This is a genomic window from Pantoea sp. BAV 3049 (assembly GCF_009765445.1).
In the GTDB taxonomy this organism is placed as follows: Bacteria; Pseudomonadota; Gammaproteobacteria; order Enterobacterales; family Enterobacteriaceae; genus Erwinia.
In genome coordinates this window covers 63,620-120,738 of the sequence record NZ_WHOY01000031.1, presented here as the reverse complement: position 1 = coordinate 120,738, position 57,119 = coordinate 63,620, and the positions used below count along the sequence as shown (strand labels likewise).

The window sequence follows — 57,119 nt, the reverse complement described above, 5'->3', positions numbered from 1 at the left end:
GATGGCTTCTATGTTGGGCCAGTTTGTTAACAAAGCCGGGTTGGATGCTCTGGACGATGGAAACATGAACGCTTTGTTAACTAATTTCCAGATTGCTTTGGGTACGAACCTGAGCCTGGGAACAGCCGCACAAAAAAATATAGGTACTTCAACCGGTCAGATTCCGGATATGTCGGCATTTGCTTTTTTACAATCCGCAAATGGATATCAAAAATTTCCCGGAGGGACAATTATCCAGTGGGGAACACAAACAACAGCTGGTATAAGCACGACATATTCGTTACCCATATCTTTTCCAAATAATTTTTTCGCTATTGTGGCCTTGCCGCAGACGGCAACGAGCACATGTAACGGAAACCCCATATCGAATTCGCAATACAACATTGCTTCATATGTAAATCAGAGTGCATATGGTACAATAATTAAATTTATAGCCATAGGTAATTAACATGAGATATTCACCGAGTGAAAAGGGCTTTTTTGCAGAAGAAATAGAATATAATAATCTGCCTGATGATTTAGTAACTATAAGTGAAGATGTTTATAGTCAGTTAATTTCCGGTCAGGCTGACGGGAAAATAATTAGTGCTGGGGATGATGGGAAACCTTTCCTGTCGGATCCTGACTATGTATCAGAAGCTGAACAGAAAAAATCGTCTCTGACGCGAGGTGCAATGCAGTCAGTAGACGTCATTCAACTCAAATTACAGGCGGGAAGGACTTTAACAGACACAGAAAAGGCTACGCTTAATGCGGTGTTGGACTACATTGATTCACTGGAGGCAGTTGATACTTCAAATGCACCAAATATCGTCTGGCCTGACTCACCTTTGAAGAGCTAAGTACTGTAAATCATGTTAAAAAGCGGGTAGTATACAGGATCACTAACACATGGTGACCTACGATGCAACATAAGAAATATTATTACCCGCTTGATGCATTGCGATTCATAGCCGCCTTACTAGTGGCTATGTTTCATTATACATTCTGGAGTTCTGTACCCGAAACAACTACAGGTAAAATATTTGGTCAGATTGAAGTATTTAATGCTTTTGCTTCATTTAGCTATATGGGTTGGGTTGGGGTGCAAATATTTTTTGTGATTTCTGGTTTTGTAATCTCAAACTCCGCTATGCAAGGTGACTCTATGAAATTCCTTGGAGGGAGAATATTACGCCTTTACCCCGCAGTCTGGATTTGTGCCACTATAACTTTAATGTTTGTTATTCTTAATGGAGTGCATGATTTTGGTGATGTTTTTCCGTCGTATGTGCATACACTTCTTCTCATGCCCAACAATACTTACTTTTATCAATGGATTGATGGGGTTTACTGGACGCTAGCCATAGAAATTTCATTTTATATAATGGTGTTTCTGACTCTGTTATTTAAAAATTATTTTTCTGTTCTGAAGCTCGGAGCGGTGTTGACACTTTTTAGTGTTTTCTATCTTTCAGTGTCAATAGCAAGTCATTACTTCCCTGAAGCTGTATTAGTAAAAAACGTGGCCGGGTTTATAAACGACAATAACTACGTATTTAATGGGTTGTTTATCTCTCGTTATGGATGTTTGTTTTCTGTTGGGATATATCTATTTAAATTGTCCGATTCTGGGTTAGATGCAAAACAAAAGATAATACTATCAGTGTCAATATTGTGCGGTGCGTCTGAGATATTTTTGAGGAACATAAACTTCATATATGCTACAAATATAAATCTTTCGCCAATTCTTCCAATAGTCATATGGCTTTTCTCTGTTTTATTTATCTTCCTGTTTTCGCGCGCGTCTTTTTCAAATTATACACCACACAAGCCAGTTCTGGTTGCTTTACGAACAATGGGCCTGATGACATATCCATTCTACTTGCTGCATGATGTTGTCGGAACCACAATATTGAACGAGCTTATTATTTACGGTATTAATAAATACTTATCCTTGCTATGCGTTTTTGTAATAATTGGCTTGTTTTCTTATGTCATAAGCATAAAAGCAGAGCCAGTAATACGGAATGCATTAATGGTGGCACTTTCAACTTTTCCAAGAGCTTTATGGTTTAGCAGAACAAAGTAAATGCGCTAACCTACCACCCAGCCCGGTCGCCGGGCTCCAATCTAAATTCCCTCTCATTTCAATACACTTTCCGAAACTATACAAAAATCCAGTTGATCACTAATCACCCACAAACTACTGTGTATGCATACAGTAATTTGGGGTGAGTTATGGCAAGACGATACGAAATTTACTCAGCGTTCAGCAGCGCCATATGTTACGAAACGCCGCGCGGCCAGACCGTGCGTGCCTCTGACTTCGTGCGTGAGCTGGCATCGTTCAACCATCATTGGACGCTTGAAGAGGCATCAGAGTGGATAGGGCGCTACCAGCTTAGTTTCCGGCTCTATGCAGAGCACCCGGGCGGTGACAAAGAGTTTTTCCTGATGAACATGGGCAGAGTACAAAGGGGAGGTTGATATGGGGTTTCCGAGTCCGGCAACAGACTACACTGAAGAACGTCCGAACCTGAACGCGATATGCCGCATCAGTCCAACTTCTCAGTTGTATGAGCACAATGGCGACATCTACGTTATTGACCGCGCTGTACCTCCAGGGCGGGGCGATGAGTTTATTTATGAGCTTTATGGGGAGGTAGGACTGGGTAAGATGATGGGTAAATCGCTGATAACGAGTGACGGCGATTATCTGGAGGGGAGCGTGCTGGAAGAGGTGATCACCCTGGGCGCGGTGATGTTCAAGATACGGCCGCTGCATGAAGACAGCAGGCCGGTGATCTGATGGAAATTTTCGTTCGAAATGAACAGATAAATCATTGATATTATATAGCGGTTTATAGCGAAATGTCGTGATTTGTTGTGCAATTAATAACCGCTGTTTAACGTAATCACTTGATATTAAAGGGGATGTGTATTTTAAAATACCTTTACCTTGCAAAAGGTTCCCCCTTGGGTTTAAGTCGGATGGATTATCGTCATCCGAGGCGGACGATAACCGAAAATACGGTTTCTCCGGGGAGGCCCGGAAAATTTAGCGGCGCAGTATACCACGTGGATCGGCGTTTCGATATAAACCCTGATCATCGATATAGGCCAGAACGGCAGCAGGCAGGAGGTCTTCGCAGGCGTCACCGCGATGGCGACGTTCACGAATTTCGGTGGCGGAGATGGAAACCAGCGGGGTGTCGGCCATAAAGATCCGGCCAGCTGTTTGTCGGTGCAGGATTTCCGCAGTGTCAGCCTGATGCTCCTCCAGCCAGCGCTGCAGCTCCGGGGTTTCCAGTTTGCTGTCATAACCCGGGCGTTTGCACACCAGCAGATGACACAGCGTCAGCAGTTCCTGCCAGCGGTGCCATTTATGTAAGGTTAGCAAGGAATCCTGCCCGATGATAAACGCCAGCGGCTGTTGTTTACCGCGTTCCGCACGCAGTGCTTCCAGCGTCTCAAAAGTGTACGAAGGCGTGTCGCGCTGCATTTCCCGCAGGTCGATATTGAACAACGGGTTACCCGCTATTGCCAGCTCAACCATCTTTATCCGCTGAGCCGCTGAGGCTTCAGGCTGTGGTCGGTGTGGGGGCACATTATTGGGCATCAGGGTGATTTTCTGCAGCCCGGCCAGCTTCGCCAGCGCTTCGGCAGGTTGCAGATGACCATAATGGATGGGATCAAAAGTGCCGCCAAACAGCGCCTGGAGACTTTTGTGCTCAGACATCGCAGAAGTGCTCAGGAAATGATTTGCTGCACAGCAGCAGCGACAGCGTTTCAAGTTCTGACCAGACACTCTGGCCATAATCCTGTTTCAGCGTCAGTTCGATGCGCATCAGCAGGTGGATCGCCTGGGCCAGCTGCCTGGCAGACAAACGCTGCAGGGCTTCACTGAACAATGGCCGGCGGTTCTGCCATACGCGATGCTGGTCGAATAAAGTCCGCAGCGGCGTGTTGCTCATCTGGCGCTGCAAAGTTAACAGCATCATCAGCTCACGCTGCACCGTGCGCAGCAGGATCACCGGCTCGCTGTCTTCGGCCTGCATCTGGCGCAGAATATGTTGCGCCCGCTTACTTTTCCCGGCCAGCAATGCATCCACCCAGTGGAAAGGTGTGAAGTGCGCGGCATCGTTCACTGCCTGTTCAACCCTCGGCAGCGTCAGTTTGCCGTCCGGCCAGAGGAGCGACAGGCGCTCCAGAGCCTGGGACAGCGCCAGCAGATTTCCTTCATAGCAGTAGCAGAGCAGCTGGATCGCCGCATCGTCCAGTGACAGCTTCATGTTTTTCGCACGGGCGGCAACCCAGCGCGGTAGCTGGGCCTGTTCCGGCGTCTGGCAGGGAACCACCACGGCATGGGCGCTCAGCGCTTTAAACCAGGCGCTGTTTTCCTGCGCTTTGGTCAGCTTGCTTGCCCGAAGCAGCAGCAGGATATCGGCATGCAGCAGGGTGGAAAGCATCACCAATTTTTCAGCCATCGCGGCATTGGGGCCGTTTTCCGGCAGCGTCAGCATCAGCGTCTGGCGGCTGGCAAACAGGCTGAGTGCCTGACAGGTAGAAAAGATGGCGTCCCAGTCGGTATGCGTGTCGAGCACGATGCTGAAATGTTCAGTAAACCCCTGCTGGTGGGCTACAGCGCGCACGGCATCCTGCGACTCCTGCAGCAGCAAAGGTTCGTTTCCCGTAAGGATATAACAAGTGCGCAGCCCCTCATGGAGCTGCGCGCTGAGTTGCTCAGGATAGATCCTGATCATCTGGCGTAGGAGTTATCAGGCAGGGCGGAACGCGGTGTGGTCTGGTCAACAGCCGAAGGTGTGGACCCCAGCGTATTCACTGATGCATCGTTCTCCGCAATATGTACTGTCAGCAGCTTACGCACCAGCTGCTGGGCAGCCTGGGTACGCATTTCACTGACGATAATGCTCTGCTCGGAGTCTTTTGCCAGCGCGGCCAGCGGGTTATCGAAGAATGAACGATAAACGGTGGCGCTGATCGGGTAGATGCCTTTATTAGGTACCAGTATCTGTGCGCTGACGGTCATCATCAGCGAGTACTCCGCCGTTTTACCGTCCTGGAAAATCGTCGCCGTATCCTGGCTATGAGTTTCCGCACCCAGACGCAGAGAAGGCACATCTTTACGCAGGCCCGGTTTATCCAGCACCGTCACGTTGTTCAGACGCAGCTCTTCACGCACCGCACGAGCCATTGGTCCATACGGATCCCCTGTATCAACAATCAGGGTTTTCATTTCCGGCGGGACCGAAGTGGTCCCGCGCAGGTGAAAGCCGCAGCCCGCGGTGATCAACACCGCCAGGCCCAGCAACACTGACATTATCGGATGTCGCACAATTCCTCCTGACATCAACCCACGACCAGGTTAAGCAGCTTGCCTGGTACGTAAATCACTTTACGAATGGTGACGCCAGCAAGATATTTGGCGACCAGATGCTCCTGCGCGGCACGAGCCTGAACCTGTTCCTGCGTGCTGTCTGCCGGAACGGTAATTTTGCCACGTACTTTACCATTAACCTGCACGACGACCAGCACAGAATCTTCCACCATCGCGTCTTCGTCAGCCACTGGCCACGGCGCGTTATCCGCGTCGCCAATGCCGCCCAGCGCCTGCCACAGTGTGAAGCTGGCGTGCGGGGTGAACGGGTATAGCATGCGAACCACGGCCAGCAGCGCTTCCTGCATCAGCGCACGATCCTGCTCACTTTCCTGTGGCGCACGGGCCAGCTTGTTCATCAGCTCCATGATTGCCGCAATGGCGGTGTTGAAAGTCTGTCGGCGGCCAATGTCATCGGCCACTTTGGCGATGGTTTTGTGCAGGTCGCGACGCAGTGCTTTCTGGTCTTCGTTCAGTGAAGCGACATCCAGGGGCGCGGTGGCGCCTTTTTCAGTGTGCTCGTAAACCAGTTTCCAGACGCGCTTCAGGAAGCGGTTTGCGCCTTCCACACCGGATTCCTGCCACTCCAGCGTCATTTCAGCCGGGGAAGCGAACATCATAAACAGACGGACGGTATCCGCGCCGTAACGCTCAACCATGACCTGCGGGTCAATGCCGTTGTTTTTCGATTTCGACATTTTGCTCATGCCCGCGTAGACCAGCTCGTGGCCCGCTTCGTCGGTGGCTTTGGTGATGCGGCCTTTCTCGTCGCGCTCAACGGTTACATCAACCGGAGAAACCCAGTTACGTTCACCGCTGGTGCCCAGATAGTAGAACGCATCAGCAAGGACCATACCCTGGCACAGCAGCCGTTTGGCTGGCTCGTCAGAGTTCACCAGGCCAGCATCACGCAGCAGTTTGTGGTAGAAGCGGAAGTACAGCAGGTGCATGATGGCGTGTTCGATACCGCCAACATACTGATCGACAGGCAGCCAGTAGTTGGCCGCAGCCGGGTCCAGCATGCCTTTGTCGTAGTCCGGGCAGGTGTAGCGTGCGTAGTACCAGGAGGACTCCATAAAGGTGTCAAAGGTATCGGTTTCGCGCAGCGCAGGCTGGCCGTTAACGGTGGTTTTTGCCCACTCAGGATCGGCTTTGATCGGGCTGGTAATACCGTCCATCACCACATCTTCCGGCAGGATCACCGGTAGTTGGTCTTCTGGTGTTGGCATTACGGTGCCATCGAGCAGGGTCACCATTGGGATTGGTGCGCCCCAGTAGCGTTGGCGGGAGACACCCCAGTCGCGCAGGCGGTAGTTAACCTTACGCTCACCGACACCTTTCGCGGCCAGTTGATCGGCGATGGCGTTAAAGCCTTCTTCATATGACAGGCCGTTATACTCGCCAGAGTTGAACAGCGTGCCTTTTTCGGTCATCGCTGCAGCGCTCAGGTCCGGCTCGCTGCCATCGGCATTGAGGATCACTGGTTTCACCAGCAGATCGTATTTGGTGGCAAATTCCCAGTCACGCTGGTCATGGCCAGGTACAGCCATCACGGCACCGGTGCCGTATTCCATCAGCACAAAGTTAGCGACCCACACCGGCAGTTTTTCACCGCTCAGTGGGTGGATGGCGAACAGGCCGGTTGCCATGCCTTTTTTCTCCATCGTCGCCATTTCAGCTTCGGCAACTTTGGTGTTACGGCATTCGGCGATAAAATCGGCCAGTGCCGGATTGCTCGCAGCAGCCTGTGCTGCCAGAGGATGACCGGCAGCGACGCCCAGGTAGGTCACACCCATAAAGGTGTCCGGGCGGGTGGTGTAAACGCTGAGTTTTTCACTGCTATCGGCAACGTCAAAGGTAATTTCCACACCTTCAGAGCGGCCGATCCAGTTGCGCTGCATGGTTTTCACCTGCTCCGGCCAGCTTTCCAGCTTGTCCAGGTCGTTTAGCAGCTCATCCGCATAATCGGTGATTTTCACGAACCACTGCGGGATCTCTTTGCGCTCAACTTTGGTATCGCAGCGCCAGCAGCAGCCGTCGATCACCTGCTCATTTGCCAGAACGGTCAGGTCGTGTGGGCACCAGTTAACAGCAGAAGTCTTTTTATAGACCAGACCTTTTTCATACAGTTTGGTGAAGAACCACTGTTCCCAGCGATAGTATTCCGGCTGGCAGGTCGCCAGTTCACGGCTCCAGTCATAGCCAAAGCCCAGCAATTTGAGCTGGTTCTTCATGTAGTCGATGTTGTCGTAGGTCCACGGTGCGGGAGCCGTGTTGTTTTTCACCGCAGCGCCTTCTGCTGGCAGGCCAAACGCATCCCAGCCAATGGGCTGCAGCACGTTTTTGCCCAGCATACGCTGGTAGCGGGAGATGACATCACCGATGGTGTAGTTACGAACGTGGCCCATATGTAGGCGGCCAGAAGGATAGGGCAGCATGGAGAGGCAGTAATACTTCTCTTTACCTTCCTCTTCGGTCACTTTGAACGTTTGCTTCTCATCCCAGTGTTTTTGTACATGGGATTCTATCTCTTCCGGGCGGTATTGCTCTTGCATGGCAGCCAGTGGTCCTTTGTAAACTTTATGAGTTCGTTCAGATCCGCATAGCATAGCTGATTCGGCCCCGGCGCAACAACAGTATCCGGCCAGACAAGGGGCATTTCTCTGCATGCTGGAAGACGGCGGGCAAATTTCGCAGTCATCTCCGCGTAATATTGGTAATGCCGCTAGAATTAATAGCGTATACGGCAGGTATGATGAAGGAGAAAAAATGAACAAGGTTGCTCAGTATTATCGCGAACTGCTTTCCTCCCTGACCGAGAGGATTAACAAGGGCGATCATGATATTGATGCTCTGGTGGAGAGTGCCCGGCAGCGAATGAATAATCGGGGCGAGCTGACCCGCAGTCAGATTGATGATGTGACCAGGGCGGTCCGGCGGGATCTGGAGGAGTTTGCTCGCAGCTATACGGAAACGCAGGATGAGAAGAGTGACAGCGTGTTTATGCGTATTATCCGCGAAAGCGTCTGGAAGGAACTGGCGGATATTACCGATAAGAGCCAGCTGGAGTGGCGCGAAGTGTTTCAGGATCTGAACCATCACGGGGTTTATCAGAGTGGAGAAGTGGTGGGGCTGGGTAATCTGGTGTGTGAAAAATGCCAGTTTACCCGGGCAATCTACACGCCTGAGACGCTGACGCGCTGCCCGGAATGCGGTAACGATCAGTTTCAGCGACAGCCGTTTGAACCCTAGGTTGAGGGTAAATCTGGGTAAATCAGCGCAGGCGCGGGGAACACTGGCTGCTCATAAAGACGCAAAAAGCACCGTCCCTGTTAGCTCGACTCGTGCCGTCCATGGCGCGAGACGCTTTATTCCCAGCCTGCGTTCTTGTTGCTTCAGGTTTTTAAGTCGATTGCCCGAATGGCCATGTAAGGCTTAATTCGGGCTGACAGAAAAATTAATGCAGGATTTTGGCGAGGAAGTCTTTCGCGCGGTCTGACTGAGGATTATTGAAGAAGTCATCTTTCGGTGAATCTTCCACAATCTTGCCTTCATCCATAAAGATCACCCGGTTCGCCACCTTGCGGGCGAAGCCCATTTCGTGGGTCACCACCATCATGGTCATGCCTTCATTTGCCAGTTCGACCATGACATCCAGCACTTCGTTGATCATTTCCGGATCCAGTGCCGAAGTGGGTTCATCAAACAGCATGGCGATAGGGTCCATGCACAGCGCACGGGCGATGGCCACGCGCTGCTGCTGGCCGCCGGAAAGCTGGCCAGGATGCTTGTTGGCGTGGGCAGAGAGGCCGACACGCTCCAGCAGCTTCAGCCCTTTCTGCCGCGCTTCTTCTTTGTTGCGTTTGAGCACTTTTACCTGAGCAATTGTCAGGTTCTCGGCGATGGTCAGATGAGGGAACAGTTCAAAATGCTGGAACACCATGCCGACTTTGGAGCGCAACTGGGCGAGGTTGGTACGTTTGTCATTTACGCCTGTGCCGTTGACCTCAATGATGCCCTGCTGGATCGGCTCCAGACCGTTCACCGTTTTAATCAGGGTCGATTTGCCGGAGCCTGACGGGCCGCAAACTACCACCACTTCGCCTTTTTTAACTTCAGTAGAGCAGTCGGTCAGTACCTGAAAGTGACCATACCACTTCGAAACGTTTTTCAGGGTAATCATTTAAACTGTCCTTTTTTTCTTTAAATAGCTGACCAACAGTGAAGCGCTAAGGCTGATAACGAAATAGACGGCACCGGCGAACAGCACCATTTCAATCTCGGTTCCGTTGTTAATGCCGATGGTGTCGGCGGTACGGAAGAAGTCGGCAAGACTGAGTACGTAAACCAGTGAGGTATCCTGAAACAGAACGATGCCCTGGGTGAGCAGCAGTGGCACCATGGCGCGGAACGCCTGCGGCAGGATAATCAGCTGCATGGATTGCCAGTGTGTCATTCCCAGCGCCAGCGCGGCATTCCCCTGACCACGCGCAATACTCAGGATCCCGGCGCGAATAATTTCCGAATAGTAGGCGGCTTCAAACAGCGAGAACGCCACCATCGCGGAGATCAGACGGATATCGGTTTTAGGCGACAGGCCAAGCACCTGCTGCAGGAAGCTCGGCACCACCAGATAGAACCACAAAAGCACCATCACCAGCGGCACGGAGCGGAACAGGTTGACGTACAGCTTAGCGAACCAACTGATCGGCTTGAAGCTGGACAGGCGCATCACCGCCAGCAGCGTGCCCCAGATAATCCCGAAGACCACCGCCGTAATGGTGATTTTCAGCGTGATCACCATACCGTTCAGCAGGTAAGGCATGTTTGGAACAATAGTGCTCCAGTCAAAATCGTACATTATTTGCCTCCCATGCCGCCGGGCAGGCGAACTTTACGTTCCACCAGGCTCATCAGCAGCATCACCACCACGTTGATGCCAATATAGGCAACGGTAATAGCGGTAAATGATTCATAGGCGTGTGCGGAGTAGTCCAGCAGCTTACCCGCCTGCGCCGCCATATCGACCAGCCCGATAGTAGAGGCGATAGCGGAGTTTTTCACCAGGTTAAGCATTTCCGAGGTCATCGGCGGCACAATCACCCGGTAGGCATTGGGCAGCAAAACGTAACGGTAAGTCTGCGGCAGCGTCAGGCCCATCGCCAGCCCGGCGTTTTTCTGCCCGCGTGGCAGCGACTGGATCGCTGCCCGCACCTGCTCACAGACGCGGGCAGCGGTAAACAGCCCCAGACAGATCACCGAGCAGGTAAAGAACTGAATATTCGGATCCAGCTCGGATTTAAACCAGGTGCCGATGGATTCCGGCAGCAGCTCCGGCACCACCAGGTACCAGATAAAGAACTGCACGATCAGCGGTACGTTACGGAACAGTTCGACGTAACAGGTGCCGATGGCAGAGAGCAGGCGGTTGGGCACGGTGCGCAAGATACCAAACAGCGAACCGACAAAGAAAGCGATAATCCAGGCGCAGATCGACACGGCAATGGTGACTTTAAAGCCGGCCCACAGCCATCCCAGATAGGTGGTATTACCGAAAGGGGCCTGTTGCAGGAATATTCCCCAGTTCCAATCGATTGACATAAATAACTCCGGTAGAAAAAAAGGGTAGCGAAGCTACCCTGAAGATTGATGAGAGGCTTCTTGCTGTGCGTCATGGGGAACGACCACTTCGCACCTTTGCCTGAATGCCTGCCACTTTGCGGCGGCAGTTTCAGGCTGTTGTCTGTCCGAGCCTGTTTTCAACAATCATAGGGCAGCGGCTTGCCGCCCTTATTTTCGTTATTAGTTCAGTGCCTTGTCGTTTGGCGTTTTGAAAGTGGCTTTCATATCGTCAGACAGGGCGAAATTCATGTTGAGGTTTTTTGGTGGAATAGGCTGGCTGAACCACTTTTCAAACCATTTGCCTGCTTCACCCGAGGTCTGCTCTTTGGCGATGGTGTCATCCATCAGCTGTTTAAAGGTGGTGTCACCTTTGCGTAGCATACAGCCATAGGCTTCTTTCGACTGTGGCGTACCGACGATGACCCAGTTATCCGGTTTTTTGGCTTTCGCACGTTCACCAGCCAGCAAGGCATCATCCATCATAAAGGCCACGGCACGGCCGCTTTCCAGCGTGCGGAAAGAGTCCCCGTGATCTTTGGCGCTGATAATGCGCATGCCCATTTTCTTCTCGTCATTCAGCTTGTTAAGCAGAATTTCAGAAGTGGTACCGGAGGTGACCACCACGGTTTTCCCTTTCAAGTCCGGGAAGTCTTTAATCGGGCTGCCTTTTTTAACCAGTAAACGGGTGCCGATCACAAAGATAGTATCGGAGAACGCAGCCTGCTGCTGGCGCTCGGCGTTATTGGTGGTGGAGCCACACTCAAAATCGTAGGTGCCGTTTTGCAGCAGCGGAATACGGTTCTGCGAGGTGATCGGCAGCATTTTTACCTGCAGATCCGGCTTATTCAGCTTGGCTTTAATTGCCGCCACAATGGCGTTGGAATAATCCTGAGAATAGCCAACAACTTTTTGCTGATTATCGTAGTAAGAGAAAGGAACAGAAGATTCGCGGTGACCAACGACGATGACGCCGTTTTTAGCAATTTTGTCCAGCGTGGACGTTTGCGGTGCATCTTCTGCATGGGCGAGTCCGGATGCAAGGCCAGCCAGTGCCAGGCACAGCCCCAGTTTCCGTAATTTCATCTCCAACTCCTTCAAAGTGTGACGCCTTAAAAGTGCGCCGATTGTGATGTTATGTTTATTTCCTGCTGCTTTTCTTTTTAATCCCAGGGCGTAACCGCACCTGAACAGCCCTAACATAGCTGAATGTTAACGCAATGAAACAAAAAAGTTTCTTTTTTGCGAAGTGTGCCGCACCAAATCGAGGCAATGTTTCGAGCAATGCTCCGCCCTGGGGCATTTCATGAGCCCTGATGGTGCGTACGCCGGTTCTGTATGGCTAAGTGCAGACTGTTCAGCGGTTCTCGCCGTAATATTTTGCAATCATCGTGCCAAAATGTTTTTGTTAAAACATTTCTCAGCAGGATGTGCTTAGTGGTGCGGGGAGGTGGGAGGTTCCAAAAAAACGCCGAACAGAGTTCAGCGCTTTCAGGAAAGGGTTAGCGGCGATTACGCCAGCCGGTAATGACCGCTGCCAGACCAAACAGCAGCGTGATTATCCATACCGTCCAGTTGCCAAAACGGGCATACGGCGTCAGTCCCTGAGTCGGGGTGATTTTGGTTGCCAGTACGTCGGCTTTGAACTGCGGGATCATCTCTTCTGCATTGCCATCAGCGTTCACCACGGCAGTCACACCGTTATTGGTATCGCGCAGCAGCGGACGGCCCAGTTCAAGAGCACGCATTCGCGCCATCTGGAAGTGCTGCCACGGGCCGATAGAGTGACCGAACCAGGCGTCATTAGATAGGGTCAGCAGGAAGTCGGTATCTGGGCGGAAATTATCCCTGACCTGCTGCCCCAGCACGATCTCATAGCAGATCGCGGCGGTCAGATTGTATCCGGCCACTTTCAGCTGTGGCTGGATGTAGGCACCGCGGCTGAACGAGGACATTGGCAAATCGAAGAACGGCGCTAACGGACGAAGCAGGGTTTCCAGCGGCACAAACTCGCCGAACGGCACCAGATGGTTTTTCTGGTAGCGGTTGGTGCTGTCGTAATCGTATGGCCTGTCGCCGCCCAGCACGATGATCGAGTTGTAATCGTGATAGCGGTTATTCTCCAGCCGGGAGTCGACAATCCCGGTGATCAGGCTGCTGCCATTGGCGCGCAGTTCTTCATCCATCGACTTAAGGAACGGCTGCTGATTGCTTTCGAGGTCCGGGATTGCGGACTCCGGCCAGATAATCAGCGGGGCTTTGCCAACGTAGGGGCGGCTGAGTGAGGTATAAGTCCGCAGCGTGCTAATCAGCTGGTTGGGGTCCCACTTCAGCGACTGTGGAATGTTGCCCTGCACCAGCGCAACGTCCACTTCACGTTCCGGCATCGCCTGATACCAGCTGATCTGACGCAGCGGCCATGGCAGCAGCAGCAGAGCCAGCGCGGCAATAGCAGCCATCCAGTTGCGATGCACCGCCGCAAAGACTGCCAGCCCGGCGACAATCATTAGCACAAAGGTTATCCCTTCCACACCGGTCAGCGGTCCCAGCCCTTTCAGCGGACCATCAATCTGGCTGTAGCCAAACTGTAGCCACGGGAAGCCGGTCAGGATCCAGCCGCGCAGAAACTCGGTTATTTGCCACAGTACCGGCGCGGCTACCGTCAGGCGCACCAGGGATGTTTTCGGGAACAACCGGTTGAGCAGGGCAGCAAACAGCATGGTGAACAGCGACAGATATGCCGCCAGCAGCACCACCAGGAAGACGTTAACCGGGCCGGGCATGCCGCCAAAGGTGGCGATGCTGACATAGACCCAGTTTATCCCGCTGCCGAACAGGCCAAAGCCCCAGACAAAGCCGATGGCCGTTGCCTGACGGGTGGAGCGGTCGAGGGTTAAAGCCAGCAGACCGGCCAGCGAAATCAGCGCGGCCGGCCAGAAGTCATACGGAGAGAACGCAAGGGTGCCAGAGGCACCCGTCAGCAGCGCTAAAAGCAGGCGAACCCGCTGACGCTGGTACACTGAGGCAATAGCCATTGAGAATTATTCTTCCAAAATCGGTTGCGGCGAGTTTTCCGGGATCCTGACATGAACCTGAATGATACGACGGCTGTCGGCCATTGCGACCTTAAACTGGTAACCGTCGATTTCAATGCTTTCGCCGCGTGCTGGCAGATGACCAAATGCCTGCATCACCAGACCGCCAATGGTGTCCACCTCTTCATCGCTGAAGCTGGTTTCAAACACTTCATTAAAGTCTTCAATCGGAGTCAGCGCGCGGATGGTATAGGTGTGACGGCTCAACTGACGGACATCGCGATCTTCTTCGTCATCGTACTCGTCTTCGATTTCACCGACGATCAGTTCAAGAATATCTTCAATGGTCACCAGGCCGGAGACGCCGCCGAATTCATCGATCACAATCGCCATATGATAGCGCTGCGAGCGGAACTCTTTCAGCATCCGGTCGACGCGCTTGCTTTCCGGCACCACCACGGCAGGACGCAGCACTTTTTCAATACTGAACGGAGTGGACTGGCTGCTCATAAACGGCAGCAGGTCTTTCGCCATCAGAATGCCTTCAACATGGTCCTTATCTTCGCTGATTACCGGGAAGCGGGAGTGAGCGGATTCAATGATGGTCTCCAGGCACTCTTCCAGCGTCTGGTTCCGCTTCAGGGTAATCATCTGCGAGCGGGGGATCATGATGTCACGCACGCGCTGTTCGGCAATATCCATCACGCCTTCGAGCATGTCGCGGGTATCCGGATCGATCAGGTCTTTCTGCTCGGAATCGCGGATTAGCTCCAGCAGGTCGTCGCGGTTTTTAGGCTCACCGTGAAACAGCTGGTTGAGGATAAGGGTGAAAAATCCCTTTTTACTACTGGGACTGTCATTGTTCTGTGAATGGTCATCGCTCATGGCGTTTTGGTTTTGTCACTCATGTTGTGTGAGGGGGTGTCGCCTTCTGCCCGCAGGCAGAAGGGGACGATATTGACTACGGTAATTCTTTCTCCGAAATGTACGGATCGTCATAACCAAGAGCAAGCATTATCTCGGTCTCAATTGACTCCATCTCTTCGGCTTCGTCATCTTCAATGTGGTCATAACCCAGCAAATGCAGGCTGCCATGTACCACCATATGGGCCCAGTGAGCCAGCAGCGGTTTCTCCTGTTCCCCGGCTTCCTGCTCCACCACCTGGCGGCAGATGATCAGGTCGCCAAGCAGCGGCAGCTCAATGCCCGGCGGGGCTTCGAACGGGAAAGAGAGCACGTTGGTGGGTTTATCTTTATCGCGATAAGTGTGGTTCAGCTCGCGGCTTTCCGCCTCATCCACCACGCGAATTGTCACTTCACTCTCTTCCTGAAACTGCGGCAGCACCGCTTCCAGCCAGCGACGAAAATCAGATTCTGTCGGCAGCCCTTCCGGCTGTTCGCACGCCAGCTGTAAATCTAAAATCACGGTGCTCATTTAGGCTCCTGTGAGGCCGCCAGCTGTATCGCCAGTGCTTCACGTTTACGTTCTTCTGCCTGAGCATCGCGACGTTTTTGGTCGGCGGCTTCCCAGGCTTCATAGGCGATAACGACGCGGGCCACCACCGGGTGACGCACCACGTCTTCACTGTGGAAGAAGTTAAAGCTGATCTCTTCCACTTCAGACAGCACTTCGATCGCATGGCGCAGCCCCGATTTCAGGTTGCGCGGCAGGTCAATCTGCGTGACGTCCCCGGTGATCACCGCTTTGGAGTTAAAGCCAATACGGGTCAGGAACATCTTCATCTGTTCAATGGTGGTGTTCTGGCTTTCATCCAGAATAATAAACGCATCGTTCAAAGTACGGCCGCGCATATAGGCGAGCGGGGCCACTTCGATCACGTTACGTTCAATCAGTTTTTCAACCCGCTCAAAGCCCAGCATTTCAAACAGGGCATCGTAGAGCGGACGCAGATACGGGTCCACTTTCTGACTGAGATCGCCCGGCAGGAAGCCCAGCTTTTCACCGGCCTCCACTGCAGGCCGGGTCAGCAGAATACGCCGGACTTCCTGACGCTCCAGGGCATCCACCGCCGCTGCTACGGCGAGGTAGGTTTTACCTGTCCCCGCAGGCCCGACACCGAAAGTGATGTCGTGGTCGAGGATGTTAGCGACATACTGCGCCTGATTGGGCGTGCGTGGTTTGATCACGCCGCGCTTGGTTTTGATGTTCACGGCTTTGCCATATTCCGGCACGCTGTCCGCTGATTGCTCCAGCACGCGGCTCTCTTTGATTGCCAGATGAATCTGCTCCGGATCGATATCCGGAATATGACCACGCACTGGCGCGGTATCCACATACAGGTCGCGCAGGATGCGGGCTGCGGCATCCACCACCAGTGCTTTGCCCACCAGTTTGAAGGCGTTATCGCGGCGGTTGATTTCAATGCCTAACCGGCGTTCCAGCTGCTTGATGTTGTCGTCAAACGGGCCGCAAAGGCTCAGCAGACGGTGGTTGTCAGCAGGGTCTAACGTGATTTCGCGTGTTTCAATATTCAAACTAATCCTTTGGGTCGCTCAGGGCCAGGTTGAGGATGGCTTATCATCGGCTTACGTCGCCAGTAACGCGCGGAGCCATAAAGGAATTATTTATGTCAGTGCGCCAATCCGCAAGCGCTGAAACGGATATTTGGGCGCGGTACGGACAAAGCAAGGGTAAGCGGATGATTTGCAGCGGCGAACCTGCGAGGCCCGCCGCAAAAGGTCGGGGTTCAGGGTTGGAAAGTGCCCACGCCCAGCTCGTTTTCTTTGCGTGTGCGCGCAATAACCGAGGCAGGGGTTTCCTGACTGCGCAGGCCCATCTGATCTTCAGTACGAACGAGGATACCGCGCAGGGAATTGGTGTAGACGTCAACGATTTCCACATCGACAAATTTTCCAATCATCTCCGGCGTGCCTTCGAAGTTAACCACACGGTTATTTTCGGTACGGCCAGACAGCTCCATCACATTTTTCCTTGAAGTGCCCTCCACCAGAATACGCTGTACGGTACCCAGCATACGGCGGCTCCATGCCATCGCCTGCTGGTTAATGCGGTCCTGCAGGATATACAGGCGCTGTTTCTTCTCATCGTCCGTCACGTCATCCGGCAGGTCGGCCGCTGGCGTTCCCGGACGGGGGGAGTAGATAAAGCTGAAGCTGGTATCGAAATTCACTTCGCCAATCAGCTTCATCGTCTGCTCAAAGTCCTGCTGTGTTTCGCCAGGGAAGCCAACAATAAAGTCTGAGCTGATCTGGATGTCCGGACGGGCAGCAATCAGCTTACGGATGATCGCTTTGTATTCCAGCGCGGTGTGGGTACGCTTCATCAGCGTCAGAATCCGGTCGGCACCGCTCTGTATCGGCAGATGCAGGAAGCTGACCAGCTCCGGCGTGTCGCGATAGACATCAATAATGTCGTCGGTGAACTCAATCGGATGGCTGGTGGTGAAGCGGATACGGTCAATGCCGTCAATGGCTGCCACCAGGCGCAGCAGGTCGGCAAATGAGCAGATTTCACCTTCAAAGTCTTCGCCGCGGTAAGCATTGACGTTCTGCCCCAGCAGATTCACTTCACGCACGCCCTGCGCTGCCAGCTGGGCAATTTCAAACAGAATATCGTCGCACGGACGGCTCACTTCCTCGCCACGGGTGTAAGGCACCACGCAGAAGGTACAGTATTTGTTACAGCCTTCCATGATCGAAACGAAAGCCGACGGGCCGTCTGCTTTCGGCTCTGGCAGACGATCAAATTTCTCAATTTCCGGGAAGCTGACGTCCACCACCGGGCTTTTCGAGCCGCGCACGGTGTTTATCATCTCTGGCAGACGATGCAGCGTCTGAGGACCAAAGACGATATCGACGCACTGAGCGCGCTGGCGGATAAGCTCGCCTTCCTGCGAGGCCACACAGCCGCCCACACCGATAATCACATCTGGTCTGGCGCGTTTAATCAGCTTCCAGCGGCCGAGCTGATGGAAAACCTTTTCCTGCGCTTTCTCGCGGATCGAGCAGGTATTGAGCAGCAGAACGTCAGCTTCTTCCGCCACATCAGTAAGGGTATAGCCATGGGTGCTGTTTAACAGGTCGGCCATTTTGGATGAATCGTACTCGTTCATCTGACAGCCCCAGGTTTTAATATGCAGTTTTTTAGTCATCTGGTTGCCATTAATCATGCTCGCGAAAATCCGGTACACTAGAGTAACAGAATAAGCCCTTGCAGGTGTAGGCGTATGGGGCATGGATGTCTATGGGATTGAAAATGATGACAGAGACAACGCAGATTTGGGATGTTGCCGTGGTAGGCGGCGGAATGGTGGGCGCAACGCTGGCCAGCGGTCTGGCCGGTCAGGGGTTTAGCGTGGTGGTGCTTGAACAGCAGGAGCCGGCAAATTTTGATGCAGAAAGCGCGCCCGACGTGAGGATTTCAGCCATTGGTGCCGCCTCGGTGGCGTTGCTGAAGCAGCTGGAAGTCTGGCCGCGGGTGCAGGCGATGCGCTGCACGCCTTACCGCAAACTGGTGACCTGGGAGTGGCAGACCGCGCAGGTGGGATTCGATGCGCAGTCGCTGGGGCTACCCGAGCTGGGCTATATGGTGGAAAACAGTGTGCTGCAGCTGGCTCTGTGGCAGCGCTTGCAGCAGCAGGAAGTGAAGCTGATTTCCCCCGTACGACTGAAAGATCTGCAGCAATGCAACTGTGGCTGGCAGCTGACGCTGGAAAACGGCGAGACGATCGGGACGCGGTTAGTTGTCGGAGCCGATGGTGCTAACTCTCAGGTACGCCAGCTGTCAGGCATTGGCATCCACGGCTGGAATTATGCCCAGTCCTGTATGTTGATCAGCGTTTGTTGCGAACAGGATGCTGGGGATTGTACCTGGCAGCAGTTTACGCCAGAAGGCCCCCGCGCTTTCCTGCCACTGTTTGATCGCTGGGCTTCGCTGGTGTGGTACGACAGCCCGGCCCGCATTCGCCAACTGCAGGCGATGTCGATGACCCAGCTGGAACAGGAGATTAAAACGCACTTCCCGGCGCGATTAGGAAAAGTAGCGCCGGTTGCGGCTGGCTCTTTCCCGCTGGTTCGTCGCCATGCTACCCGCTATGTGCTTCCGGGGCTGGCTTTGATCGGGGATGCCGCGCACACCATCAATCCGCTGGCGGGGCAGGGGGTTAATTTGGGATACCGTGACGTGGATGCGTTAATTGATACGCTAACCGCTTCCCGCAATCGCGCTGAGGACTGGGCCTCAGAAAGCGTGCTACTGCGCTACCAGCGTAAACGCCGGAAGGACAATTTACTGATGCAGAGCGGAATGGATCTGTTCTACTTCGCATTCAGTACGCCAGCAGCCCCATTACGCATTGTGCGCAATCTTGGGCTGATGGTTGCAGAGCGATCGGGTGTATTGAAACGGCAGGCTCTGCGCTACGCGCTGGGACTTTAAAAGGCTTTTGTATGGCCGGAGGGAGTAACTTCCACCCGGCACTGTGAAGACGAATTTGTCCGGGTTGTATCATTGATGTGGTACGCGGGATATTGCCAGAATTGAGACGTAAAAAAGCCCGCGTTAGCGGGCTTCGTTACTTATTGGCTGGGGTGCAGGGATTCGAACCCCGGAATGCTGGTATCAGAAACCAGTGCCTTACCGCTTGGCGACACCCCAATAAAATTGGTGGCTACTACGGGAATCGAACCTGTGACCCCAGCATTATGAGTGCTGTGCTCTAACCAGCTGAGCTAAGTAGCCTAATTTTACTGCGTCTTACTGTACTACATTTCTTCCGGAGAAGAAAAATTGGCTGGGGTACCTGGATTCGAACCAGGGAATGCCGGTATCAAAAACCGGTGCCTTACCGCTTGGCGATACCCCATCCGTGCAAAACCGTTTATGGAAATGGTGCGGGAGGCGAGACTTGAACTCGCACACCTTGCGGCGCCAGAACCTAAATCTGGTGCGTCTACCAATTTCGCCACTCCCGCAAAAAAGATGGTGGCTACGACGGGAATCGAACCTGTGACCCCAGCATTATGAGTGCTGTGCTCTAACCAGCTGAGCTACGTAGCCATCTTTTTTCGCGTTACCTTCATCGGCGTTGCGGGGCGCATTATGCGGAGTTGACCTAAAAGCGTCAACAAGTTTTTTCCCGTTTTTTGGCTGAACTGTTTCGTTTGACTGGCTTGTAACCAGCCTGGCGATTAAATCAACAAATATTGAACGTAAACCGCATATTACTTTAAAAAAAACGGGCCGCTGAAGGCCCGTTTGTCTCAGATTAGCCTCAGGTTATTTATAGGCTGACTGATGGACACCCACGGCGCGTCCTGATGGATCGTCCATGGTTTTGAACGCTTCGTCCCATTCAATCGCCTTGGCAGAGGAACAGGCAACGGAAGGGCCGCCAGGTACGCATTCTGCCGCGCTGGCCAGCGGGAACAGCTCTTCAAAGATCTCGCGGTACAGATAGCCCTCTTTGGAGGATGGGGTGTTGTACGGGAAGCGGAAATGCGCGGTCTGCAACTGCTGGTCACTGATCTGCTTCGCTGCGGTTTCTTTCAGCGTATCGATCCAGCTGTAGCCCACGCCGTCAGAGAACTGCTCTTTCTGACGCCATGCGACACTTTCCGGAAGGTAAGAGGAGAAGCACTCACGCAGGATGTGTTTTTCCATTTTGCCGTTCGCTCCACACATCTTGTCTTCCGGGTTGATGCGCATCGCCACGTCGAGGAACTTTTTGTCCAGGAACGGGACGCGAGCTTCCACACCCCAGGCAGACATCGCTTTGTTGGCACGCGCACAGTCGAACATGTGCAGGGCCAGCAGCTTACGAACGTTCTCCTCGTGGAACTCTTTGGCGTTGGGTGCCTTATGGAAGTACAGGTAGCCACCGAACACTTCATCAGCACCTTCGCCAGACAGCACCATTTTGATGCCCATCGCTTTGATCTTACGTGACATCAGATACATCGGCGTGGAAGCGCGAATGGTTGTCACGTCATAAGTTTCAATGTGATAGATCACATCGCGGATCGCATCCAGGCCTTCCTGCACGGTGAAGTGGATCTCGTGATGCACTGTTCCCAGATGGTCAGCAACGGATTTTGCTGCTTTCAAATCCGGCGAGCCTTCCAGCCCGACGGCGAAGGAGTGCAGCTGAGGCCACCAGGCTTCGCTCTTATCCTGATCTTCCACCCGTTTGGCGGCAAACTTCTTGGTCACTGCCGAAATAATAGAGGAGTCCAGACCGCCGGAGAGCAGTACGCCGTAAGGTACGTCTGACATCAGATGGCTTTTCACGGACTCTTCCAGCGCGTCTTTTAATGCCACAGCGTCGGTTTTGTTGTGCTCAACCGCTTCATAGCTGAACCAGTCGCGCTGCCAGTAACGGCGGATCTCACCGTCGGTGCTGGACATGTAGCTTCCCGGCGGGAACTCTTTCAGGGTTTTACACACCGGCACCAGCGCCTTCATTTCTGAAGCCACAAACAGGTTGCCGTGCTCATCGTTGCCCATGTACAGCGGGATGATGCCGATATGGTCACGGCCGATCAGGTAAGTGTTTTTCACTGAGTCATACAGGATAAAGGCAAACATACCCTGCAGATCATCGAGGAAGTCGACGCCTTTTTCCTGATACAGCGCCAGAATCACTTCACAGTCGGATTCGGTCTGGAATTCGTAGCGGTCACCCAGCTCGGCACGAAGTGCCTGATGATTGTAGATTTCACCGTTCACTGCCAGAACATGCGTATGGGCGGCGTTATACAGCGGCTGTGCGCCGTTATTGACGTCGACAATTGACAGACGTTCGTGAGCCAGAATCGCGTGGTCATCGGCATAGACGCCGGACCAGTCCGGGCCACGGTGACGCATAAGTCGGGAAAGCTCCAGGGCTTTCTTACGCAGTTCAACTGGATCGCTTTTGAGATCCAACACGCCAAAAATAGAACACATAGCTAACTCCCTAACGACATCCCAGACGGTGATGATGGTAATTACGTGAAAGTGAATGGCGAACGTTTCGCCCGATGCATAAGAAAATGCAATATCTCGCTATGGTGATGCAAGCGATTTAGCTTTTCTCTGAAAAATAGTCTGTTGACCAGGCTGAAATATTAACGGATATGCAATTAATAGCGGCTTAAATTGCATAAACCTTAATTATTTCGGTAAAGTGGATAAAAAAGCGTCAGGCGGGTAAGCAGCCAAGCCCGGCGCGCGGGCCGGGCTGATTGTCAGAAAATATCGATGTCGGCAACCGAGGGGAAAACCCAGCTTGGGCGGAAAGGCATCGCATCGACATCGCTCAGCGTTGAGACGCCGGACAGCACCAGAATCGTCTCCAGACCGGCCTGGAAGCCTGCCAGGATATCAGTACGCAGGTTATCGCCCACGATCACTGTCTCCTCTGAGTGCGCCTGCATTTTATTCAGGGCCGCACGGATAATCCACGGGCTGGGTTTCCCCACGTAGAAAGGCTGACGGCCGGAGATTTTCTCAATCCCGGCGCAAAGCGCGCCACAGGCCGGCACAAAGCCGCGGGCATGGGTATCCGGATTGGTGGCAATAAAGCGTGCGCCGTTGGCAACAAAGTAGGCGGCCTTATGCATCATGTCCCAGTTAAAGGAGCGGGTTTCACCGACAATAACGAAATCCGGATTGATATCTGTGATGGTGAATCCGGCTTTATACAGCTCGTGGATCAGCGCACCTTCGCCTATCACATAGGCCTTTTTACCTTCCTGACGGCGCAGGAAATCAGCCGTTGCCATGGCTGAGGTATAAAAGACGCTGTCCGGCAGGTCGATACCCGCAGAGGCAAAACGGTTGGAGAGATCGAGTGCGGTCTGCGAAGGGTAGTTGGTCAGCACGACCAGCGGCATCCTTTTTTCAAGGATACGCTGCAGAAATTCATTAGCCCCTGGTACGGCGGTGTTGTCATGCATCAGCACACCGTCAATGTCGCAAATGACGTTTTTCAGGGTGACTTTTTCACTGTCTTTCAGGGTCAGGGCGCTCATTAACCTTCCAGTAAATGTTGTAACAGAATGCCGTTAAGCATGGCCCGTTTCGCCAGCGCGAAAGCGCCAATGGCGGAACGATGATCGATTTCTGAACGCACCACCGGCAGATTTTTGCGGAAGGCCTTCAGGACCTGGGTGTTGATACAGCCTTCTATCGCTGGCAGCAGGACTTTATCCGCTTCAATAATCTCTCCGGCGATCACCACTTTCTGAGGATTAAACAGGTTGATGGCAATGGCGATAGCTTTACCCAGATGGCGGCCAACATGTTCAATCACTTCTGCCGCCAGCGCATCACCACGGTTCGCGGCTTTGCAAATCTGCGGCATCTGGCAATCATCCATGGTCAGCGAGCTGGGGTAGCCCTGCGTCAGCAAATGGCGCACGCGGTTTTCAATCGCCGTATTTGCCGCAATGGTCTCCAGGCAACCGAAATTACCACAGTGGCAGCGCTCACCCAACGGGTCAACCTGGATATGGCCGATCTCGCCCACGTTGCCATTGCTACCGAGGAAGATATGGCCATTGGCAATAATTCCGGCCCCGGTGCCACGGTGCACACGCACCAGAATAGAGTCTGCACAGTCGCGGGATGCACCAAAGTAGTGCTCTGCCAGCGCCAGACTGCGGATATCATGACCCACAAAACTGGTGACATTAAAACGTTGCTGAAGATTGGCGACCAGCGGCCAGTGATGCACATGGATGTGAGGCATATAGCGGATCACCCCATTATTCGGATCCACCAGACCTGGCAGGATCACAGAAATAGCAATCAACTCACGCAGTTTACGCTGATGTTGTTCACAAAATTTTTCAATGGCACTAAAGAGGGCGTTTTCCAGCGTTTCCTGCGTCCGCTCCGGCAGCGAATAATCTTCCTGCGCCAGGGACTTGCCGCTGAGATCGAACAGGGTGAGGGTGGCATCACTGCGACCGAGGCGGACACCGATAGTATTGAAACCGCGAGTTTCGGTGACGATTGAGATAGCGCGGCGGCCACCGGTGGAGGCCTGCTGATCCACTTCTTTGATTAAGCCCCGTTCAATCAGCTGGCGGGTAATCTTGGTGACGCTGGCGGGTGCAAGCTGGCTGTGTTCGGCAATCTGAATACGCGAAATCGGACCCTGCTGGTCGATCAGCCGGTAAACGGCTGCGCTGTTAAGTTGCTTAACTAAATCAACATTTCCAATTTGTGCCTGGCCGCCAGTGGTCATTCAGTCTCTACTCGCTTTAGACCTCGTTACCATTAACGATGGTCTTGATTATTTTATAGTCACGGGTGAAAACGGTCAGGTTTGCAACTTTTCCAGCTTCAACCGAACCTAATTTGTCCTCAATACCCATCGCGCGGGCTGGGTACAGCGTTGCCATGCGCAGCGTCTCATCCAGTGCGATGCCTGCATGTTCGACGCTGTTCGCCACAGCTTCGATCATAGTCAGGGCCGAACCGCTGAGCGTGCCGTTCTCGTCAACGCAGAGTCCATCACGATAGTATATTGTTTTTCCTGCGAAAATGAACCGATCAATGGTCGCACCCGCTGGCGCGGTGGCATCGGTAACCAGGATAAGCTTGTCGCCCTTGATGCGTTTGGCATTACGGATATTAGCGTAGTGGACATGTAAACCATCGGCAATGATGCCGCACCAGACGTTTGGTGAGTCAAACAGCGCGCCGATCAGACCCGGTTCACGCCCGGTAATGGTTGGCATCGCGTTATATAAATGAGTGGCAAAGCTGACACCAGCTGAAATACCGCGACGGGCTTCATCATGGGTGGCATGCGAGTGCCCGGCGGAGATGACGATCCCAGCCTTGCTCAGACGGCGGATAACATCGCTGTCGACCTGTTCCGGTGCCAGAGTGATTTGGCCGATCACATCGGCATTTTCACACAGGAAGTCGACTAACTCTTTAGTAGGGGTACGGATCAGCGCCGGATTGTGGGTGCCCGGTTTACGCGGGCTTAACCACGGACCTTCCAGATGCAGACCGAGCGCCTTGTTGGCGTTCTGCGCCAGATAAGCGCGCATCACTTCAACCGCGCGTTTCATCATCTCATCGGTACTGGTGATCAGCGTTGGCAGAAAGCTGGTACAGCCAGATTTCTCATTGGCTTTCTGCATGATATTCAGGGTTTCAACGCTGATTGCTGCTAAGTCGTCGTTGAACTGCACACCACCGCAGCCGTTAAGCTGCAGGTCGATAAAACCGGGAGCAATCAGTGCGCCATTGACATCGCGCGTTGCCACGCCGGCAGGAAGTTCATCCAGTGCACAAACGCGCTCAATCAGGCCATCAGAAATAACAACGGCATGATTATCAAGGATTTCGTGACCGGTAAAGATACGGCCATTCGTTAAAGCGTACATAATATTCTCCCGGCATTATCCGCCTGGTGGCGGTTAACCATGTGCTGATAACTTACAGATTTTTCATATTTTCCGCTTCCATTTCGCGGAAATACTTTACGGTTTTCACTTTCAGTTCCATGGTCGCTGGTTCGTCACAGACCACCACGGATTTGGCATGCAGCTGCAGACAGCTGATGGTCCACATATGGTTGACGTTGCCTTCCACTGCAGCCTGCAGTGCCTGAGCTTTCACATGGCCGGTCACCAGAATCATCACTTCTTCTGCATCCAGCAGCGTTCCCACGCCCACGGTCAGCGCGTATTTAGGCACCTGATCAACATCGCCGTCGAAGAAGCGAGAGTTAGCCACGCGGGTATCGTGAGTCAAGGTTTTAATACGGGTACGGGATGCCAGAGAAGAGGCGGGTTCGTTAAAAGCGATATGACCATCGTTACCCACGCCGCCCATAAACAGGTTAATCTTGCCGTAGGAGCGGATTTTCTCTTCATATTGACGGCATTCTGCGTCAATATCCGGGGCATTACCATTGAGAAGATTGATATTTTCGCGTTGAATATCAACATGATCAAAAAAGTTACGGTACATGAAGCTGTGGTAGCTTTCCGGATGTTCTTTCGGCAGGCCAACATACTCATCCATGTTAAAGGTGACCACGTGTTTAAAACTGACCTGGCCTGCTTTATGCATGTCGATTAAATGCTTGTAGGCTTCCAGCGGCGTGCCGCCGGTTGGCAGACCCAGCACAAAGGGACGCTCGGCGGTTGGTTTGAACGCATTGATGCGGTTAACGATGTGGCGGGCGGCCCATTTGCCGACCTGGGTCGGAGTAGCCAGAGGAATCAGTCTCATGTATCACCTCACTATAAGCAGAATTTGAAAGGGGTTCACGGTGCCCATGTTGCTGCTTATAAGCGTAACGGCCTGGGCTGTTATCCGCGAGGGATAAATCCGTGTTGATTTTTCGGATCATAAAATAAGTTTGCGGGAGATGCCATACAAAGGTGTAAGGAAGGAGAGATTTTGGTGATAAAAGTCACATAAACAGCGGTTTTAATTTGCGAAGCGAATTAATTTCTTTTTACACTCCATCACGTGGTTTTGTCTGTCATTCAGAAACCAACTAACCGTGATAATAATATAAAACGGTTACTGGCGCCTTAACGGGTCTCATAGGGGGAAAGGATAATATGCTTAGTTATTTACAAAAAGTAGGCAGGGCGCTAATGGTGCCGGTAGCAACGCTACCTGCTGCCGCCATCCTGATGGGGGTGGGCTACTGGCTCGACCCGGATGCCTGGGGCGCTGGCAATGCTCTGGCGGCATTGCTGATCAAGTCCGGATCGGCAATTATTGAAAACATGTCCGTGCTGTTCGCCATCGGTGTGGCTTATGGCATGTCGAAAGATAAAGACGGTGCGGCTGCACTGACTGGCTTTGTCGGCTTCCTGGTGGTCACCACGCTGTGTTCGCCTGCGGCAGTGTCGATGATTCAGAAAATTCCGGTCGATCAGGTTCCTGCTGCGTTTGGCAAAATCAACAACCAGTTCGTGGGTATCCTGGTGGGGATTATCTCTGCGGAGATGTATAACCGCTTCAGCCACGTTGAGCTGCCTAAAGCGCTCTCCTTCTTCAGCGGTCGTCGTCTGGTGCCCATTCTGGTCTCCTTCCTGATGATCCTGGTGGCGTTTATTCTGATGTACCTCTGGCCGTTGATCTTTGGTGGCCTGGTCAGCTTTGGTGAGCACATCCAGAAACTGGGCTCTGCGGGCGCAGGGGTCTACGCCTTCTTCAACCGTTTACTGATCCCGGTTGGTCTGCATCACGCACTGAACTCCGTGTTCTGGTTTGATGTGGCCGGGATTAACGATATCCCTAACTTCCTGGGTGGCGCGCAGTCACTGGAAAGTGGCAAAGCCGTGGTCGGTATCACCGGTCGCTATCAGGCGGGCTTCTTCCCAATCATGATGTTTGGTCTGCCAGGCGCCGCACTGGCGATTTACCAGTGTGCACGCCCTGAAAATCGTGCCAAAGTCGGCGGGATTATGCTGGCCGCCGCATTTGCTTCCTTCTTTACCGGTATCACTGAACCGCTGGAATTCTCCTTTATGTTCGTGGCTCCGGTGCTGTACTTCATCCACGCACTGCTGACCGGTATCTCCGTATTTATCGCGGCAAGCATGCACTGGATTTCAGGTTTCGGCTTCAGCGCCGGGCTGGTGGATATGGTGCTCTCTTCACGTAACCCGCTGGCAACACACTGGTATATGCTGATCCCACAGGGCCTGGTGTTCTTCGTTATTTACTATGTGGTCTTCCGTTTCACCATCAAAAAATTCAACCTGCTAACGCCTGGCCGCGAGCTGGCCGTAGACGGTGATGAAAGTGATGGTTATGACACTAATGTTGACCATTCAGGTAACAAAGAGTCAGAAACTGAAACGCTGGCACGTCGCTATATTGGTGCGGTGGGCGGTTCTGACAACCTCACTGGTATTGATGCCTGTATCACTCGTCTGCGCCTGAACGTTAAGGACAGCGCGGAGATCAATGAGTCACTGGCTAAACGCCTTGGCGCTTCCGGCGTTATCCGCCTGAATAAACAGAGCGTGCAGATCATCGTTGGTACTCGTGCAGAAACGATTGCCTCCGCTATGAAAACCGTGCTGAGTAAAGGCCCGGTCAGTGCTGCGGCCCCGGGTGTTGCAGCTGCCGTCTCTCCGGTTGCTCCTCAGGCAGTTCCTAACGCCGCCAAAGGCATCATTGGGACGCTGGTTGCGCCAGTCAGCGGAGAAGTGGTTGCCCTGGAGCAGGTTCCGGACGAAGCATTCGCCAGCAAAGCGGTGGGTGATGGACTGGCCATCAAACCAACCAGCAGCACGGTGGTCTCACCGGCTAACGGCACCGTGGTAAAAATCTTCAACACCAATCACGCCTTCTGTCTGGAAACGGATAAAGGGATTGAGGTGGTGGTGCATATGGGTCTGGACACCGTCGCGCTGGACGGCAAGGGCTTCACTCGCCTGGTGGAAGAGGGGACTGAGGTCACCGCTGGACAGCCAGTGCTGGAGATGGACCTGGCCTTCCTCAACGCCAACGCCCGTTCGATGATCAGCCCGATCGTTGTCAGCAATATCGACGACTTCAGCGGTATCACGCTGGTGGCTGGCGAAACGGTCATTGCCGGTGAAAGCCGCCTGTATGAAATTAACGGCTGACGGCAGGTTACGTTAAACTGACAGGGCGGGAAGCAATTCCCGCCCTTTTTTTATTGGAATACTGTAACAAACGGTTGTTTCCCTGCCCGGCTTTGTGGATCATACTCCGTTATTTCACGCACTAATTTATATAGCATTACTGAGGAAATTAAGATGAGTGAGGCAGAAGCCCGCCCAACTAACTTTATTCGTCAGATCATCGACGAAGATCTGGCGACCGGTAAGCATGACAGCGTGCATACCCGTTTCCCGCCGGAACCGAATGGTTATCTGCACATTGGTCATGCCAAATCTATCTGCCTCAACTTTGGTATTGCGCAAGATTATCAGGGGCAGTGCAACCTGCGTTTTGATGACACTAACCCGGTGAAAGAAGACCTGGAATTCGTTGAGTCGATCAAGCAGGACGTGCAGTGGCTGGGCTTTGAATGGACGGGCAACGTTCGTTACTCCTCTGACTATTTCGATCAGCTGCACCACTACGCCATTGAGTTAATCAACAAGGGCCTGGCCTACGTTGATGAGCTGACGCCGGAACAAATCCGTGAATACCGCGGCACGCTGACCTCTCCTGGCAAACACAGCCCATACCGCGATCGCAGCGTGGAAGAGAACCTTGAGCTGTTTGAGAAAATGCGTCACGGCGAATTTGCCGAGGGAACTGCCTGTCTGCGCGCCAAAATCGATATGGCCTCCAGCTTTATCGTGATGCGCGATCCGGTGCTGTACCGTATTAAATTCGCTGAGCATCATCAGACCGGTAACAAGTGGTGCATCTACCCGATGTATGACTTTACCCACTGTATTTCCGATGCGCTGGAAGGGATTACCCATTCACTCTGTACGCTGGAGTTTCAGGATAACCGTCGTCTGTATGACTGGGTGCTGGATAACATCACCATTCCTGTGCATCCGCGTCAGTATGAGTTCTCGCGCCTGAATCTCGAATACACCGTGATGTCCAAGCGTAAGCTGACTCAGCTGGTGGCCGATAAGGTGGTGGAAGGCTGGGATGACCCACGTATGCTGACCGTTTCCGGCCTGCGTCGCCGTGGCTACTCCGCTGCTTCCATCCGCGAGTTCTGCCGCCGTATCGGCGTGACCAAGCAGGATAACATCGTGGAGATGGCGTCGCTGGAATCCTGTATCCGTGACGATCTGAATGAAAACGCTCCACGTGCGATGGCGGTTCTCGATCCGGTTAAGCTGGTGATTGAAAACCTGCCGTCCAGTCACGAAGAGATCATCACCATGCCGAACCATCCGAACAAACCGGAGATGGGAACGCGCCAGGTGCCGTTCAGTCGCGAAATCTATATTGATCGTGCTGATTTCCGTGAAGAAGCTAATAAGCACTACAAGCGTCTGGTGCTGGGTAAAGAAGTTCGCCTGCGCAATGCCTACGTGATCAAAGCGGAGCGCGTGGCTAAGGATGAAGAGGGCAATATCACCTGCCTGTTCTGCACCTGCGATGTGGACACGCTGAGCAAAGATCCGGCTGACGGCCGTAAAGTGAAGGGCGTGATCCACTGGGTTTCCGCCGGGCACGCGCTGCCAGCTGAGTTCCGCCTGTACGATCGCCTGTTTAGCGTACCGAATCCTGGTGCGGCAGAGGACTTCCTGACCACCATCAACCCGGAGTCGCTGCTGATTCGCCAGGGCTTCGTAGAGACCAGCCTGCAGCAGGCTGAAGCAGCCAAATCGTATCAGTTCGAGCGTGAAGGCTACTTCTGTGCCGACAGCCGTTACTCCGCGCCGAACAAGCTGGTGTTTAACCGCACCGTTGGTCTGCGTGATACGTGGGCTAAAGCGGGCGAATAATTTTTCGCTGAGCATGCAGAACGCAGCCTCCGGCTGCGTTTTTTTTTCCCTTAATCTGCAATAAAACGGCATCGTTATTTTTAGATGTGAATTATCTCAGCTTATAAAGTCACTATTATTGTTAATTGTTGGATATATCAGGAAATATGCATTCTTAAATGAACCTGATATTCACAACATACGCATTACATACTGCGTGTTATGTGGTGCAGGTCATACTTTCATCGCATGAAATGCACAAAAAATTGATAATTCGCGCCGCGAAAAATATCATCAATAACAGATAAAAAAGAAGATCAGTTATGCATAATAATCCCGGTGTCGATGACTAGCCGGAATATTACTCTTATGGAAGAGGATGTTATTGATGCCTTGCTCTCTATTTAAAAAAAAGAGGTTAACTCTTGCCCTGGCCTGCTGTACCGCTCTCAGCGGCGTTTTTTATTTTCCACAAGCATCAGCAACTGGCTTTGTTGACGATGCTTCTCTGACCGGCGGACTTTATTACTGGCAACGCCATCGTGAACGTAAAGATCTCGACCCCGCCAGCGATAAATACGGCCAGTATCAGCAAAATCTTCATCACTCCACTTTTAACGGTAGTCTCGATTTTTCATCCGGTTATGCGGCAGATTTTATCGGTCTGGACCTGGCTGCTTTTGGCGCAGTTGAGCTTTCCAGCAAAGGCCCGGCAGCGCCCAATGAAATAGGTTTCAGCGATGCCAAAACCCGCTGGGACGAAAAATGGACCGGCGATGAAAATGGCGCCAGTATTTATAAAGCCGCAGTCAAACTAAAACACCAGAATTACTGGCTGCGCGGTGGTTATTTACAGCCAACCGGCCAGACATTATTAGCGCCGCACTGGAGTTTCCTGCCGGGGACTTATCGGGGCGTGGAGGGCGGGGCAGCTTATGATTTTTCAGATGCTGGTGAATTATCACTTTCCTATATGTGGACAGATGAATATAAGGCACCGTGGTACCGGAATATGTACAACTTCCGCAAAGCGGATGGCGTAACCGGTATCAATTATCTGCACTCCTTTGGCGCAAAATACGATTTTAAAAATAACCTCGTGCTGGAAGGGGCATTTGGTCAGGCTGCTGACTATATGGATCAGTATTTCAGCAAAGTCTCTTATGCCTTTTCGGTGGCCGGAAATAATTTAAAAACCAGCTGGCAGTTTTATGGGGCGAAAGACAAAGAGAGCGGCGGAGCGGCTAACGTCAATGATATTTATGACGGTCTCGCCTGGCTGCAGGCCATCACACTGGGTTATACCGCCGGTCCGTTCGATATGCGTCTGGAAGGCACATGGGTGAAAGCCGAAGGAAATCAGGGCTTCTTCCTGCAGCGAATGACGCCAGGCTATGCCACCTCCAACGGCCGGTTAGATGTCTGGTGGGATTCGCGATCGGACTTCAACGCTAACGGCGAGAAAGCCCTGTTTGCCGGGGTGATGTACGACCTGAAAAACTGGCAGCTTCCCGGCTGGGCGGTCGGCACTTCTTATGCCTATGGCTGGGATGCAAGACCCTCATCCAATCCGGTTTATGACCAGAGCAGCCGTTTGAGAGAGTCCGCGTGGAATCTGGATCTGCTCTACACCGTGCAGCAGGGCCCGGTCAAAGGCACTTTGGTCAAGTTGCACTACACCCGTTACAACAATCACTCCGACATCCCAAGCTGGGGCGGTGGCTACGGCAACGTCTTTCAGGATGAGAAAGACATCAAGTTTATTGTGATGGCCCCTTTCACCATTTTTGAGCCGGGCAAATAAGGCTCCGCCGGAACAGGATAACCGCATGAAATACGTTTTACCGGTCATCGCCATGCTGCTGCTTGGCGGCTGTGCGCAGAAAACCACGGCCCCGCAGGAAAACATCCCGAGCCGGGATTATCAGCGCTGTCTGGATGCAGAACAGATGGGCGGTGGCGAGGCTATAGAAGCCCGTTGCGGCAAACTTCAGCAGGAAATCGAACAAACTCCACACTAACGGACAAGGAATACGGATGAACAAGTTCAGAGCCAGTCTTGTTGCAGTAGCGTTAATGTCAGCATTGAGCAGCGGCGTTGCCAGCGCGAATCAGAAAATTGTCGATCAGATTAGCCAGTTCGGCGTGAAGTATAAAGTCACCGATAATCAGGCCGCACAGCACGGCGTTGACTGTGCAGCGCTGGGGGCTGACTGGGCCTCCTGCAACCGGGCAACCATTACTTTAACCAATCCAGGCCCGGCAATCGACAGTAAGGACTGGGCGATTTATATGTCTAACGTCCATGAAACGCTGAAGGTTGAGAGCGATCAGTTTCGCATGGTGCATATCGTTGGCGATTTAACCCGGCTGGAACCTACGGAGAAGTTCAAAGGGTTCGGCGCTGGTGAGACGGTAGAAATCCCGATTATCAATGAGTACTGGCAGTTGTTTATCACCGATGTGATGCCGCGCTGGTATGTGACCTCTGGCGATGCGAAGCCAAAAATTATCACCAGTACTGATTCGGAAGATCTGACCACTTTTGTCGAACCTTTCGGCGAGCAGTGGAAGCGGATCCCGGACGATAAAAATGTGCTGATGGTAGCAAGCAGTCGCTTTGACAAGAACAGTGATGTGGCTACATTGCCCTCTTCGGCATTGAGAGGACAGATTGTGCCCACGCCGATGCAGGTTGATATCCGGTCTGAGGATGCCGATCTGTCAAAAGGAGTGAAGCTGGATCTTACCAGTCTGTCAGCGGATAAAGCGCAGGCGGTGAAGCAACGCTTCCAGCTGTTGGGGCTGAAAGTACAGCCTGCTGGCTATGAAATTTCCACCCGTATTGACAGCAAAGCGCTGAACAAAGAGCAGGCTGTTTCCGGGGGCTATCAACTGGTTATCGGCAAAGAGAAAGCTGAAGTTGTCGGCTACGATCAGAGCGGCGTGTTCTATGGCCTGCAGTCGATCCTTTCCCTGCTTCCCGCCGATGGCAGCGCGAAAATCGCCACCCTCAGCGCACATGATGCGCCACGCTTTGCCTACCGCGGCGTATTCCTTGACGTTGCCCGTAACTTCCACAGCAAAGCGGCGGTGCTGCGCATGCTGGATCAACTGGGTGCCTGGAAAATCAACGTCTTTCACTTCCATCTCACCGATGATGAAGCCTGGCGAATTGAGATCCCTGGCCTGCCGGAGCTGACGGATGTGGGCGCTAAACGTTGCCACGATCTTAGCGAGCAACGCTGTCTGCTGCCGCAGTTGGGCTCAGGACCAGAAACCGACAACAACGGCACCGGCCATTTCAGCCGTCAGGACTATATCGAGATTGTTAAATATGCCGCAGCTCGCGGGATTGAAGTGATCCCCGAGATCGACATGCCGGCCCACGCCCGCGCAGCCGTCATCTCAATGGAAGCTCGTTACAACCGCTTGATCAAAGAGGGCAAAACGGCGAAAGCCTCTGAATATCGCCTGGTCGATCCCGGCGATGATTCAAATACCACTTCGGTACAGCTCTACGACCGCACCAGCTATCTGAACCCTTGCCTTGCGTCTTCCCTGCGCTTTACCGATAAAATTATCAGTGAAATTCAGGCCATGCATCGTGAGGCCGGGCAGCCAATTAAAACCTGGCACTTTGGTGGAGACGAGGCCAAAAACATTCGCCTCGGACCGGGATATTCCGATATCAACAAGCCGGTTGAGGGGACTGGCCTGCTCGACATGAGCAAAGAGGACAAGCCGTGGGCGAAATCGCAGGTTTGTCAGACCATGGTCAAAGAGGGCAAGGTGGAGGACCTGGAACACCTGCCGAGCTATTTTGCGCTTAAGGTCAGTCAGCAGGTTAAACAGCACGGTATTGGCCGCATGCAGGCATGGCAGGATGGTCTGAAAGATGCCGAGAATGCTAAAGCGTTTGCTACTGAGCGCGTGGCAGTTAACTTCTGGGATACGCTCTATTGGGGCGGCTTTGACTCCGCCAATGACTGGGCGAAAAAAGGCTATGAGGTGATTATCTCCAGCCCGGACTACGTCTATATGGACTTCCCGTATGAGGTGAATCCACTGGAGCGTGGATACTATTGGGGAACTCGTTTTAGCGATGAGCGTAAAATGTTCAGCTTCTCGCCGGATAACCTGCCGCAGAATGCCGAAACCTCGGTGGATCGCGATGGCAAAACCTTCACCGCCAAATCAGACAAGGCCTGGCCTGGCGCTTACGGGATATCCGCTCAGCTGTGGAGTGAGACGGTGCGCACCGATCAAAACATGGAATACATGATCTTCCCACGAGTGTTTTCGGTCGCCGAGCGAGCCTGGCACCGGGCTGCATGGGAGCAAGATTACCAGGCGGGTAAAGAGTTTATCGGTGGGGAAACAAAATACGTTGATACCCAGGCGCAGCTGAAAGACTGGCAGCGGTTTGCTAACCTCCTGGGGCAGCGTGAGTTGAGCAAGCTGGACAAGGCTGGTGTGCAATATCGCCTGCCAGTACCGGGTGCACGCATTATTGACGGCAAACTTGAAGCCAATATCGCGCTTCCGGGTCTGACGATTGACTACTCGGTCGATGGCGGGAAAAGCTGGCAGCGTTATCAGGACAGCAGCCGTCCGTCGGTCAGTGGTAAGGTTCTGATCCGTTCTGGCAGTGGCGATGGCAATCGTTTTAGCCGGGTTGAAAAACTGAAGGGGTAGGCTGAGACAGTCAGACACAAATAAAAAAACCGGTGAAGAGTCACCGGTTTTTTTTAATAGTACCGATTACTTGTCGTGCAGCGTGTCATCTTCACGGCAGTCACCAGCAGCACAGTGACCATACAGGTACAGGCTGTGGTTGCTGAGCTTGATACCATGACGTTCAGCGATATCACGCTGGCGGGCTTCGATAGATTCATCGCTGAATTCAATCACTTTGCCGCAGTCCAGGCAGATCAGATGATCGTGATGATGCTGCTGAGTCAGTTCAAAAACGGATTTACCGCCTTCGAAGTTGTGGCGGGTAACGATCCCTGCGTCATCAAACTGGTTCAGAACGCGGTAAACCGTCGCCAGACCAATCTCTTCGCCCATGTCGATCAGGCGTTTGTACAAATCTTCCGCACTGACGTGATGGCCCTCAGGTTCCTGAAGCACTTCCAGAATTTTCAGTCGGGGAAGCGTGACTTTCAGGCCGGCCTTCTTTAATGCGGTGTTATTGTCAGTCATGCGGATATTATCCTGTTACTTTGCTAGTCACTAAGTGGCTGAAAAGCCCTGAACATCGGTCGGAGCAAAAGCTGAGCACCCCAGTATAGAACTGATGCGTCGAAATGGAAACCACAGTAAAGGTGCGGGAGCATTCATGCGGGGTTAACATTTCGCTCTGCCTCCTTTTTCGCCTTCAGGGCAAAAGGCGCTGAGAGAGCAGGAGATGACCGATGGCGATATTGTACAGTTTTGCAGATGAAAGTTACAAAAATGTGCCTATTACTTCTATAGGAAAAACCACACGCCTGATGTGAGATAACTCCCACATCAGGCCAGTGTTTATGCCTCAAGGATCTCTTTGAGCTGCAGCTCGTCGTAAATCTGTTTAACCCACTTCTCCGTACGCTCTGCGGTCAGCTCTGGTTGCCGATCTTCATCGATAGCCAGACCGAGGAAATGGGTGTCGTCTGCCAGCCCTTTTGAGGCTTCAAAATGGTAGCCTTCGGTTGGCCAGTGGCCCACAATCACTGCGCCGTTTGGCTCGATGATATCGCGGATGGTGCCCATGGCGTCACAAAAGTATTCGGCGTAATCTTCCTGGTCGCCACAGCCAAACAGCGCAACCAGTTTACCGTTAAAGTCGATCTCTTCCAGCGTCGGGAAGAAGTCATCCCAGTCGCACTGCGCTTCGCCGTAGTACCAGGTTGGGATACCCAACAGCAGAATATCAAAGGCTTCAAGATCTTCTTTGCTGCTTTTCGCGATATCGTGAACTTCAGCAACCTCTTTACCGAGCTGCTTCTGGATCATTTTTGCAATATTTTCGGTATTGCCCGTATCGCTGCCAAAGAAAATGCCTACGATTGCCATGAGTTTAATAACCTCTTGAAACTTAATAATGTGAGACGGCTGGCCTAAAGTGTTAACGGCAATGATAGCAGACCGCATCAGGGGGATAAACGAGTAATCCTCCTGCTTTTGTCGCTTTGTGCTCTGCCATTACGCGCAGATTTTGCCTGTCAAAGGCCCGTTCAGCGCTGTGGGCTGGCAAGCTGCGCCAGAACCATTTCTTCAATCAGCTCGCTGCGGCTCATGTTGCGCTCCTCGGCCAGCTGGTTCAGGGCATCCACCGCGTCACTGTTCATTTTCAGTTCCACGCGCTTGAGCCCGCGCACTTTATCACGCTTGAGTTGGTTGCGTTTGTTGATACGCAACTGCTCATCGCGCGTCAGCGGATTGGTTTTTGGTCGTCCCGGACGACGTTCATCTGCGAACAGATCGATCGTGGTGCGGTCCGTGTTTTCTTTTGCCATAGAATCGTGATACTGAAAGGCTGGAGTTCTGATGGATTGGGCCGTAAAGTCGGCTGAAAATCGACCGCCGACAAAATTTTAGCGCGCCATCATACCCCAGTGAAAGTCCTGGCGACAATGATTTAGCCTTCACAGAAAATAATTGTTTTTACAGCGCAAAAAATCGGCGAATTGCGCGCAAAACCGCATCAGGTTTCTCCGCGTGGACCCAATGTCCCGCTCCGGCAATCACATGGGCGCGCGCCTGAGGGAATTGCGCCAGCAGGTCGTCACGGTATTCGTCAGCCAGATACGGCGAAAGTTCTCCGCGAATAAACAGTGTCGGACCCTGCCATAAAGGAACCGCTTGCCAGCCAATAAGGCGATCATAGCAAGCCATAATCACCGGCACGTTAAAACGCCACTCGCCCTCGTGAAAAGATTTCAGCAGGAATTGAATCACTCCCTCTTCGTCTATTGTCTGGCGCATTATCGCGGCGGCTTCACTGCGCACCTTCACGCCTGAGTCGCTCACTGCATTCAGCGCTGTAAAGATCTCATCGTGGTGACGGGTAGGGTAGGCGACGGGGGCCATATCGATTACCACCAGTTGCTCAATACGTTCGGCAGCCAGCGAGGTCAGGGTCATAGCAATTTTTCCGCCCATTGAGTGGCCGACTGCGACAAACTGACCGATTCCCAGTTCATCCAGCGTTTCCAGCACGTCCTGCGCCATTGCGGTGTAATTCATCTCTGTCGAACGGGGAGATAATCCGTGATTGCGGACATCGATTTGAATGATCTGCCGCTCATCTTTCAAACCACGAGCCAGCACGGCGAGGTTATCGAGGCTGCCAAAAAGGCCGTGGATCAGCACCACCGGAGAGCCAGAGTGGGCGGATTGTTCAGATTGCAAGCGGGCATTCAATTTCATGGCAAAGTTCTTACAGTTGAAACGAAGGGTTAGGGTATCATAAATTTACGATTTCTTGCCGGAGCCACCGGCCAGATCCTTTTGCGGCATTATCTGACTTTTGCCGCCATTAAGGGCTGGCGCTACACCCCGGCGGGATTTAACTTTATAATCCTCGTGTTAGAGCTGGATTGTTCAGCGCCCGTGCGATTTCACCTGCCTGATGCACGGCGCATTCCGTCTCTTATAAGCAACAATCGTACTGGATCAAGATGAAAACTATTGAAGTCGACGAAGAGCTCTACCGTTATATCGCCAGCCACACTCAGCATATTGGTGAAAGCGCCTCTGACATTTTGCGCCGGATGCTGAAATTTTCTGCTGGTCAGACTGCGCCCGTCGCCTCTGCTGCGGCCGCGACGATGTCACCTTCTGTCACGGTGGCGAAAGAAGCCGCACCGGCAAAAGTGGAATATCGTCCTCAGGATCGCGTTCGCGCAGTCCGCGAGCTGCTGCTGTCCGATGAATATGCTGAACAGAAGAAAGCGGTTAACCGGTTTATGCTGATTCTGTCGACCCTGTACAGTCTGGATCCCAAAGCATTTGCCGCTGCTACCGAGTCACTTCTGGGCCGCACGCGCGTCTACTTTGCGGGTAATCAACAAACCCTGGTACAGAATGGTACCCATACCAAGCCGCAACATATTCCCGGCACGCCGTATTGGGTGATCACTAACACCAACACAGGTCGCAAACGCAGCATGATCGAACACATCATGGCGTCAATGCAGTTCCCGGTGGAACTGTCTGACAAAGTTTGCGGCACCCTATAACAGATATTTAAGCGTCAGGGAGAAGCGCCAATGGCCAATCACCCCCGTGCCGGGCAGCCAGCCCAGCAGAGCGATCTGATTAACGTTGCACAATTAACTTCGCAGTATTATGTCCTGCAACCTGAGCCAGGCAATGCGGAACATGCGGTGAAATTCGGCACATCCGGCCATCGCGGTAGCGCAGGACGTCATAGCTTCAACGAGTCGCACATTCTTGCTATTGCGCAGGCGATTGCAGAAGAGCGTAAAAAGAACGGTATCACTGGTCCTTGCTACGTTGGAAAAGACACCCATGCACTGTCTGAACCGGCAATCATTTCCGTGCTGGAAGTGCTGGCGGCTAACGGTGTAGATGTGATCGTGCAGCTGGATAACGGCTATACGCCAACTCCGGCAATCTCGAACGCTATCCTTGAGCACAATAAAGCCGGTGGTGCGCAGGCTGACGGCATCGTGATCACCCCTTCGCATAATCCACCGGAAGATGGCGGCATCAAGTACAACCCGCCAAACGGTGGGCCTGCGGATACCAACGTCACCAAAGTTGTGGAAGATCGTGCCAATCAGCTGATCAAGGATGGGCTGAAAGACGTTAAGCGCATCGCGCTTGACAAAGCCTGGGCGAGCGGCCATCTGCAGGAAAAAGATCTGATCCAGCCTTACATTGAAGGTCTGGCGCAGATCATCGATATCCCGGCGATCCAGAAAGCGGGCCTGAAAATTGGCGTGGATCCGTTAGGCGGTTCCGGTATTGCCTACTGGCAGCGTATTGCTGAGTTCTACAACTTAGATCTGACCATCGTTAACGATTCGGTTGACCAGACTTTCCGTTTTATGCACCTGGATAAAGACGGCGTGATTCGTATGGACTGCTCTTCCGAAAGCGCGATGGCAGGCCTGCTGGCGCTGCGTGATAAATTCGATCTGGCCTTTGCCAACGATCCGGATTATGACCGCCATGGCATTGTCACCCCGGTCGGTCTGATGAACCCGAACCATTATCTGGCCGTTGCGATCAACTACCTGTTCCAGCACCGTCCGCAGTGGGGCAAAGAAGTCGCCGTGGGCAAAACGCTGGTGTCCAGCGCGATGATTGACCGGGTGGTGAACGACATTGGTCGCAAGCTGGTGGAAGTGCCGGTGGGCTTCAAATGGTTTGTTGATGGCCTGTTCGATGGTAGCTTCGGCTTCGGTGGTGAAGAGAGCGCGGGCGCTTCCTTCCTGCGCTTCGATGGCACGCCATGGTCAACCGACAAAGACGGGATCATCATGTGCCTGCTGGCGGCTGAAATCACTGCGGTGACCGGTAAAAACCCGCAGCAGCACTACGACGAGCTGGCTGAGCGTTTTGGCGCACCAAGCTATAACCGTCTGCAGGCTTCCGCCACATCTGCGCAGAAAGCCGCGCTGTCCAAACTTTCACCAGAAATGGTCAGTGCAGACACGCTGGCGGGCGATCCGATCACTGCACGCCTGACTGCCGCTCCGGGTAACGGCGCGTCGATTGGCGGGCTGAAAGTGATGACAGAAAACGGCTGGTTCGCTGCCCGTCCATCCGGTACGGAAGATGCCTATAAAATCTACTGCGAGAGCTTCCTGGGTGCTGAGCACCGCGAGAAGATCGAGAAAGAAGCGGTGGAGATCGTCAGTGAAGTGTTGAAAAACGCCTGATTGGTCGGTTGGTCAATGCGATAAAAAACGACTGATTAGCCAGTTGGTAAATATGACAAATGTAGGGCGGAATTTATTCCGCCCTTTTTTATTGTCCGTCAGGGCATAAACCGGTAACCCACGCCGGTCTCGGTAATCAGATGGCGCGGCTGTGTCGGGTCCACCTCCAGCTTCTGCCGCAGGTGTCCCATATAGATGCGCAGGTAGTGGCTGTGCTCCACCGCGTTCGGTCCCCAGACCTGATTCAGCAACTGGCGCTGCGTCATCACTTTTCCCGCATTATTCAGCAGGCTGACCAGCAGGCGAAATTCAATTGGCGTCAGATGCAGATCTTCACCGCTGCGCGTCACACGGCGGGCAGGGATATCCACTTTTATCTCACTGAAGCTGATTTCGGTAGCCGGTGCCTGTGAGGTCGCATTACCCCGATGGCGGAGTGCTACCCGCACGCGGGCCATCAGTTCACCAACGCCAAAAGGCTTGGTGAGAAAATCATCCGCCCCAGCATCCAGCGCGGCAATTTTATCCTGCTCATCACTGCGGGCCGACAGCACAATCACCGGCACCGCGCTCCACTGTCGAATCTCCCGGATAAAATCATTGCCGTCACCGTCCGGCAGCCCCAGATCGAGGATCACCAGATCCGGCTTGCGGGTGGCGGCTTCAATCAGCCCGCGCTGCAGGGTTTCGGCGTCAAAGACGCGCAGCGCTTCCCCCTCCAGGGCAAGGCGCAGAAAACGGCGGATCTCTTTCTCATCTTCAACAATCAGGACTGTGGTCACGGTGCTTCGCTCATTTACAGGCTGCGGCAGGATTCTGGCCACGGCGATGACAGACTGAAAATTATCGCCCAATTTAGCAAATTAAGGCCGCCAGTGCTGCATCACAAGCGGAGGAAGTGAGTGTGAATAAAAAGTTAATAAATAACGTAAAGTTTAACTTTTATGTAACCCTGTTACAGGGTTGACCTGCGAAAGGCGATTTTTTCGACAAAAAAGTGGTCGGATGAGTAGTAAAGTTACAGCGGAAGCGCTATTATTTTAGCCAGATTACATTTGTTGTTAAGCCTGCTTCAGGAGGACGTATGAATCTTTATCAACATTACCCACTACACCGGATCGTCATGCGTCGTGCTGCGGTGTTGGTGGTGGGTATTCTGGCACTGCCGGTGATGCTGTTCCGTAGTGACCGGGCTCAGTTTTACAGTTATCTGCATCGCATCTGGTCCAAGACCAGCACCCAGCCGGTCTGGCTGGCCCAGTCGGAAGCCGCTGGTGGCGACTTCTGGTAAAAAACCTCCCGCTCCGGCGGGATTTTTTTTGTCCTGTACCCACCTTTTCTGCAATGAAACGCGCTCAACGCTGGCTTTTCAGCTACACTTAAACCTCTACAAGAAGTTGGGGGTTGTACAAGTATGAGCGAGAAAATTCCTGTTGGTATCAGTGCCTGCCTGCTTGGGGATAATGTCCGTTTTGATGGCGGCCACAAGCGCTGCGGGTTTGCTGCAGACGAGCTCGCTCCTTACATGCGCTACGTCCCAGCCTGCCCGGAAATGGCAATTGGCTTGCCCACACCCCGTCCGGCCCTGCGCCTGACCGAAAGGGCAGATGGCGCAGTAGAACTGTGCTTCAGCAACGGGCGGGGCGATCCGGTTACTGAACAGATGCAGGACTATTCAGCGCAGAGAATTGCTTCACTGCATCACCTCTGCGGCTACATTGTCTGCGCCAAATCGCCCAGCTGCGGCATGGAGCGGGTGCGTGTCTATCAGCCGGATAACAACAACAACCGTAAAGCGGGTACCGGTGTCTTCACCCGTGAGCTGATGAGTCAGATGCCGTGGTTGCCCGTTGAAGAAGATGGTCGCCTGCACGATCCGGTACTGCGTGAAAACTTCGTCGAGCGCGTTTACACTCTGCATGAATTCAATGAGATGTGGCGTAGCGGGTTGAGCCGCGGCAAGTTGATTGCTTTCCACAGCCGCTACAAGCTGCTGCTGCTGGCACATTCACAGCCGGAATACCGGGAAATGGGGCGCTTTGTTGCCGCTGTTGATAGCTGGTCCTCACTGGAAGAGTACGCCTTCGAATACCGTCAGCGCCTGATGGATTTGCTCAAACTTCAGGCCACCCGGGGCAATCACACCAATGTACTTTCACACGTGCACGGCTACTTCCGCCCGCAACTGACTTCTAATCAGCGCCAGGAACTCGCTTCGCTGATCGACCACTACCGTCAGGGGCTGCAACCGCTACTGGCACCGATCACCCTGCTGAAGCACTACATGGCGGAATTTCCCGATCCTTATCTGGCTCAGCAGCGCTATTTTGAACCCTATCCGGAAGCGCTTCGCCTGCGTTACGGTCATTAATTTTCCTTTCAGGGAGTCTCATGGCCACTCATCTGGTCTGGCTGCGCAACGATCTGCGCATCCACGATAATTCAGCATTACACGCCGCCTGCCGCGATACGAAAGCTCAGGTTCTGGCGCTGTTTATTGCCACCCCCGCGCAGTGGAAGACGCACCATATGGCCCCAAAGCAGGCGGCTTATATTTATCAGAGTTTGCAGGAACTGCAGCAGTTGCTGGCAGAGAAAGGCATTCCGCTGCACCTGTTGCAGTGTGACAATTTCACTGACTCCATTCAGGAGCTGAAGGATTTTTGCCAGCAGCATAAAGTCGACCGTCTTTTTTATAACTATCAGTACGAGGTTAACGAGCGTAAGCGCGATGCCGCTGCAGAGCGGGAACTGTTTGAGCTCGATATTATCTCGCAGGGATTCGATGACAGCCTGTTGTTGCCACCCGGCAGCGTGCTGACCGGTAACCGGGAAATGTACAAAGTCTTCTCGCCGTTCAGCAAAGCCTTTGTCAGACGGCTGCATGAGGAGCTGCCGGAGTGTATGCCTGCGCCAAAAGCGCGTGAAAACGCGCCGTTAAAGAAAACGCCTGCCCTGAAACCGTTTCATTATCCTCAGGAAGAATTTGATCCTCATCTGTTTCCGGCGGGAGAAAGTGCCGCGCTAAAGCGCCTGCGCGAGTTTTGCCTGCAGCCGGTTACGGAATACCCCGATCGTCGTGACATCCCTGCGGAGGATGGCACCAGTCGCCTCTCGGTCTGTCTGACCACTGGTGTACTGTCTCCCCGTCAGTGCCTGCATCGCCTGTTGCATGAGCATCCGCAGGGACTGAACGACAGCAAAGTCTCTATCTGGCTGAACGAACTGATTTGGCGAGAGTTTTATCGCCATCTGCTGGTGGCCTGGCCGAAGCTGTCCCGCCATCAGCCGTTTATCGGCTGGACGAGCAATGTGAAGTGGCAGCACAACAAAACGCACCTTGTGGCCTGGCAACAGGGGCAAACAGGGTATCCGATTGTTGATGCGGCAATGCGCCAGCTGAACTCGCTGGGCTGGATGCACAACCGTCTGCGGATGATTGTCGCCAGCTTCCTGGTAAAGGATCTGCTGATCGACTGGCGGGAAGGGGAGCGCTATTTTATGTCGCGGCTGATTGACGGCGATCTGGCGGCGAACAATGGTGGCTGGCAGTGGGCTGCCTCCAGCGGTAACGATGCAGCACCCTATTTCCGCATCTTCAATCCCACCACTCAGGGGGAGCGTTTTGATCAGGAAGGCACATTTATCCGGCAGTGGTTGCCGGAGCTGAAAGAGGTGCCAGATCAGCAGATTCATCAGCCGCAGGTATGGGCAAAAAAACACGGCGTGTCGCTGGACTATCCGAATCAGATTGTTGACCATAAAGAAGCCCGAAAGAGTACTCTGGCCGCCTTTGAAGCCGCGAGAAAATAGTCCTCCTGCAGCGGGCGACCCTCTTCGCCCGTTCTCATCATTTATCCCGTCTGTTATTGTGGTCTGATTAGCCTCTGGCGCAACGCTTGCTGGCCCTGTCGGGCCGCGGGCATTTTCAGGAATTATCATGCGAAACACTGAGCTTGAACACATCGTTAACCAGCAACTGAACACTGCGGCTTTCAGCGATTACGCGCCCAACGGGCTGCAGGTTGAAGGACGTCGCGAGGTGAAGAAGATTGTCACCGGCGTGACGGCCTGCCAGGCGCTGCTGGATGAAGCCGTGCGGCTGGAGGCGGATGCGGTGCTGGTTCATCACGGCTACTTCTGGAAAAACGAAGCTCAGGTGATCACCGGGATGAAGCGTAACCGGCTGAGAACGCTGCTGGTAAACGAGATTAATTTGTACGGCTGGCACCTGCCGCTGGATGCCCATCCCCAACTGGGCAACAACGCGCTGCTGGCGAAAGATCTGGGTATTGAGGTGCGGGGTGAAGTAATGCCGCTGGTCCCCTGGGGGGAGTTGAAGGAGCAGCTGACTGGCGAACTGTTGGCGAAACGGATTGCGAAAGTGCTGGGCCGCGAGCCACTGCACTGTGGTGATAACGCACCGAAACTGATCCGTCGTGTTGCCTGGTGCTCAGGCGGCGGCCAGGGGTTTATTGATGCGGCGGCAGCGTTTGGTGTGGATGCTTTCATCACTGGTGAAGTTTCCGAACAGACTATACACAGCGCCCGTGAACAGGGGCTGCACTTTTTTGCTGCCGGTCACCATGCCACTGAACGTGGCGGTATCCGGGCGTTGGGCGAGTGGCTGCAGGAAAGTTACGGGCTTGACGTGACCTTTGTCGATATTGCCAATCCTGCCTGATTCAGCCGGGCGGCCCGAGCGGTCGCCCACACCTCCGGTTGACACGCCTTCTACATTTCCGCATAACTATTAGTCATTGAATTTACTGGTCTGATAAACCGGTCAGGAGGAGAGTTTTGCAACGAGCACGTTGTTACCTGCTAGGTGAACGCGCGGTTGTGCTTGAGCTGGAACCCCCGGTTTCCCTCAGCAGTCAGCAACGTATCTGGGGGCTGTCGGCACGGCTGATGGCACGCCCGGAAGTGATTGAAGTCGTCCCCGGGATGAACAACATCACCGTAATGCTGAGCGACCCGCAGCAAACCGCGCTGGATGCTATTGAATGGCTGCAATCCTGGTGGGAAAAAAGCGAGCAGCTTGAGATGGAAATGCGCCAGGTTGAAATCCCCGTGATCTACGGTGGCGCAGCCGGACCGGATCTCGAAGAGGTGGCACGCCACAGCGGACTGACCCCACAACAGGTAGTGGAAGCGCACGCAGCAGCAGATTACACCGTCTATTTTATCGGTTTTCAGCCGGGCTTCCCCTATATGGCCGGGCTGGACGACCGCCTGCACACGCCGCGCCGCGCCGAGCCAAGAGTGCAAGTCCCGGCCGGTTCCGTCGGCATTGGAGGCAGCCAGACCGGTGTTTATCCGCTGGCCGCACCTGGGGGCTGGCAGCTGATTGGTCAGACTGGTGTTGTTCTGTTTAATCCACAGTCCCAGCCGCCGACCCTATTAAGACCCGGCGACAGCGTGCGCTTTGTGCCGCAGAAGGGGGGAATATGCTGAAGATCATTCGTGCCGGGATGAGTACCACTTTGCAGGATGCCGGTCGCACTGGCTGGCGTCAATATGGCGTCGGCGTGGGTGGAGTACTGGATCATCCGGCAATGGAAACCGCCAATTTGCTGGTGGGCAACGCCCGAACCAGTGCGTTGCTTGAGATCACCCTCGGACAATTTTGTGCCGAATTCACCCGCGACGGCTGGATTGCCCTGACCGGAGCGGGATGCAGCGCCGTGCTGGACAATCAGCCGGTATGGACGGGCTGGCGCACGGCGGTGAAAAAAGGTCAGCGGCTGACCCTGAAGATGCCGGTACGCGGTATGCGCAGCTATCTGGCGCTGGATGGCGGATTTGCTGCCATTCCGATGCTCGGTTCCTGCAGCACCGATGTGAAAGCCGGTTTCGGCGGTTTTGACGGTCGCCGGATTGAGGATGGCGATAATCTGCCATTAGGCGAGCCGCAGCACGCTTTCAGCAAACCCGCAGGCGTGCGTCAGCTGCTGTTTGGCAACCGCGTCCGTGCGATGGCCGGACCGGAATACCACGAGTTCAGCCCGGAAAGCCGCGAGGTCTTCTGGCGTACCGCCTGGCAACTGAATCCCCAAAGCAACCGGATGGGCTATCGCTTGCAGGGCAGGCCACTTAAGCGGGTTGCCCAGCGAGAGATGCTGTCGCACGGCCTGCTGCCGGGCGTGATCCAGGTTCCGCCAAACGGTCAGCCCATTGTGCTGATGGCCGATGCCCAGACCACCGGAGGCTATCCACGAATTGCCTGCGTAATCGAGGCCGATCTCTATCATCTTGCCCAGCTGCGGCTGGGTGAGCCGATCCATTTTGTTCACTGTTCGTTAGAAGAGGCTCTGCAGGCAAAGCGCGATCAGCAGCGTGCGCTGGAGCAGATGGCCTGGGGAGTAGAGCATGAAAGTGGATCTTAACGCCGATCTGGGCGAGGGTTGCGAAAACGATCGTGCCCTGCTGCAGCGGGTGTCTTCGGCCAATATTGCCTGCGGTTTTCACGCCGGAGATGCGCAGACCATGCAACAGAGCGTGCTCTGGGCGCTGGAGTTTGGTGTCGCCATCGGCGCGCATCCCAGTTTCCCGGACCGCGAGAATTTTGGCCGCACAAAGATGCAGCTGTCACCTGAAACCGTTTATGCGCAGATGGTCTACCAGATTGGCGCTTTGCAGGCTATCGCCCGGAGCGAAGGTGGGAAGCTGGTCCACGTCAAACCTCATGGGATGCTCTATAACCAGTCCGCGCAGGAGCCTGAGCTGGCTGACGCAATTGCAAGGGCGGTGAAAGCGGTAGATCCTGCGTTGATTCTGGTCGGGCTGGCTGGCAGCGAGTCGATCCGGGCAGCGGAAGCGGTGGGGCTGACCACGCGGCAGGAGGTTTTTGCCGATCGGGGGTATCAGGATGACGGCTCTCTGGTGCCCCGTTCGCAGCCGGGTGCGCTGGTGGAAAGTGACCAGCAGGCGATCGCCCAAACCCTGAGCATGATCCAGCAGGGCAAAGTCCGTAGTATCAGCGGTGAATGGGTCAGCGTGAAAGCGGAGACCGTCTGCCTGCATGGCGACGGCGCGCACGCTCTGGCCTTCGCCAGCCAGCTGCGCGAGGCCTTTGCACAACAACAAATCACTGTCACCAGCTGTTAAAGCTGGCAGCAGAATAAAAATGCGGAACACCGCACCACTCCCTGCCACGGCGGGGAGTTTTTTAATCTGATACCGGGAGGAAAAATGGAGAATGCAGTAAATTTGTGGCCGCTGGCAGGGATTGCCGCCATCGTGATCGGCTTTTTATTACGGTTTAATCCTGTGCTGGTGGTGATTGTCTCTGGCCTGATCACCGGGCTGGCGGCGCATATGCCGCTCGCTGATATTCTGGAAAAGCTGGGGACCGGTTTTCTCAACACCCGCAACTTGCCGCTGATCCTGCTGCTGCCGCTGGCGGTTATCGGCCTGCTGGAGCGTCACGGACTGAAAGAGCGTGCGCAGGCGTGGATCGCTCAGATCAAAAGTGCCACTGCTGGCCGACTGCTGATCGTCTATCTGTTCGTGCGTGAAATCACTGCCGCGATGGGGCTGACCAGCCTGGGCGGACATCCGCAGATGGTGCGGCCTCTGCTGGCACCGATGGCGGAAGGAGCAACCGAAAACCGCTATGGTGAACTTCCAGCGGAAGTCCGTCACCGGCTGCGTGCTATGTCTGCCGCAACGGATAACGTCGGGCTGTTCTTTGGCGAGGACATTTTTGTCGCCTTCGGCGCGATCATCTTTATGCATAACTTTATGCAGGAGTCGGCGGGCATTCAGACCGAGCCGCTGCATATTGCCGTGTGGGGTATTCCGACTGCCATTTGTGCCTTCCTGATCCATTCAGTGCGGCTGCGCCGGCTTGATAAAACCATCGCCGCCGAACTGTCAGCGCTTAACGCTGATGCGCTGAAAGCCAAAGGAGGCCGCTAATGTTCCAGCAACAATATCTGTTCTGGCTGGCTGGTCTGATCCTGCTGGTGGTGGCGGTAATGTCCTGGCGTGACAAGGCCAATCCACGTCGTCTGACTACCGGGCTGTTCTGGGCGCTGTACGGCCTGATCTTTTTTGTCGGTGACTGGGCGGTAAACCTGTTCGGTGCCCGTTCCCTGCATATTGTGATTGGCGGAATGGTGGTGGTGATGGCGCTGATAGCCGGGCTGGGCGGCGTCCGGCTGGGCTCTTACCATCAGCGGACGCCGGAGCAGCGCGATGAGAGTGCTAAGCGTCTGCGTAATCGCCTGTTCCTGCCTGCGCTGGCCATCCCGGTAGTGACCGTGGTGGGCGTACTGGCGTTTAACAATATTCCGGGCCTACAGGAAACGGTGTTTGGCGCAGGAAATCATTCCACGCTGGTTACGCTGTTTTCGATGATGCTGGGCTGTGTGGTCGGTTGGGTGTTAGCGCTAAAAATGACCCATGAGGGACCGGCTCAGTCGATTCAGGAAGCGCGCCGCCTGCTGGATGCTATCGGCTGGGCGTTCATACTGCCACAAATCCTTGCCACCCTGGGCCTGCTGTTTACCAGCGCTGGTGTTGGCAATGCGATTTCACACCTCACTGAAACTTATCTGGCGGTGGATAACCGGTTTATTGCCGTGGCGACCTATGCGATTGGCATGGCGCTGTTGACCATGGTGATGGGGAACGCTTTTGCCGCCTTCCCGATTGTTACGGCAGGCATCGGCATCCCCATTCTGGTATTGCAGCATCATGGCAACCCGGCGGTGATGGCGGCCATCGGGATGTTCTCCGGTTATTGCGGTACGCTGATGACGCCGATGGCGGCAAACTTCAATATCGTCCCGGCGGCGCTGCTGGAGCTGCCAGATCGCAACGCGGTGATCAAGGCTCAGGTGCCGACCGGCGTGCTATTGTTAATAGCAAATATCTTCCTTCTCTATTTTTTGATGTTCCTGTGAGGCTGCGATGAAAACGGTCCTGATAACCGCCTTTGAACCTTTTGATGGCGAGCTGGTGAACCCGTCGTGGGAGGCGGTCAGCCATCTGAATGAACGTCTGGTGTGCGGTGTGAAGGTGATAGCAAAGCAGCTTCCGTGCGTATTTGGTGAGTCGCTGACGGCGTTGCATGCGGCCATTGAAGAAGTGCAGCCCGAAATGGTGATCGCAGTCGGGCAGGCCGGAGGGCGCACTGACGTCACCGTCGAACGCATCGGTATCAACGTCGATGATGCCCGAATTCCGGATAACGCGGGCAACCAGCCTGTCGATGAACCGATTGTGAAAGGCGGTCCGGCTGCTTATTTTTCCACGCTTCCGATCAAAGCGATTGTTGAAGGGATCCGCGAGGCCGGTATTCCGGCTTCGGTTTCACAGACCGCGGGCACCTTTGTCTGCAACCATGTGATGTACGGCCTGCTGCACTATCTGGCAAAGCGCAAAGAAAAAATCCGTGGCGGCTTTATCCATATTCCTTACCTGCCGGAGCAGGCGGTCAAACATCCTGGCGTGGCCAGCATGCCTGCCCAGACGGTGATCCTGGCGCTGGAGATGGCGCTGAGCATCGCGCTGACCGTGGAAGAGGATATCCGCCTGGAAGGTGGCGCAACGCACTAACAGGGAGGGTATAAATGCCGGAAGGTCCTGAAATCCGCCGCGCGGCGGATAAGCTGGAAAAGGCGATCAAAGGGAAAACGCTGACCGCAGTCTGGTTCGCGTTTCCCCAGCTGAAAACCTATGAATCTTCACTGGTCGGCGAGCGGGTGGAGGCGATCGAAACCCGCGGGAAGGCGATCCTCACCCACTTTTCCAACGGCCTGACGCTCTACAGCCATAATCAGCTGTATGGCGTCTGGCGCGTGATAAATACTGGCAAAGAGCCGGAGAGCAACCGCGTGCTTCGTGTGCGCCTGGCTGCTGCGGATAAAACGCTGTTGCTGTACAGTGCCTCGGAGATTGAGCTACTGAACGCAGACACGCTGGCGGCTCATCCTTTCCTGCTGCGTGTAGGCCCGGACGTGCTGGACATGACGCTGACGAAGGAAGAGGTCGCAGAGCGGCTCCTTTCAGCCCGTTTCCGCCGTCGTCAGTTCAGCGGGCTGCTGCTCGACCAGGCTTTTCTCGCCGGACTGGGTAACTACCTGCGGGTGGAAATTCTCTGGCAGGCCGGTCTGGCACCGCAGCATAAAGCGCAGGATCTCACGCCTGAACAGTTGGAAACACTGGCCGTTGCTCTACTGGAAATCCCCAGACTTTCCTACCAGACGCGCGGGGTGGCTAAGGAGAATAAACATCACGGCGCGCTTTTCAGCTTCAAAGTCTTTCATCGGGCAGGGAAAATGTGCGAGCGCTGTGGTGGCATCATCGAAAAAACCACGCTTTCTTCCCGTCCTTTCTACTGGTGCCCTGGCTGCCAGAAATAGCCACGTCAGACAGGCAGTCGAATTCTGACCTGATGAATGGCCAGATAGCTCTGAAGATATGCCAGCTCCTGCTGCGCGGTGATCACCCCCATATCATTTTTTTTCGCAGCAGATAGCGCATCATCTCGGAGAACTGATGAACCATCGCAGGAAAATATAGACCTGTACTTCAGGGTAAGGGAATGATTATTAATTACCGGGGCCGAAGAGGGTTAAGCTGATGATTGCCGTCCAACGTAAAATGCGGTGAACACAGGCCCGGAATAAAGCGTCTCAGGCCAGGGACGGCCTGAGTCGAGCGGCCATGGACGGCGCTTTTTGCGTCTTTATGAGCGGCCTGTGTTCACCGCACAGGCACGGCTCTGTGCTTAATGTGGCCTGAATAGCATCAATGTACAGGCACGGCTATGTCTGTAGCTGAATCCGGTCAGTTACTTTTTAACCGCAGACTTGAAGTCGCGCTGATCGTAGCCGGTATACAGCTGACGCGGACGGGCAATCTTAATGCCGTCGTCATGCATCTCTTTCCAGTGAGCAATCCAGCCCACGGTACGCGCCATCGCAAAGATCACGGTAAACATGGAGGAAGGAATACCCATCGCTTTCAGAATAATGCCAGAGTAGAAATCGACGTTTGGATACAGCTTGCGCTCAATAAAGTACGGGTCGTTGAGAGCAATGTCTTCCAGCTGCATCGCCACTTCCAGCAGGTCATCCTTCATGCCCAGTTCATTCAGCACTTCGTGACAGGTTTCACGCATCACTGTGGCACGCGGGTCATGATTTTTGTACACGCGGTGGCCGAAGCCCATCAGACGGAACGAGTCATTTTTGTCTTTCGCACGTTTCACAAATTCAGGAATATGTTCAACGGTGCTGATCTCTTCCAGCATACGCAGGGTCGCTTCGTTGGCACCGCCATGGGCAGGTCCCCACAGTGAAGCGATACCAGCAGCGATACAGGCAAACGGATTAGCGCCAGAAGAGCCAGCGGTACGTACGGTAGAAGTGGAAGCGTTCTGCTCGTGGTCAGCATGAAGGATCAGAATACGATCCATTGCACGTTCCAGTATCGGATTAACCACATATTCTTCACATGGCGTGGAGAACATCATATGCAGGAAGTTACCGGCATAGGAGAGGTCATTACGCGGATAAACGAATGGCTGACCAATGGAATATTTGTAGCACATCGCGGCCACGGTCGGCATTTTTGACAGCAGGCGAAACGCAGCGATTTCGCGGTGACGCTCAATATTAACGTCCATTGCATCATGATAAAATGCGGCCAGCGCGCCTGTCACACCACACATTACCGCCATTGGGTGAGAATCACGACGGAAGGCACGGAACATATGATGGATCTGCTCGTGGATCATGGTGTGACGGGTGACGATGGTTTTGAATTCTTCATACTGCTCTTTGGTTGGCGCTTCGCCGTTCAGCAGGATGTAGCACACTTCCAGATAGTTGGAGTGTACGGCAAGTTGGTCGATAGGAAAACCACGGTGAAGCAGGATGCCCTGGTCACCGTCAATATAGGTAATTTTGGATTCGCAGGATGCGGTAGAAGTGAACCCCGGATCGAAGGTGAAGTAGCCTTTGGAACCCAAAGTGCGAACGTCAATCTCTTCCTGACCTAACGTGCCGTTGAGCACATCAAGTTCAATAGCCGCTTCACCTGGTAGGGTTAGCGTTGCTTTTTTATCAGCCATTTACAGTCTCCTTAGCGCCTTATCTATGGATCTTTAACACCTTCAAAATCAGCCTGTCCGCGGCGGAGTGAAGCACATGTTCAACTCTGTGGCATCTTATAACGTGCAGGGTACAGAGTGAGGGGCGCGTACAGCCGGGGAGCAAATCTGACTTCGTTTCGCGGTTGTTAAAGATCCGGTCTGGTCGTAACTTGTTGGTAACCGATACCTGATACTTTATGTGACTATCCCACCAATGTTACATAACTTGTACTTAGGGGAAAGTGTATCCCCATAACTTTTGTGCATCATAGAACTTTTATCGCTCAGTTTGTAACAATAATGTTGAAGTTTTGTCAAATCAGATAATTGAATTTGTATATATTGTGAAAAATGTGAGAGTGATCACTGTTCCACCTAAATGTTCCCAAGATGTTTGTAGGGGAATTGTAATGAGAATGTGAACCCCCTATACTTCCGCCAGGTCTCCGGAATACCCTGCTGTAGGAGCCACCCAGCGTTTTACACGCGTCGTTTTGACACTGGACGTTGTAGTTTTAGTGCCTGGCGCAGTGCTTTATTGTTAACGCTGTCTGACCCGCCCTCAGGACCGGAGGAAGCAAAATAAGAAAGGCTGTGTGGGCAAAACCGTGAAAAAACAAAGACCTGTCAACTTGGATCTCTCTACGATCCGGTTTCCCGTTACTGCAATAGCGTCTATTCTTCACCGCGTATCTGGCGTGATCACTTTTGTGGCCATTGGCATACTGCTGTGGGTACTGGGCCTGTCACTCTCCTCACCCGAAGGCTTCCTGCAGGCATCTGCCGTAATGGACAGCTTTATTGTTAAATTCATCTTCTGGGGCATTCTCACCGCACTGGCGTATCACATCGTCGGCGGCGTGCGTCACCTGATGATGGATTTTGGCTACCTGGGTGAGACACTGCAGGCGGGTACGCGCTCGGCGCAAATCTCTTTTGGTATCACTGTCGTGCTTTCAATTCTGGCTGGAGTCCTCGTATGGTAAGCAACGCTTCTGCTCTGGGCCGCAACGGCGTTCATGACTGGTTGCTGCTGCGTGCTGCAGCGATGATCATGACGCTGTACGTGCTCTATATCCTCGGTTTTGTCGTGATGTCGGGCCACCTGACCTACGATATCTGGCGCGGATTTTTTGCCTCCTCCTTCACTAAAGTCTTCACCCTGCTGACGCTGTTCTCCATTCTGGTGCACGGCTGGATTGGGATGTGGCAGGTACTGACGGACTACATCAAACCTCTGGCTGCTCGTCTGTTATTGCAGCTGGTCGTGGTGGTGGTGCTGTTGGTGTATGCGATTTATGGAACTGTCGTTGTGTGGGGTGCGTAAGAATGAAGTTGCCAGTCAGAGAATTTGACGCCGTAGTGGTCGGCGCTGGTGGTGCAGGCATGCGTGCCGCGCTGCAAATTTCCCAATCGGGCCAGACCTGTGCCCTGTTATCAAAAGTTTTCCCAACCCGTTCTCATACTGTGTCTGCGCAGGGTGGTATCACCGTGGCGCTGGGTAATACCCATGAAGACAACTGGGAATGGCATATGTACGACACGGTGAAAGGCTCCGACTATATCGGTGACCAGGACGCCATTGAATATATGTGTAAAACCGGTCCGGAAGCGATTCTGGAGCTGGAACATATGGGCTTGCCTTTCTCCCGTCTGGAGGATGGCCGGATCTATCAGCGCCCATTTGGTGGCCAGTCGAAAAACTTCGGTGGCGAGCAGGCGGCACGTACCGCTGCGGCGGCTGACCGTACCGGCCATGCGTTACTGCACACTCTTTATCAGCAGAACCTGAAAAACAAAACCACCATCTTCTCCGAGTGGTATGCGCTGGATCTGGTGAAAAACGCTGACGGCGCTATCGTCGGTTGTACTGCCCTGAATATTGAAGACGGCGAAGTGGTCTACTTCAAAGCGCGCGCAACGGTTCTGGCGACCGGCGGTGCAGGCCGTATTTATCAGTCCACCACTAACGCTCATATCAACACCGGTGACGGCGTGGGTATGGCACTGCGTGCCGGCGTGCCGGTGCAGGATATGGAAATGTGGCAGTTCCACCCGACCGGTATCGCCGGTGCGGGCGTACTGGTGACCGAGGGTTGCCGTGGTGAAGGTGGTTACCTGCTGAACAAGCATGGCGAGCGCTTTATGGAGCGTTACGCACCAAACGCCAAAGACCTTGCCGGTCGTGACGTGGTCGCCCGTTCGATGATGATCGAAATCCGTGAAGGCCGCGGTTGTGAAGGCCCGTGGGGTCCACACATCAAACTGAAACTGGATCACCTTGGTCATGAAGTGCTGGAAGCTCGTCTGCCAGGCATTCTGGAACTGTCCCGTACCTTTGCTCACATCGATCCGGTAAAAGAGCCGATCCCGGTTATCCCAACCTGCCACTACATGATGGGCGGCATTCCAACCAAAGTGACTGGTCAGGCGATTACGGTAAACGAGCAGGGCGAAGACGTGGTGGTGCCGGGCCTGTTTGCTGTGGGGGAAATCGCCTGCGTCTCCGTTCACGGTTCGAACCGCCTGGGCGGTAACTCGCTGCTGGACCTGGTAGTGTTTGGTCGTGCTGCCGGTCTGCACCTGCAGGAATCCATCCAGGAGCAGGGCGAGCTGCTGGAAGCGACTGAAGAAGAGATTGACGCTTCGCTGGCGCGAATGAACCGCTGGAACAACAACGTGACCGGCGAAGATCCTGCCGAGCTGCGCAAAGCCCTGCAGACCTGCATGCAGAACAACTTCTCGGTATTCCGTGAAGGTGATGCAATGGCAAAAGGTCTGGAAGAGCTGAAAGCGCTGCGTGAGCGCCTGAAAAATGCCCGTCTGGACGACCGTTCGCCGGACTTCAATACCCAGCGTATTGAGTGCCTGGAGCTGGATAACCTGATGGAAACGGCCTACGCCACGGCGGTTGCTGCAAACTTCCGTACCGAAAGCCGTGGAGCGCACAGCCGCTTCGACTATCCTGAACGTGACGATGCTAACTGGTTGTGTCACAGCGTGTATCTGCCGCAAACCGAAAGCATGACCCGCCGTGAGGTGAACATGCAGCCGAAACTGCGCGCGGCCTTCCCGCCGAAAGCACGTACCTACTAGTTTGCGGAGAATAAGAAGATGAGACTCGAATTTTCTATCTATCGTTACAACCCGGACGTGGACGACGCGCCACGCATGCAGGAATACAGCCTGGAGTCAGAAGAAGGGCGTGACATGATGCTGCTGGATGCGCTGATCCGTCTGAAAGAGAAAGATCCGACGCTGGCCTTCCGTCGCTCCTGCCGCGAGGGCGTTTGCGGCTCCGACGGTATTAACATGAATGGCAAGAACGGCCTTGCCTGTATCACGCCAGTTTCCGCTCTCGGCGGCGGAAAACGTAAAATTGTGATCCGTCCCCTGCCAGGATTGCCGGTGATCCGCGATTTGGTAGTGGACATGGGGCAGTTCTACACTCAGTATGAGAAGATTAAGCCTTACCTGTTGAATAATGGAGAAAATCCACCCGCACGTGAGCACTTACAGCAGCCGGAACAGCGTGAAAAACTGGATGGATTGTACGAGTGTATTCTCTGTGCGTGCTGTTCAACATCCTGCCCGTCGTTCTGGTGGAATCCGGATAAATTCATCGGACCCGCAGGATTACTGGCGGCTTACCGCTTCCTGATTGATGACCGCGACACGGAAACCAATGCGCGTCTGGACAATCTGAACGATGCTTTCAGCGTATTCCGCTGTCACAGCATCATGAACTGTGTAAGCGTCTGTCCTAAAGGACTCAACCCAACGCGCGCCATTGGCCATATCAAGTCGATGCTGCTGCAGCGGGGCGCTTAAGAGCAGACAGCCGGGAACCTCAGGGTTCCCGGCTGTTAACCAGGAAATCCTGACAAGAAACCCGGCCATACAGGCTTCTTGCCAGGGTTCCCTTACGGGCCCGGGCGCCAGCAGTCGCGCACATCGCTCGTATCGATGAACTTTCAGGCTGCGTTCCGGAGATTTTTACGGAATTCAGCCGAGGGCAAGCCGCTTATGCGGCGCGGGACTTGCAAAGGTTCCTTTAAATAACCACGGCGAAAAAAAGCACAAAATGCTTAAGGGATCACAATGCAGAACAGCGCGATGAAACCCTGGCTAGACTCCTCCTGGCTGGCCGGCGCGAACCAGACCTACATAGAGCAGCTCTATGAGGACTACTTGACCGATCCTGACTCTGTAGATGTTGCCTGGAAAGAGCTGTTTCAGCAGCTTCCGGGGCAAGGGGTTAGACCTGAACAATTCCACTCGACCACCCGCGAGTACTTCAAGCGCCTGGCGAAAGATGCCACACGCTACACCTCCTCCGTCAGCGATCCCGACACCAATGCCAAACAGGTTAAGGTGCTTCAACTGATCAACGCCTTCCGTTTCCGCGGTCATCAGCTTGCTAACCTCGACCCGCTAGGGCTGTGGCAGCAGGAGTCGGTGCCTGATCTGGATCCTGCGTTTCACGACCTGACGGACGCCGATTTCCAGGAAACCTTTAACGTGGGCTCTTTTGCTTTTGGCAAAGACACCATGAAGCTGGCGGATCTCTTCGCTCTGCTGAAGCAGACCTACTGCGGTTCAATCGGCGCGGAATACATGCATATCACCAACACTGAAGAGAAACGCTGGATCCAGCAGCGCATCGAATCAGTGGCGGGGCAGGCTTC

53 protein-coding genes, 5 tRNA genes and 1 pseudogene (1 of these 59 cut by a window edge) are annotated in these 57,119 nt (G+C 53.7%); 30 read left to right on the top strand and 29 right to left on the bottom strand.

All coding sequences use genetic code 11. The features are described 5' to 3' along the window. From GSQ70_RS01365 to GSQ70_RS01345, 5 genes are all read left to right on the top strand, one after another. Window positions 1–448, top strand: partial view of a hypothetical protein gene (locus GSQ70_RS01365; protein WP_158780587.1) — the 3' portion only. The gene continues 155 nt to the left of window position 1, outside the view; 448 of the gene's 603 nt are visible here — the last part of the coding sequence; the start codon falls outside the window, past its left edge; its stop codon occupies window positions 446–448. A 1-nt stretch (window position 449) separates the two neighbouring features. Next, on the top strand, window positions 450–842 hold the full coding sequence (locus GSQ70_RS01360) for a tail fiber assembly protein (protein ID WP_158780586.1): 393 nt from the start codon (window positions 450–452) through the stop codon (window positions 840–842). Between the two features lie 62 nt (window positions 843–904). After that, on the top strand, window positions 905–2,071 hold the full coding sequence (locus GSQ70_RS01355; protein ID WP_158780585.1) for an acyltransferase: 1,167 nt from the start codon (window positions 905–907) through the stop codon (window positions 2,069–2,071). Window positions 2,072–2,220: 149 nt separating this feature from the next. Beyond that, entirely contained in the window at window positions 2,221–2,469 is a 249-nt protein-coding gene (locus GSQ70_RS01350) for a DNA polymerase V (protein ID WP_158780584.1), read from the top strand. A gap of 1 nt (window position 2,470) precedes the next feature. Continuing rightward, a complete protein-coding gene (locus GSQ70_RS01345) occupies window positions 2,471–2,791 on the top strand; it encodes a hypothetical protein (RefSeq protein WP_158780583.1) in 321 nt (106 codons plus the stop codon). Between the two features lie 249 nt (window positions 2,792–3,040). Here the strand turns inward: GSQ70_RS01345 and nadD are convergent, their stop codons facing one another. From nadD to leuS, 4 genes are read right to left on the bottom strand one after another with little or no spacing between them, the layout of a single operon-like run. Next, window positions 3,041–3,721 carry a nicotinate-nucleotide adenylyltransferase gene (nadD, locus tag GSQ70_RS01340; protein WP_158780582.1) on the bottom strand — a complete coding sequence of 227 codons (681 nt, stop codon included), beginning with the start codon at window positions 3,719–3,721 and terminating at the stop codon, window positions 3,041–3,043. Then, the gene (gene holA, locus GSQ70_RS01335; RefSeq protein WP_158780581.1) at window positions 3,714–4,745 is read right to left on the bottom strand and encodes a DNA polymerase III subunit delta; all 1,032 of its coding nucleotides are present in this window, start codon (window positions 4,743–4,745) and stop codon (window positions 3,714–3,716) included. Before holA ends, nadD begins: the two co-directional genes overlap by 8 nt. Beyond that, window positions 4,742–5,338, bottom strand: coding sequence for an LPS assembly lipoprotein LptE (gene lptE / locus GSQ70_RS01330; protein ID WP_158780580.1), 597 nt, complete (start codon window positions 5,336–5,338; stop codon window positions 4,742–4,744). Before lptE ends, holA begins: the two co-directional genes overlap by 4 nt. A 14-nt stretch (window positions 5,339–5,352) precedes the next feature. Beyond that, window positions 5,353–7,935, bottom strand: coding sequence for a leucine--tRNA ligase (leuS, locus tag GSQ70_RS01325; RefSeq protein WP_158780579.1), 2,583 nt, complete (start codon window positions 7,933–7,935; stop codon window positions 5,353–5,355). A gap of 214 nt (window positions 7,936–8,149) precedes the next feature. Here leuS and GSQ70_RS01320 point away from each other — a divergent pair, with 214 nt between their 5' ends. Further along, window positions 8,150–8,632: a zinc ribbon-containing protein gene (locus GSQ70_RS01320; RefSeq protein WP_158780578.1), complete on the top strand. Its 483-nt coding sequence runs from the start codon at window positions 8,150–8,152 to the stop codon at window positions 8,630–8,632. Between the two features lie 205 nt (window positions 8,633–8,837). Here GSQ70_RS01320 and GSQ70_RS01315 read toward each other — a convergent pair whose 3' ends face one another. The 9 genes from GSQ70_RS01315 to miaB form a co-directional block, all read right to left on the bottom strand. Then, the gene (locus GSQ70_RS01315; protein WP_158780577.1) at window positions 8,838–9,563 is read right to left on the bottom strand and encodes an amino acid ABC transporter ATP-binding protein; all 726 of its coding nucleotides are present in this window, start codon (window positions 9,561–9,563) and stop codon (window positions 8,838–8,840) included. Next, window positions 9,564–10,241: a glutamate/aspartate ABC transporter permease GltK gene (gene gltK / locus GSQ70_RS01310; RefSeq protein ID WP_158780576.1), complete on the bottom strand. Its 678-nt coding sequence runs from the start codon at window positions 10,239–10,241 to the stop codon at window positions 9,564–9,566. Beyond that, on the bottom strand, window positions 10,241–10,981 hold the full coding sequence (locus GSQ70_RS01305; RefSeq protein WP_158780575.1) for an amino acid ABC transporter permease: 741 nt from the start codon (window positions 10,979–10,981) through the stop codon (window positions 10,241–10,243). Before GSQ70_RS01305 ends, gltK begins: the two co-directional genes overlap by 1 nt. Before the next feature lie 201 nt (window positions 10,982–11,182). Continuing rightward, window positions 11,183–12,085 (bottom strand): amino acid ABC transporter substrate-binding protein, encoded by a 903-nt coding sequence (locus GSQ70_RS01300; RefSeq protein WP_158780574.1) that lies wholly within the window; start codon window positions 12,083–12,085, stop codon window positions 11,183–11,185. Between the two features lie 416 nt (window positions 12,086–12,501). Next, entirely contained in the window at window positions 12,502–14,034 is a 1,533-nt protein-coding gene (gene lnt, locus GSQ70_RS01295) for an apolipoprotein N-acyltransferase (protein ID WP_158780573.1), read from the bottom strand. 6 nt (window positions 14,035–14,040) lie between these two features. Beyond that, on the bottom strand, window positions 14,041–14,919 hold the full coding sequence (gene corC, locus GSQ70_RS01290; protein WP_158780572.1) for a CNNM family magnesium/cobalt transport protein CorC: 879 nt from the start codon (window positions 14,917–14,919) through the stop codon (window positions 14,041–14,043). 76 nt (window positions 14,920–14,995) lie between these two features. After that, complete coding sequence (ybeY, locus tag GSQ70_RS01285; RefSeq protein ID WP_158780571.1) at window positions 14,996–15,469, bottom strand: rRNA maturation RNase YbeY; 474 nt, start codon at window positions 15,467–15,469, stop codon at window positions 14,996–14,998. Next, the gene (locus GSQ70_RS01280) at window positions 15,466–16,530 is read right to left on the bottom strand and encodes a PhoH family protein (RefSeq protein ID WP_158780570.1); all 1,065 of its coding nucleotides are present in this window, start codon (window positions 16,528–16,530) and stop codon (window positions 15,466–15,468) included. The genes ybeY and GSQ70_RS01280 overlap by 4 nt, the downstream gene beginning before the upstream one ends. Before the next feature lie 212 nt (window positions 16,531–16,742). Then, complete coding sequence (gene miaB / locus GSQ70_RS01275; protein ID WP_158780569.1) at window positions 16,743–18,167, bottom strand: tRNA (N6-isopentenyl adenosine(37)-C2)-methylthiotransferase MiaB; 1,425 nt, start codon at window positions 18,165–18,167, stop codon at window positions 16,743–16,745. Between the two features lie 107 nt (window positions 18,168–18,274). On the opposite strand from miaB, the gene ubiF reads away from it, so the two are divergent. Next, window positions 18,275–19,453 (top strand): 3-demethoxyubiquinol 3-hydroxylase, encoded by a 1,179-nt coding sequence (gene ubiF / locus GSQ70_RS01270; RefSeq protein ID WP_158785162.1) that lies wholly within the window; start codon window positions 18,275–18,277, stop codon window positions 19,451–19,453. 144 nt (window positions 19,454–19,597) lie between these two features. Here the strand turns inward: ubiF and GSQ70_RS01265 are convergent. The 10 genes from GSQ70_RS01265 to nagB all read right to left on the bottom strand — a co-directional run bounded on the left by GSQ70_RS01265 (window position 19,598) and on the right by nagB (window position 26,257). Continuing rightward, a tRNA-Gln gene (locus tag GSQ70_RS01265) sits at window positions 19,598–19,672 on the bottom strand. Between the two features lie 7 nt (window positions 19,673–19,679). Beyond that, window positions 19,680–19,756 (bottom strand) — tRNA-Met (locus GSQ70_RS01260). A 49-nt stretch (window positions 19,757–19,805) separates the two neighbouring features. Continuing rightward, window positions 19,806–19,880, bottom strand: a tRNA-Gln gene (locus GSQ70_RS01255). A 24-nt stretch (window positions 19,881–19,904) separates the two neighbouring features. Next, window positions 19,905–19,989 (bottom strand) — tRNA-Leu (locus GSQ70_RS01250). 8 nt (window positions 19,990–19,997) lie between these two features. Beyond that, window positions 19,998–20,074, bottom strand: a tRNA-Met gene (locus GSQ70_RS01245). A gap of 219 nt (window positions 20,075–20,293) precedes the next feature. Beyond that, window positions 20,294–21,961 carry an asparagine synthase B gene (gene asnB, locus GSQ70_RS01240; RefSeq protein ID WP_158780568.1) on the bottom strand — a complete coding sequence of 556 codons (1,668 nt, stop codon included), beginning with the start codon at window positions 21,959–21,961 and terminating at the stop codon, window positions 20,294–20,296. A gap of 281 nt (window positions 21,962–22,242) precedes the next feature. Beyond that, window positions 22,243–23,028, bottom strand: a complete 786-nt coding sequence (locus GSQ70_RS01235) for an HAD-IIA family hydrolase (protein ID WP_158780567.1) — start codon at window positions 23,026–23,028, stop codon at window positions 22,243–22,245. After that, window positions 23,028–24,248, bottom strand: coding sequence for an N-acetylglucosamine repressor (locus GSQ70_RS01230; protein ID WP_158780566.1), 1,221 nt, complete (start codon window positions 24,246–24,248; stop codon window positions 23,028–23,030). The genes GSQ70_RS01235 and GSQ70_RS01230 overlap by 1 nt, the downstream gene beginning before the upstream one ends. 16 nt (window positions 24,249–24,264) lie before the next feature. Then, window positions 24,265–25,404: an N-acetylglucosamine-6-phosphate deacetylase gene (gene nagA, locus GSQ70_RS01225; RefSeq protein WP_158780565.1), complete on the bottom strand. Its 1,140-nt coding sequence runs from the start codon at window positions 25,402–25,404 to the stop codon at window positions 24,265–24,267. 52 nt (window positions 25,405–25,456) lie between these two features. Next, window positions 25,457–26,257 (bottom strand): glucosamine-6-phosphate deaminase, encoded by an 801-nt coding sequence (gene nagB / locus GSQ70_RS01220; RefSeq protein WP_158780564.1) that lies wholly within the window; start codon window positions 26,255–26,257, stop codon window positions 25,457–25,459. A 338-nt stretch (window positions 26,258–26,595) separates the two neighbouring features. Here nagB and nagE point away from each other — a divergent pair, with 338 nt between their 5' ends. The 5 genes from nagE to GSQ70_RS01195 all read left to right on the top strand — a co-directional run bounded on the left by nagE (window position 26,596) and on the right by GSQ70_RS01195 (window position 35,121). Beyond that, the gene (nagE, locus tag GSQ70_RS01215; RefSeq protein ID WP_158780563.1) at window positions 26,596–28,623 is read left to right on the top strand and encodes an N-acetylglucosamine-specific PTS transporter subunit IIBC; all 2,028 of its coding nucleotides are present in this window, start codon (window positions 26,596–26,598) and stop codon (window positions 28,621–28,623) included. 153 nt (window positions 28,624–28,776) lie between these two features. Then, complete coding sequence (glnS, locus tag GSQ70_RS01210) at window positions 28,777–30,444, top strand: glutamine--tRNA ligase (RefSeq protein WP_158780562.1); 1,668 nt, start codon at window positions 28,777–28,779, stop codon at window positions 30,442–30,444. A 367-nt stretch (window positions 30,445–30,811) separates the two neighbouring features. Continuing rightward, window positions 30,812–32,227, top strand: coding sequence for an OprD family outer membrane porin (locus tag GSQ70_RS01205; protein WP_158780561.1), 1,416 nt, complete (start codon window positions 30,812–30,814; stop codon window positions 32,225–32,227). Window positions 32,228–32,252: 25 nt separating this feature from the next. Beyond that, window positions 32,253–32,444: a ChiQ/YbfN family lipoprotein gene (chiQ, locus tag GSQ70_RS01200; protein ID WP_158780560.1), complete on the top strand. Its 192-nt coding sequence runs from the start codon at window positions 32,253–32,255 to the stop codon at window positions 32,442–32,444. 16 nt (window positions 32,445–32,460) lie between these two features. Beyond that, complete coding sequence (locus tag GSQ70_RS01195) at window positions 32,461–35,121, top strand: beta-N-acetylhexosaminidase (protein WP_158780559.1); 2,661 nt, start codon at window positions 32,461–32,463, stop codon at window positions 35,119–35,121. A gap of 66 nt (window positions 35,122–35,187) precedes the next feature. On the opposite strand, the gene fur is transcribed toward GSQ70_RS01195, so the two are convergent. The 4 genes from fur to ybfF form a co-directional block, all read right to left on the bottom strand. Continuing rightward, a complete protein-coding gene (fur, locus tag GSQ70_RS01190) occupies window positions 35,188–35,631 on the bottom strand; it encodes a ferric iron uptake transcriptional regulator (protein ID WP_158780558.1) in 444 nt (147 codons plus the stop codon). Window positions 35,632–35,952: 321 nt separating this feature from the next. Then, the gene (gene fldA / locus GSQ70_RS01185) at window positions 35,953–36,483 is read right to left on the bottom strand and encodes a flavodoxin FldA (protein ID WP_158780557.1); all 531 of its coding nucleotides are present in this window, start codon (window positions 36,481–36,483) and stop codon (window positions 35,953–35,955) included. Between the two features lie 161 nt (window positions 36,484–36,644). Beyond that, window positions 36,645–36,926 (bottom strand): LexA regulated protein, encoded by a 282-nt coding sequence (gene ybfE / locus GSQ70_RS01180; RefSeq protein WP_158780556.1) that lies wholly within the window; start codon window positions 36,924–36,926, stop codon window positions 36,645–36,647. Window positions 36,927–37,074: 148 nt separating this feature from the next. Beyond that, a complete protein-coding gene (gene ybfF / locus GSQ70_RS01175) occupies window positions 37,075–37,839 on the bottom strand; it encodes an esterase (protein ID WP_158780555.1) in 765 nt (254 codons plus the stop codon). Window positions 37,840–38,090: 251 nt separating this feature from the next. Between ybfF and seqA the strand changes: the two genes are divergently transcribed. Together seqA and pgm are read left to right on the top strand one after the other, a co-directional pair. Next, window positions 38,091–38,651 (top strand): replication initiation negative regulator SeqA, encoded by a 561-nt coding sequence (gene seqA / locus GSQ70_RS01170; protein WP_158780554.1) that lies wholly within the window; start codon window positions 38,091–38,093, stop codon window positions 38,649–38,651. 30 nt (window positions 38,652–38,681) lie between these two features. Continuing rightward, window positions 38,682–40,322, top strand: coding sequence for a phosphoglucomutase (alpha-D-glucose-1,6-bisphosphate-dependent) (pgm, locus tag GSQ70_RS01165; protein ID WP_158780553.1), 1,641 nt, complete (start codon window positions 38,682–38,684; stop codon window positions 40,320–40,322). Between the two features lie 98 nt (window positions 40,323–40,420). On the opposite strand, the gene kdpE is transcribed toward pgm, so the two are convergent. Further along, window positions 40,421–41,104 carry a two-component system response regulator KdpE gene (gene kdpE, locus GSQ70_RS01160; protein WP_158780552.1) on the bottom strand — a complete coding sequence of 228 codons (684 nt, stop codon included), beginning with the start codon at window positions 41,102–41,104 and terminating at the stop codon, window positions 40,421–40,423. Window positions 41,105–41,406: 302 nt separating this feature from the next. On the opposite strand from kdpE, the gene GSQ70_RS01155 reads away from it, so the two are divergent. From GSQ70_RS01155 to nei, 11 genes are all read left to right on the top strand, one after another. Continuing rightward, window positions 41,407–41,613: a YbfA family protein gene (locus GSQ70_RS01155; RefSeq protein WP_158780551.1), complete on the top strand. Its 207-nt coding sequence runs from the start codon at window positions 41,407–41,409 to the stop codon at window positions 41,611–41,613. A gap of 123 nt (window positions 41,614–41,736) precedes the next feature. Beyond that, complete coding sequence (locus tag GSQ70_RS01150; protein ID WP_158780550.1) at window positions 41,737–42,693, top strand: 2-thiouracil desulfurase family protein; 957 nt, start codon at window positions 41,737–41,739, stop codon at window positions 42,691–42,693. Window positions 42,694–42,713: 20 nt separating this feature from the next. Next, on the top strand, window positions 42,714–44,135 hold the full coding sequence (phrB, locus tag GSQ70_RS01145; protein WP_158780549.1) for a deoxyribodipyrimidine photo-lyase: 1,422 nt from the start codon (window positions 42,714–42,716) through the stop codon (window positions 44,133–44,135). Window positions 44,136–44,262: 127 nt separating this feature from the next. Beyond that, the gene (locus GSQ70_RS01140) at window positions 44,263–45,006 is read left to right on the top strand and encodes a type 2 GTP cyclohydrolase I (protein WP_158780548.1); all 744 of its coding nucleotides are present in this window, start codon (window positions 44,263–44,265) and stop codon (window positions 45,004–45,006) included. Window positions 45,007–45,122: 116 nt separating this feature from the next. Next, window positions 45,123–45,779 carry a 5-oxoprolinase subunit PxpB gene (gene pxpB, locus GSQ70_RS01135; RefSeq protein ID WP_158780547.1) on the top strand — a complete coding sequence of 219 codons (657 nt, stop codon included), beginning with the start codon at window positions 45,123–45,125 and terminating at the stop codon, window positions 45,777–45,779. Further along, the gene (gene pxpC / locus GSQ70_RS01130) at window positions 45,773–46,711 is read left to right on the top strand and encodes a 5-oxoprolinase subunit PxpC (RefSeq protein ID WP_158780546.1); all 939 of its coding nucleotides are present in this window, start codon (window positions 45,773–45,775) and stop codon (window positions 46,709–46,711) included. The genes pxpB and pxpC overlap by 7 nt, the downstream gene beginning before the upstream one ends. After that, complete coding sequence (pxpA, locus tag GSQ70_RS01125; protein WP_158780545.1) at window positions 46,695–47,432, top strand: 5-oxoprolinase subunit PxpA; 738 nt, start codon at window positions 46,695–46,697, stop codon at window positions 47,430–47,432. Before pxpC ends, pxpA begins: the two co-directional genes overlap by 17 nt. Window positions 47,433–47,516: 84 nt before the next feature. Further along, entirely contained in the window at window positions 47,517–48,245 is a 729-nt protein-coding gene (locus GSQ70_RS01120; RefSeq protein WP_158780544.1) for a DUF969 domain-containing protein, read from the top strand. Beyond that, window positions 48,245–49,234, top strand: coding sequence for a DUF979 domain-containing protein (locus tag GSQ70_RS01115; protein ID WP_158780543.1), 990 nt, complete (start codon window positions 48,245–48,247; stop codon window positions 49,232–49,234). Before GSQ70_RS01120 ends, GSQ70_RS01115 begins: the two co-directional genes overlap by 1 nt. A gap of 7 nt (window positions 49,235–49,241) precedes the next feature. After that, window positions 49,242–49,889, top strand: coding sequence for a pyroglutamyl-peptidase I (gene pcp / locus GSQ70_RS01110; RefSeq protein WP_158780542.1), 648 nt, complete (start codon window positions 49,242–49,244; stop codon window positions 49,887–49,889). Window positions 49,890–49,903: 14 nt separating this feature from the next. After that, window positions 49,904–50,695, top strand: a complete 792-nt coding sequence (gene nei, locus GSQ70_RS01105; protein ID WP_158780541.1) for an endonuclease VIII — start codon at window positions 49,904–49,906, stop codon at window positions 50,693–50,695. 431 nt (window positions 50,696–51,126) lie between these two features. On the opposite strand, the gene GSQ70_RS01100 is transcribed toward nei, so the two are convergent. Beyond that, window positions 51,127–52,410, bottom strand: a complete 1,284-nt coding sequence (locus tag GSQ70_RS01100; RefSeq protein ID WP_158780540.1) for a citrate synthase — start codon at window positions 52,408–52,410, stop codon at window positions 51,127–51,129. A 617-nt stretch (window positions 52,411–53,027) separates the two neighbouring features. Between GSQ70_RS01100 and sdhC the strand changes: the two genes are divergently transcribed. The 5 genes and pseudogenes from sdhC to GSQ70_RS01075 all read left to right on the top strand — a co-directional run. Beyond that, a complete protein-coding gene (sdhC, locus tag GSQ70_RS01095) occupies window positions 53,028–53,417 on the top strand; it encodes a succinate dehydrogenase cytochrome b556 subunit (RefSeq protein ID WP_158780539.1) in 390 nt (129 codons plus the stop codon). Further along, window positions 53,411–53,758 carry a succinate dehydrogenase membrane anchor subunit gene (sdhD, locus tag GSQ70_RS01090; RefSeq protein WP_158780538.1) on the top strand — a complete coding sequence of 116 codons (348 nt, stop codon included), beginning with the start codon at window positions 53,411–53,413 and terminating at the stop codon, window positions 53,756–53,758. Before sdhC ends, sdhD begins: the two co-directional genes overlap by 7 nt. A gap of 2 nt (window positions 53,759–53,760) precedes the next feature. Continuing rightward, window positions 53,761–55,527, top strand: a complete 1,767-nt coding sequence (gene sdhA / locus GSQ70_RS01085) for a succinate dehydrogenase flavoprotein subunit (protein ID WP_158780537.1) — start codon at window positions 53,761–53,763, stop codon at window positions 55,525–55,527. Window positions 55,528–55,545: 18 nt separating this feature from the next. Next, a complete protein-coding gene (locus GSQ70_RS01080) occupies window positions 55,546–56,262 on the top strand; it encodes a succinate dehydrogenase iron-sulfur subunit (RefSeq protein WP_158780536.1) in 717 nt (238 codons plus the stop codon). Between the two features lie 270 nt (window positions 56,263–56,532). Next, window positions 56,533–57,119: pseudogene (locus tag GSQ70_RS01075) on the top strand (2-oxoglutarate dehydrogenase E1 component); the annotation flags it as partial.

Excerpts from the sequence above, each read along its gene's own strand:
- GSQ70_RS01150 (WP_158780550.1), top strand. The coding sequence starts at position 41,737 with ATGAGCGAGAAAATTCCTGTTGGTATCAGTGCCTGCCTGCTTGGGGAT.
- GSQ70_RS01080 (WP_158780536.1), top strand. The coding sequence starts at position 55,546 with ATGAGACTCGAATTTTCTATCTATCGTTACAACCCGGACGTGGACGAC.
- GSQ70_RS01350 (WP_158780584.1), top strand. The coding sequence starts at position 2,221 with ATGGCAAGACGATACGAAATTTACTCAGCGTTCAGCAGCGCCATATGT.
- miaB (WP_158780569.1), bottom strand. The coding sequence starts at position 18,167 with ATGACTAAAAAACTGCATATTAAAACCTGGGGCTGTCAGATGAACGAG.
- GSQ70_RS01100 (WP_158780540.1), bottom strand. The coding sequence starts at position 52,410 with ATGGCTGATAAAAAAGCAACGCTAACCCTACCAGGTGAAGCGGCTATT.
- glnS (WP_158780562.1), top strand. The coding sequence starts at position 28,777 with ATGAGTGAGGCAGAAGCCCGCCCAACTAACTTTATTCGTCAGATCATC.
- sdhA (WP_158780537.1), top strand. The coding sequence starts at position 53,761 with ATGAAGTTGCCAGTCAGAGAATTTGACGCCGTAGTGGTCGGCGCTGGT.
- nagA (WP_158780565.1), bottom strand. The coding sequence starts at position 25,404 with ATGTACGCTTTAACGAATGGCCGTATCTTTACCGGTCACGAAATCCTT.
- fur (WP_158780558.1), bottom strand. The coding sequence starts at position 35,631 with ATGACTGACAATAACACCGCATTAAAGAAGGCCGGCCTGAAAGTCACG.
- holA (WP_158780581.1), bottom strand. The coding sequence starts at position 4,745 with ATGATCAGGATCTATCCTGAGCAACTCAGCGCGCAGCTCCATGAGGGG.
- chiQ (WP_158780560.1), top strand. The coding sequence starts at position 32,253 with ATGAAATACGTTTTACCGGTCATCGCCATGCTGCTGCTTGGCGGCTGT.
- pxpA (WP_158780545.1), top strand. The coding sequence starts at position 46,695 with ATGAAAGTGGATCTTAACGCCGATCTGGGCGAGGGTTGCGAAAACGAT.
- seqA (WP_158780554.1), top strand. The coding sequence starts at position 38,091 with ATGAAAACTATTGAAGTCGACGAAGAGCTCTACCGTTATATCGCCAGC.
- GSQ70_RS01345 (WP_158780583.1), top strand. The coding sequence starts at position 2,471 with ATGGGGTTTCCGAGTCCGGCAACAGACTACACTGAAGAACGTCCGAAC.
- GSQ70_RS01300 (WP_158780574.1), bottom strand. The coding sequence starts at position 12,085 with ATGAAATTACGGAAACTGGGGCTGTGCCTGGCACTGGCTGGCCTTGCA.
- GSQ70_RS01305 (WP_158780575.1), bottom strand. The coding sequence starts at position 10,981 with ATGTCAATCGATTGGAACTGGGGAATATTCCTGCAACAGGCCCCTTTC.
- GSQ70_RS01115 (WP_158780543.1), top strand. The coding sequence starts at position 48,245 with ATGTTCCAGCAACAATATCTGTTCTGGCTGGCTGGTCTGATCCTGCTG.
- nagB (WP_158780564.1), bottom strand. The coding sequence starts at position 26,257 with ATGAGACTGATTCCTCTGGCTACTCCGACCCAGGTCGGCAAATGGGCC.
- fldA (WP_158780557.1), bottom strand. The coding sequence starts at position 36,483 with ATGGCAATCGTAGGCATTTTCTTTGGCAGCGATACGGGCAATACCGAA.
- GSQ70_RS01320 (WP_158780578.1), top strand. The coding sequence starts at position 8,150 with ATGAACAAGGTTGCTCAGTATTATCGCGAACTGCTTTCCTCCCTGACC.
- lnt (WP_158780573.1), bottom strand. The coding sequence starts at position 14,034 with ATGGCTATTGCCTCAGTGTACCAGCGTCAGCGGGTTCGCCTGCTTTTA.
- corC (WP_158780572.1), bottom strand. The coding sequence starts at position 14,919 with ATGAGCGATGACCATTCACAGAACAATGACAGTCCCAGTAGTAAAAAG.
- leuS (WP_158780579.1), bottom strand. The coding sequence starts at position 7,935 with ATGCAAGAGCAATACCGCCCGGAAGAGATAGAATCCCATGTACAAAAA.
- phrB (WP_158780549.1), top strand. The coding sequence starts at position 42,714 with ATGGCCACTCATCTGGTCTGGCTGCGCAACGATCTGCGCATCCACGAT.
- ubiF (WP_158785162.1), top strand. The coding sequence starts at position 18,275 with ATGACAGAGACAACGCAGATTTGGGATGTTGCCGTGGTAGGCGGCGGA.
- ybfF (WP_158780555.1), bottom strand. The coding sequence starts at position 37,839 with ATGAAATTGAATGCCCGCTTGCAATCTGAACAATCCGCCCACTCTGGC.
- ybeY (WP_158780571.1), bottom strand. The coding sequence starts at position 15,469 with ATGAGCACCGTGATTTTAGATTTACAGCTGGCGTGCGAACAGCCGGAA.
- pxpC (WP_158780546.1), top strand. The coding sequence starts at position 45,773 with ATGCTGAAGATCATTCGTGCCGGGATGAGTACCACTTTGCAGGATGCC.
- ybfE (WP_158780556.1), bottom strand. The coding sequence starts at position 36,926 with ATGGCAAAAGAAAACACGGACCGCACCACGATCGATCTGTTCGCAGAT.
- nadD (WP_158780582.1), bottom strand. The coding sequence starts at position 3,721 with ATGTCTGAGCACAAAAGTCTCCAGGCGCTGTTTGGCGGCACTTTTGAT.
- nei (WP_158780541.1), top strand. The coding sequence starts at position 49,904 with ATGCCGGAAGGTCCTGAAATCCGCCGCGCGGCGGATAAGCTGGAAAAG.
- GSQ70_RS01235 (WP_158780567.1), bottom strand. The coding sequence starts at position 23,028 with ATGAGCGCCCTGACCCTGAAAGACAGTGAAAAAGTCACCCTGAAAAAC.
- GSQ70_RS01140 (WP_158780548.1), top strand. The coding sequence starts at position 44,263 with ATGCGAAACACTGAGCTTGAACACATCGTTAACCAGCAACTGAACACT.
- GSQ70_RS01195 (WP_158780559.1), top strand. The coding sequence starts at position 32,461 with ATGAACAAGTTCAGAGCCAGTCTTGTTGCAGTAGCGTTAATGTCAGCA.
- GSQ70_RS01230 (WP_158780566.1), bottom strand. The coding sequence starts at position 24,248 with ATGACCACTGGCGGCCAGGCACAAATTGGAAATGTTGATTTAGTTAAG.
- GSQ70_RS01355 (WP_158780585.1), top strand. The coding sequence starts at position 905 with ATGCAACATAAGAAATATTATTACCCGCTTGATGCATTGCGATTCATA.
- GSQ70_RS01155 (WP_158780551.1), top strand. The coding sequence starts at position 41,407 with ATGAATCTTTATCAACATTACCCACTACACCGGATCGTCATGCGTCGT.
- sdhD (WP_158780538.1), top strand. The coding sequence starts at position 53,411 with ATGGTAAGCAACGCTTCTGCTCTGGGCCGCAACGGCGTTCATGACTGG.
- gltK (WP_158780576.1), bottom strand. The coding sequence starts at position 10,241 with ATGTACGATTTTGACTGGAGCACTATTGTTCCAAACATGCCTTACCTG.
- asnB (WP_158780568.1), bottom strand. The coding sequence starts at position 21,961 with ATGTGTTCTATTTTTGGCGTGTTGGATCTCAAAAGCGATCCAGTTGAA.
- pcp (WP_158780542.1), top strand. The coding sequence starts at position 49,242 with ATGAAAACGGTCCTGATAACCGCCTTTGAACCTTTTGATGGCGAGCTG.
- GSQ70_RS01205 (WP_158780561.1), top strand. The coding sequence starts at position 30,812 with ATGCCTTGCTCTCTATTTAAAAAAAAGAGGTTAACTCTTGCCCTGGCC.
- GSQ70_RS01360 (WP_158780586.1), top strand. The coding sequence starts at position 450 with ATGAGATATTCACCGAGTGAAAAGGGCTTTTTTGCAGAAGAAATAGAA.
- nagE (WP_158780563.1), top strand. The coding sequence starts at position 26,596 with ATGCTTAGTTATTTACAAAAAGTAGGCAGGGCGCTAATGGTGCCGGTA.
- GSQ70_RS01120 (WP_158780544.1), top strand. The coding sequence starts at position 47,517 with ATGGAGAATGCAGTAAATTTGTGGCCGCTGGCAGGGATTGCCGCCATC.
- GSQ70_RS01315 (WP_158780577.1), bottom strand. The coding sequence starts at position 9,563 with ATGATTACCCTGAAAAACGTTTCGAAGTGGTATGGTCACTTTCAGGTA.
- pgm (WP_158780553.1), top strand. The coding sequence starts at position 38,682 with ATGGCCAATCACCCCCGTGCCGGGCAGCCAGCCCAGCAGAGCGATCTG.